Here is a 45,886-nt window from a genome sequence, read left to right on the forward strand (position 1 = left end):
GCCAACCATCACTAACCCTCCTGCCGTTCCAACAGAAGCAATATATAATGAGGCTTACTTCAGTTCCAGGTGACTAGATCGGGCGCGCTCCTTTGCAAGCGCGACTAATCATTTCCTGCTCGAAGGTGGTGACGACGGTAGCCCCAAGAACGCGGGCGACCTGTCGGTGCCGCTCCTCGTCATTCATGGAACTTCCGACCCGATATTTCCAATCGCTCATGGCGAAGCTCTCGTCCGAGCGGTTTCCGGCTCGACGCTGCAACGCGTCGAGGGCGGCGCTCATGAGCTTCACAGAGAAGATTGGCCGCAGATCGTTAGCGCGATCGTTTCACATACCGGAAACCGGCAATAAAGCGCTCCGTGGTTAGCCGAAAACGCGCTTGAAGATAGTGTCCACATGTTTGGTATGGTAGCCAAGGTCGAACTTCTCGCGGAGATCTTCTTCGGACAGTGCTGCACGGACTTCCTGGTCGGCGAGTAGTTCTTCGAGAAAGTCCATGCCCTGTTCCCAGACCTTCATGGCGTTGCGCTGCACGAGGCGATAGGCGTCCTCGCGGGAAACGCCCGCCTGGGTAAGGGCCAGAAGAACCCGCTGCGAATGGACGAGGCCGCGGAACTTGTTGAGGTTCTTCTCCATGTTTTCGGGGTAAATCACGAGCTTTTCGACGACGCCGGCCAGGCGGTTCAGGGCAAAATCCAGCGTAATCGTTGTATCCGGGCCGATGGCGCGCTCGACGCTCGAGTGGCTGATATCGCGCTCGTGCCAGAGTGCGACGTTCTCCAGTGCCGGAACGACTGACATGCGCACCAGGCGGGCAAGGCCGGTCAGGTTTTCGGTGAGAACCGGATTGCGCTTGTGCGGCATAGCGGACGAGCCCTTCTGGCCCGGCGAGAAGAATTCCTCGGCTTCCAGAACCTCGGTGCGCTGCATGTGGCGGATTTCGATCGCAACGTTCTCGATCGACGAGGCGATGACGCCGAGCGTGGCGAAGAACATCGCATGGCGGTCGCGGGGAATGACCTGGGTCGAAACCGGCTCGGGCGTGAGGCCGAGCTTGGCGCAGACATGCTCCTCGACGCGCGGGTCGATATTGGCGAAGGTGCCGACTGCTCCGGAGATGGCACCGGTGGCAATCTCGGCGCGCGCCGCAACGAGGCGGGCGCGGTTGCGGTTCATCTCGGCATAGAAGCGGGCAAGGGTTAGCCCCATGGTGGTCGGCTCGGCGTGGATACCGTGGCTGCGGCCGATGCGGACCGTGTCCTTGTGCTCGAAGGCACGCGTCTTGAGCGCGGCGAGCACGCGGTCCATGCCGGCAAGCAAAATGTCGGCGGCGCGCACCAGCTGGATGTTGAGCGTGGTGTCGAGCACGTCGGACGAGGTCATCCCCTGATGGACGAAGCGGCTGTCAGGCCCAACGAATTCGGCAAGGTGCGTCAGGAAGGCGATGACGTCATGTTTGGTGACCGCTTCGATCTCGTCGATCCTGGCGACGTCGAACCTTGCAGCCCCTCCCTTTTCCCAGATCGTCTTTGCTGCGTCCTTCGGAATGACGCCGAGTTCGGCCAGCGCGTCGCAGGCATGCGCTTCGATCTCGAACCAAATGCGGAACTTGGTTTCGGGCGACCAGATGGCGACCATCTCTGGGCGGGAGTAACGCGGGATCATGGCTCACTGCTTTCGTTGCGAGGAAGACTTTCTGGCGCCCCTGTAGCAAAGACGCGCGGTAATCTCAACGCATGCGTTTCGCAAGCGCGTAGCTGGTTACAAGCAGGCAGACCAGGCCAAACGGCAAGAAGAGCCGCAGACCGAGCACGAGGAACTGATAGACGGCGTTCGCGCCGGTAAAGATGAGCTGATAGGTCCAGATGAGGCTCCCGAACGGCGCGTGCCAGCGCGAATAGAAAATGCGGTAGTCCATGGAAAAGAGGAATGCCGTCATCAGCATCGTGCCTGCCGTCAGGCAGACGAAGAAGGCGGCAAAGCGCGTTTCGATCCGCCGCCGATAAGCAAAGAAGCGGGCAATCGGCAACATGAAGGGCCAGGAGAGAAGTCCACCCGCAAAATAGAGACGCGCCAGTTCGATCGCGTGGCCCGTCTCGAAGCGGTTGCGCATGTAAAGCGTCGTCATCGCCGAGGCCATCATCATGAGGCCCCAAAGCGCCGCGCCGCCAAACAGCTCGAAATAGGGTGGTCTGGCAGCGCGTATCCGTTCCATTGTCAGGGATGTAATCTCATGCGCGCCCGGCCTCGGCAGCGCTTCGCAGGTCGCTGATGGCCTTGCGGTAGGCGTCGACCGAGCCACCCTTGAAGATCGCCGAGCCAGCAACGAGCACATTGCCGCCCGCCTTGCCGACGATCGGCGCGGTCTCGACCGTGACGCCGCCGTCGACCTCAAGCTCGATCGGCCTGTCACCGATCAGGGATTTCGCGGCGGCAATCTTCCCGGCCATCGCGGGAATGAATTTCTGGCCGCCGAAGCCGGGGTTCACCGACATGATGAGGATGAGGTCGACGTCGTCGAGAACATTTTCGATCGCCGACAGCGGCGTTGCCGGATTGATCGTCACGCCGGCCCTCTTGCCGAGATTGCGGATCGTCTGCAGCGAGCGGTGAAGATGCGGACCTGCCTCGGCATGGACCGTGATGCGGTCGCAGCCGGCCTTGGCGAAGGCCTCCAGATAGGGATCAGCCGGCGAGATCATCAGGTGGCAGTCGAAGGTTGCGTCCGTATAGGAGCGCAACGATTTGATGACGTCGGCGCCGAAGGAGATGTTCGGCACGAAATGGCCGTCCATGACGTCGAGGTGGATCCAGTCGGCGCCTGCTGCCGTGACGTCGCGCACTTCCTGTCCGAGCTTGGCAAAATCCGCAGCCAAGATGGAGGGGGCGATCCGGATTGGCAGGGTCATGGTACTTCTCACTCCTCGGGAATTCGCGGCGGTTTAGCAGGACACGGGCGAACGGGCAACAGCATGGCGCGCACCCGTAAACTCTGCGTAAATGGCATTCTAATCTCCGGGCGCGGCGAACGTGCCGCGGCGCCATTCCAGCAGCCTGTAAGGGTTCTCCGAAAGCTCGTGGCCGGCGGTGAACGTCAGATCGCCGATCGGCGTATAGAACGTCGTCCCGACGAGTTTTTCCGCCACCGTCTCTCCTTCCGCCGTGGCAGTCGTTGCCGCCTGCTGCGCGATGGCTGCTGCTGCGACTGCCGGCAGGACATAGCCTTCAGGCTCGATGCCTTGCGCCCGCAATGCTGCCGCTGCGGCTTGTGCGGGCCGCAAAGTGTCGAATTCCGGCATGGTGACCGCACGCACGCCGTCTGGAAGCGGCAGCGGCTGATTTGCCGCCCGCATGGCATCTCCGCCCAGAATATCGAGCGGAATCTTCTCCGCTGCGGCGTCTCGAGCGATGACAGCGACGTCGGCGCGGTCGCCGCCGATGAAAACCTTGGTGGCACCGGCCTTCCTCAGGCGGCGGACGAGGGCGATCTGCTGGTCTTGACCCGGCCGATAGGTATCCGTAAAGACGGGCTTCAGCCCTTTTTCCTCAAGCGCATTCCGGACGGCCTCGGTCAGTTCGCGGCCATGGATGGTGCCGTCCTCTATGAGGGCTATCGGGGCTGCCTCCCAGTCGTTGAGGATCGCTTCGATGATGCGTGCGGCTTCGGCGCCATCGGCTGGCGCCAGGCGAAACAGCGGCCAGCCGTTTTTCAATGCATCCTCCATCAGAATGCGGGCGCGCACCGAGACGGTGATCGCCGGGATGTTCGCATCCTTGAGCTTGGGCAGTACGCTTTCCAGCGTCTCGCTGCAGAGAAAACCGATCGCGACCTGCACCTTGGCGTTCACCAGCGCATCGGCAATCGCGGCACTACTGTTTTCCTCGCAGGGCTCATTGATCGCGACGACAGTGTTGCCATCCTTGGTGATCTGATAGCTCGCCCCGGCGAAAACCTGCGCGCCGAGCTGCTGCAGGCTGCCTCCCTGGGGAGCGACAACGCCGATCGTAACACCCGTGGCATGGCTTGCGGCGGCTGCCAGAAACAGCATCGAAAAAGCCGCTATGCCACGCAGAATATTCATGAAAATCGCCGTTTCCCTGTCGCCCTCCATGCCCTTTTAGCTGCCCGGCGGCAATCGTCAAAGAAAAACAGGCCGAATGCGCCGCATTTCGTCGGCTTCATTGTAGAAAAGGTAACCGATGGCATCCATATTAGCGGCACGAGAATAGGCGGCGCGGCCGCAGGAGACCGCATTTGTTGAACAGGCAGCCGATCGATCCGCAGCTTTATCGCGATGCCATGAGCCGTTTCGGCGGTCATGTGCAGCTTGTGACAACGGTGCTTGGCGAGACACGCCGCGGCGTGACGATCACCGCTGCCTGCTCGGTATCAGACGATCCTGCCTGCGTGCTCGTCTGCCTGAACAACAGCAACCCGAAGAACGACATTTTTTTCCAGAGCGGGATTTTTGCGCTGAATACGCTTGGCGCGCATCACCAGGCGCTCGCCGACGCCTTTTCGGGACGTGCGCCGATGAGCAATGACGAACGATTTGCGAGCGGCAGGTTCGAGAAGCTGGTCACCGGCGCGCCCGTGCTCTGGGATTCCCTCGCCTCCTTCGATTGCAAGGTCATGGAAATCAAGGAGATGTCGACTCACCACATCATCTTCGGCGAGGTCGTGGCCGTGCGTTTCAACGAAACAAAGCCGGCGCTGCTCTATATGAACCGGGACTACCACGCGCTATAACTCCCTAAAAGGGAGGAGCTATGCCCGATCATCCGCAGCAGCCCGCGTCTATCGACGAGACGATCGCCATGCTGGCAGGCGAGGATTATCTCGCGGGCCGGTCGCTGGCGACGGTGCTCTTTCTCGCCCTGAAGATGAAACGGCCGCTGTTTCTCGAAGGAGAGGCCGGCGTCGGGAAGACCGAGATCGCAAAGGTGCTTTCGAAAGCGCTCGACCGGCCGCTGATCCGGCTGCAATGCTACGAAGGCCTCGATATCGCATCCGCCGTCTACGAGTGGAACTATCCGGCGCAGATGCTGGAGATCCGGCTTGCGGAAGCTTCCGGGTTGACGGATCGCAGCCGCATCGAATCCGATATCTTTTCCGAGCGCTACCTTATCCGCCGCCCGGTGTTGCAGGCACTTTCGTCCGCAGACGGTCGCGCGCCGGTCTTCCTGATCGACGAACTCGATCGCACCGACGAAGCTTTCGAAGCCTTCCTGCTGGAAGTACTCTCGGATTTCCAGGTGACCATCCCCGAACTCGGGACCATCAAGGCCGCCGAGCCGCCGATCGTCATCATCACGACCAACCGGACGCGCGAGGTACACGATGCGTTGAAGCGCCGCTGCCTCTATCACTGGGTTGATTATCCGGAAGCCGAGCAGGAACTCGAAATCATCCACCGGAAGGTGCCGGGCTGCAACGAGGCGCTGTCGCAGCAGATCGTCGCCTATGTGCAGAAGCTGCGCACGCTCGATCTCTTCAAGAATCCCGGGGTGGCCGAGACGATCGACTGGGCGACGGCGCTCACCGAACTTGACCGTCTGGCGCTTGATCCGGAAACCATTTCCGACACGATCGGTACACTTTTGAAATATCAGGACGACATTGCGCGCATCCAGGGCGGCGAGGGCGTGCGGGTGCTGAACGAGGTCAAAGACGAGTTGAGAGCCGCAGGCTAGAGATGGAAACGCAAGCCCCGCACGACAGTATCGCGGTTCCGCCGTTGCCGCTGGGCGAGGGGCGCTTTGCCGACAATATCGTTTTCTTTGCCCGGACGCTTCGCAAGGCCGGTCTCAAGATCGGTCCGGGTTCCATTGTCGATGCCATCGAAGCGGTCGAGGCAATCGGCATGGGTTCGCGCGAGGAGTTCCACGCGGCGCTCTTTGCAGTCTTCGTCAAACGTCACGAGGACAAGCCTGTTTTCGACGAAACCTTCAGACTTTTCTGGCGCTCCCGCGATCTGGTGGAGAAGATGATTGCGATGATGTCGCCGCGTGCGCCCGACAATCGCGAAAAAGAAAAGGCGAAGGTGGGTGAGACGCGTGCCAGCGATGCGCTTCTCGGCGACCGGCGCGACAATAGACCAACTCGCGATGAGCCGGATATCGAAATCGATGCGCGGTTCACCACATCCGGCAACGAAGTCTTTCGCCGGATGGATTTCGCGCAGATGTCGACGGCGGAAATTGCGTTGGCGAGAAAAGAACTCGCCCGGCTGCAACTGCTGCTCGACAGCGTGCCGACGCGGCGCTTCAGGCAATCGCATGTTCACCGGCAGGTCGATCCGCGGGCGACGATGCGCTCGGCGCTGCGCACCGGCGGCTCGCTGATCCTGCCGCGCTATCGCGAACAGAAGGAAATCCAGCCGCCCTTGGTGGTGCTTGCGGATATTTCGGGCTCGATGAGCCAGTACACCCGCATCTTCCTGCATTTCCTGCATGTGCTGACGGAAAGCAGGCGCCGCGTTCACACATTTCTTTTTGGAACGCGGCTCACCAACGTCACGCGGCAGATGCGCCACAAGGATGCGGACCAAGCCTTGGACGAATGTGCTAGCGCCGTGAAGGACTGGTCCGGCGGCACACGCATCGGCGAAACGCTGAAGGAATTCAACCGGTTGTGGGCGCGCCGCGTCCTCGGCCAGGGAGCCCTGGTGCTGCTGATCACCGACGGGTTGGAGCGGGAAGGCATCGAGTTGCTGGCCGAAGAGATGGACCGGCTACACCGATCCTGCCGGCGGCTGATCTGGCTGAACCCGCTTCTGCGCTTCGATGGCTTCGAGCCGCGGGCTCGCGGCGTTCGCGCCATGCTGCCGCATGTTGACGAATTCCGTCCGGTTCACAATCTATCCTCCTTGAGCGACCTTGCTGTGGCGCTCGGCGCAGGCAGATCGCCGACACACGATCGGCGGCGTTATCTCGAGAAAATGAAAGGCATGGCATGAGCGAGACGTCTTTCGGCCTCGATCCGCTGATGGCGGCGGAGGAATGGAAGAAGAGCGGCCGCGACGTGGCGATCGCGACCGTCATCGAAACCTGGGGTTCGGCTCCGCGCCCCGCTGGCAGCCATCTGGTGATCGATGGCGACGGCAATTTCGAGGGCTCGGTCTCCGGCGGCTGCGTCGAAGGTGCGGTCATCGCCGAGGCGATGGACGTGATCGGCGACGGCAAGGCGAAGATGCTGGAATTCGGGGTTGCCGACGAGACTGCCTGGCGCGTCGGGCTATCCTGCGGCGGCCGCATCCGCGTCTTTGTCGAAAGGCTCGGCTGATGGACATTGCCAATCTGGAGCGCCTGAACGCCGCCCGCCGGGCGCGCAAGGCCGTGATGCTGGTTACGGACCTGGAGCGTGGAACGGATCGTGTGATCCTCGAAGGCGGGCCTGTCGATGGCGCGCTCGGTGATGCGGTGGCGGCGGCATTCCGCTCTGGCAAGTCCGCCACTTGCGAGATCGATGGCGGCAGATACTTTCTCAACGTGCATCTGCCGCCGGCGCATATCGTCATCATCGGGGCAGTGCATATCAGCCAGGTCCTGGCGCAGATGGCGGCGCTTGCCGGCTTCGACGTCCGCATCATCGATCCGCGGACTGCCTTTGCAACGCCGGAGCGTTTCGCCGGGACGGACCTGACGGCTGATTGGCCGATCGATGTCCTGAAGGACCGTCCACTCGATGCCTACACGGCCGTCGTCGCGGTCACGCACGATCCGAAGATCGACGACTTCCCGATTGCCGAGGCGCTTCGGACCGGCTGCTTCTATATCGGCGCGCTCGGCAGCCGCAAGACCCACGGCTCGCGTCTCGATCGGCTGAAGAAGGAAGGTTTTTCCGACGGCGAGCTGGCCCGGATCAAGGGCCCGATCGGGCTTGATATCGGCGCCTCCAGCCCGGCGGAGATCGCCGTCGCGGTTCTTGGGCAGATCATCCAGGCACTGCGCTCGCGCGACATCACGTCTCCGAAAGGCGACAAGGCATGATCTTTGGCGAATTCGGTGTCAACGGTGCGGAAGGGCTCGTGCTCGCCCATTCGATTAAGATGGCGGACGGGACGCTGCCGAAAGGACATGTGGTTGATGCTGCGGACGTTGTGTGGCTGAAGAAATCGGGAGTGGAGAAGATTGTTGCGGCGCGCCTCGAGGACGGCGACCTCGGCGAGGACGAAGCCGCCGCGCGGTTGGGTGAGGCGATCGCTCCGGATCATCTCCGCTTTTCGGAGGCAGCGACTGGCCGCGTGAACATCTATGCCTCGACGGACGGGCTTTTTGTGGCTAACCGGGAAGCTGTCGATCGGCTGAACCGCATCGATCCTGCGATCACGCTCGCCTGTCTTGCAGACCATACGCATGTCAGCGCGGGCGACATGGTGGCGACCTTCAAGGTTATTCCGCTGGCGGTTCCAGGCGCGAAGATCGATACTGCCTGCGCCGAGCTCCGCGCGACCGCACCATTTCAGGTGAAACCGTTTGCCGATCACGCCGTTTCGCTGATTGCCACGGAGCTGCCCTCGTTGAAGGTGTCGGTGATGGACAAGACGGCGCGCATCCTGGAGCGGCGACTGGCCGCTTCCGGCAACCGGCTGTCGCGGGAGCGGCGCGTGCCCCATGAGGCTAAGGCGCTTGCGGCCTCGATCAAGGATGTCATGGCGATTCCGGAGGACGCGCCGAAGCTCGTCGTCGTTTTCGGCGCCTCGGCGGTCATCGACGCGGCGGATGTCATTCCGGAAGCGATACGCGACGCGGGCGGGCGCATCCTAAGTGTCGGCATGCCGGTCGATCCGGGAAATCTGATGGTCCTTGGCCGCATCGGCGAAACTTATGTCGTCGGCGCTCCGGGCTGTGCCCGCAGCCCGAAGGAAAACGGCTTCGACTGGGTTCTCGACCGCATCCTGGCCGGCGAGGAACCGCGCGCGCGCGACGTCACCGGAATGGGCGTCGGAGGCCTGCTGATGGAGATACAATCGCGGCCACAGCCGCGCGACGTGCCTGCCAGGAAACGTGCGGATGCTTCCGTTGCGATCGTCCTGCTTGCCGCCGGCCGGGCGCGCCGCATGGGCGAGGGCGGCCGGCACAAGCTGCTGGCCGAATTCGACGGCATGCCGCTGGTGCGCCGCTCGGCATCGATTGCTGTTGCCAGCAGGGCTTCGTCAGTCACGGTCGTGACGGGTCATCGCCGTGCCGAGATTGAAGCCGCACTTGATGGCTTGAGCGTGCAGCTGGTCTTCAACGCCGATTATGCTTCCGGCATGGCAAGCTCTCTCGCGGCCGGCTTCGCGAATGCCCATGCGGGCGGCGCAGACGGCGTCCTCGTCATGCTTGCGGATATGCCGGGGGTCTCGACGGCGGACCTCGATCATTTGATCAGCGCATTCGAGCAGGCCGAAGGCCGGGCGATCGTTCGGGCGGTCTCCGGAGGCAAGCGCGGAAATCCCGTCATTCTGCCACGATCACTGTATCATCCAGTGCTTGCGCTCGAAGGCGATGTCGGTGCGCGCCACATCATCGAGACGGCAGGGCTACCGGTCGTCGATGTCGACATCGGCGAGAGCGCGCATCTCGACGTGGATACACCGGAGGCGATTGCCGCGGCAGGCGGCATACTGAAAGGATAGAAATGGACGCGGCTGGTATAGAGGAAATGTTTCAGGGGCTCGGTCCCGTGACGATCAAGCGCATGTTCGGCGGCAAGGGCATCTATCACCTCGGCCGCATCGTCGCCGTCGAAGTCGGCGGCGAGGTGCTGCTCAAGGCGGACGGCGAGAGCTCGCCGGAATTTGCCGCAGCGGGCTCCAGCCAATGGGTCTATGAGGGCAAGAAAGGCAATCCGGTTAAAATGCCCTACTGGTCGATCCCGGAAGCCGCCTATGACGATCCGGATGAAATGGCGAAATGGGTCCGGCTTGCCTACGAGGCGTCGCTCAGAGCCGAATAATCAGCGGAAGTCTTCGCTGTCCAGATAACCGATTGCGGCCTTGGCGAAGTCGGAGAGCGGAGTCGGCAGTTCGGATCGCGTGAACCAACCGAAATCCGAGAGTTTTTCCGGCTCCGTCAGCTGAGGATCGCCTTCGACCTGTCGAGCGATATAGAGAAACGAGACCCAATGCTGCGCGTCAGGGCCTGAAATCACTTCCGCGTGACCGAGAAGTTCGGTTCGAGCAATCGTCAATCCGGTTTCTTCCTCGGCTTCGCGGCGCGCGGCTTCGGCTGTTGGCTCCATATGGTCGACTTTGCCGCCGACGATGCTCCAGTGACCGGCTTCGGGCGCACCAATGCGCCTGTAAAGCAGGATCTTGCGGTCGCGCAAAATCACCATGCCGACGCCGAGACCCGGAAAATCGATGCCAGGCTTGCCCATCGGACGATCAGATCTTGGCGTTTGCCGCGATCAGCATGAAAGCGGGAATGTCGTCGCCGAAACCGACGGGCGTCGGGCCGTCGTCGTGGTCGCGATAGCGGCGGCGGTCACGACTGTCGTCGTTTGCCGGGTAGGGCCTGGAGTTGCGCGCGCTGTTCTGCGGCTTGTTTTCTGTTTTGCGCTCGTGCTTCACGCTTTCGGCCTTTGCTGGTGCTGCTGCTTCGATGGCTTCGACGGCATTATCCTCGGCGCCGACATCAGTTTTATGAACCCGGCGTTCCTTAGGGCGGCCACGGCCGCCCTTGTCGCGATCCCGGCTACCCGCGCGGCGCGGGCGATCGTCTTCGCGGCCCGGTTCCGGAGGCGGAAGAGCGGAAAGATCGCCACTCAGCCATTCGACCTTCTCGCCGATCAGCTTTTCGATCGCGTCGGCATGTTTCTGGTCACGGCTGGTGACGATGGTGAAGGCAGCGCCGGAACGGCCCGCGCGGCCAGTGCGGCCGATGCGGTGCACGTAATCCTCGGCATGGATCGGAACATCGAAGTTGAAGACGTGGCTGACGTCAGGAATGTCGAGACCGCGGGCGGCGACGTCGGAGGCGACGAGCAGTTGCAGCTGCCCGTCACGGAAGCTCTGAAGCATATTCGTGCGCGAACGCTGGTCCATGTCCCCGTGGAGCGCACCGACGGAGAAGCCATGGCGTTCCAGGGAACGAAAGAGGTCGGCCACGTCCTTCTTGCGGTTGCAGAAGATGATCGCGTTCTTCAACTCTTCCTGCGCACGGACGAGCTCTCGCAGGGCGGCGCGCTTCTCGTAATCCTTGCCGTGGGAGGCGACGAAGCGCTGCGTGATGTTCGCGGCGGCGGAGGCCGGCTTTGCGACTTCGATGCGTTCCGGATTCTGCAGGAACCGGTCGGCGAGCTTCTGGATTTCCGGCGGCATGGTCGCCGAGAAGAACAGCGTCTGGCGCGTGAAGGGGATGAGTTTGGCGATACGCTCGATATCGGGGATGAAGCCCATGTCGAGCATACGATCTGCCTCGTCGATGACGAAGATTTCGACGGCACTCATCAGGAGCTTGCCGCGCTCGAAATGGTCGAGCAGGCGGCCGGGTGTGCAGATGAGGACGTCTGCGCCACGCTCGAGCTTGCGGTCCTGGTCTTCGAAGGATACCCCGCCGATCAGCAGCGCCACGTTCAGGCGATGGTTCTTGCCGTACTTCTCGAAGTTTTCAGCGACCTGCGCGGCGAGTTCGCGCGTCGGCTCGAGGATGAGCGTCCGCGGCATGCGGGCACGGGCACGGCCCTTTTCCAAGAGCGACAACATCGGCAGCACGAAGGATGCCGTCTTGCCCGTACCGGTCTGCGCGATCCCGCAAATGTCACGGCGCTGCAGGGCGAACGGAATTGCTCCTGCCTGGATAGGAGTGGGGATCGTGTAGCCGGCGTCGGTAACGGCGGAAAGCACTTTTTGGCTCAGGCCAAGATCAGCAAATGTCGTCAAGGGGGAAACTATTTCCGTTCAGGTTCGGCCATACTCTGTTGAGTCGGCAGGATTGCATGCCGCAATGCAGCGCGACATAATCCCAAACGGCTTGCAAGTCAAGGAATACGGGCCCTGCGGCGCTCGTATAGGTAAAACTGTCGTTACTGCAGTTGATTATTTGATGTAAGTGGCAAGTTTAAGACCGGCATTCATGAAATACACAGGATCGACCGCGCGGCCGTTCTGGCGTACCTCGTAATGCAGATGCGTACCCGTCGAGCGGCCGGTGCTACCGGCAAGGCCGATCACATCCGACCGGCCGACCGTATCGCCGGCCCTCACCAGGATCTGCGACATATGGCCGTAACGGGTGGAAACGCCGTTGCCGTGATCAATCTCGACCATGTTGCCGTAGCCGCCTGTCCAGCCAGCATTGACGACCGTGCCCGGGGCTGTAGGACGCACTCTCTCACCCGGAGCAAAGCGGAAATCAACGCCGGAATGGAAGGCGAGGCGGCCGAGGAAGGGATCGCGCCGATTGCCGAAGGGGCTGGTGATTTCCTTGCCGATCGCCGGATTGCGGAACGGGAGGGTTTCGGCCGTGCTGCGAACGGCTTCAAGGCGCGTCAAGGCGGCATCGAGCTGCGCGAGGGAATTGTTGAAATCGTCGCCGTTTTCCGGCTCGACATACGGGCCGCCTACGGCGCTGTCATCCGCGGACTTGACGGCAGCCTGTTCCGGCACAGCAATCCTGAAGCGGGTCAGGACTTTCTCGATACTGTTGGCGGCATTGCCTGCATCCGCCGTCAATTGTTCGAGACGGGCGCGCTGATCTTCTTCCACGCCTTTCAGCGAAAGCGTGACCTTCGAGAACAGTCGGTCGGCACGATCGCCGATGGTTTCGGGTGCTGGTACATAGGCGAGTGCGGAATTACCGGGCGACGCGCCGGCCGGTTCGCCGGTGCCTGCCACCAGCTTGCCGATCGCCTCGGCACCCCCTGAAAGGGATGCACGTTTATCCCTCGTCGCGGGTTCGAAGGATTGGACGGGCCCCACGGTCTCATCCTTCCCCGTCAGCCCGGAATTTTCGGCACGGTCGAGGAGGGAGCCGAGCTTGCCATGGCGCGAGGTCAGCGCCATCTGCTGCTCCATGAGCTTGTCAACCTTGTCCTCCACCAGCTGCTGGTCGAGCAGCTGACGCGAGGTGACCCGGTCGACCTGCGCACGCAGAGCCGCGATGCGATCTTCATAATCATGCTGCATGCGGGCCTGGCGCGCCATGGTGGCGCCGATCAGGTCGTCGCGAAGGACGAGGTAGGAGGTTGCAAGCAGATAGCCGATCACCAAGACGCCGGTAAAGCAGAAGGCAAGCGCTGCCATCCACGGCTTTATGGTTACGTGCCGGACTTTGTCGCCGCTGGCGAGAATGAGGATATGTTCCTGCGAACGCTTGCCGAATACGCGATTATGCTGTGCATGCGTCACGGAGAATCTCCCAATTGATGCGCCCGTGCTTCGATCAGGAGTGATTACACATCGTTATGGTTAACAAATACCCAAGCCGGCTCGTTGATGCATGTATAGGTTACAAATTGCTAGTTGAAGTCAACGAACGATAGAAAGAAGGCGTGAGCCCGGCTTCCGCGCGCGCCAGATCGTTGAACGGCGGCTTCAGCGGCCCCCGGAAGTTTGCGCGCACCAGGTCCTTAAAGGTCTGCGCTGGGTCGCGGCGTCCGCGGGCGCAGAGGAAGCGGAACCACTTGGCGCCAACTGCCACATGGCCCTTTTCATCGTTGTAGATGACATCGAGCACCGCTGCACTTGCGAGATCGCCGGTTTCGCGCATCTTCGCCTGCAAGGACGGCGTGACGTCCAGGCCGCGGGCTTCGAGAATCAGTGGGACGACGGCAAGCCGTGCCGTGAGGTCGTTCCTTGTCGCGTGCGCGGCCTGCCATAGGCCGTCATGGGCGGGCATGTCGCCATAGTCGGCGCCGAGATCCCGCAGGCGCCCGCGGACCAGGCGAAAGTGCTTCGCTTCCTCGAAGGCAACCTGCATCCATCCGTCGAAGAACGAATTCGGAACCGCTTCGGTTGCAAAACGCGCAACGATATCGAGCGCTAAATCGACGGCATTGAGCTCGATATGCGCGATCGCGTGAAGCAGCGCGATACGGCCGTTGACGGTGTGCAGCGAGCGTCTCTCGACCTGTGTCGGGGGCACCAATGCCGGCTTTTCCGGCCGGCCGGGCCTCTCCGGCAGCGGCGCATCACGCGGCGAACGCAGGGAAACCCTTCGTGCGAACCAGCGGGTCGCCGCTTCCTGTGCGAGGGCTGTCTTGCGATCGAGATCGGCGGAGCAGATGGCGTCGATCGCGCCGCCACGCAGCGATGTCATCGAAAGCGCGTTCATGCGCTGAGGTTCCTGACGGCCTTCAGAACGTCTTCGGCATGGCCGGGCACCTTGACCTTCTGCCAGATCATCGCGACCGTGCCATCAGTGCGGATCAGAAAGGTCGTGCGCTCGACGCCCATGAAATTGCGGCCGTACATGCTCTTTTCCTTCCAGACGCCGTAGGCCTGCAGGGTCGTCTTCTCTTCGTCCGACGCGAGCGCGACCGAAAGGCTGTGCTTCTTGATGAAGCGTTCGTGGCATTTGACCGAATCGGGTGACATGCCGATGACCGCCGCCCCGGCGGCGTCGAAGTCGTCGGCCAGAGCGGTGAAGGCCAGCGATTCCGCCGTGCAGCCGGTCGTATCGTCCTTCGGATAGAAGAACAGAACCAGCGGCTTTCCGCGGAAATCGGAAAGCGATACCCGTCCGCCGCCGTCGCGGGGAAGATTGAAATCCGGGGCCGTGGCGCCGATGCCGAGAACCGCCATGTGTGGTAACCTTTCTTTCGCCGAGTTTATGGATGACACTGTAATCGGCGGATATATATTGAAGCTCAATTCGTCCAGCCAGACCGGGGCGGTCAGATTCTAACTCAGGGGTTATCCAAAGCGCATGGCGGCGATTCGCGGCGAAAAAATTACGTTTTGCAAGAAAGATATCGTCGCACTGCATGAGCTTCCCTCCGCACAGGCCGAAGACCCGATCATCGTGCATTGCCCGCCGCCGCCGCGCTCACACGTCCGGCGTGCGGCAAATGTGACGGCTGGTTGCGTTGCCGCTATCCTCTTTGTTCTGGCGGCGATCATTTTCACTATCGAAAGCGGCATGTTCGACACGACGCTGTCGCGCCAGGCGCAGACCGCGTTGAATTCGGCGATAGGTCCCCGCTATCGGGCAGAGGTAGGGTCGACCGTCATCCGTTTCACATCCGGTGCGCAGCTCGCGCTTGAAGCCCGTAGCGTCAATATCATCGATCAGCAAAGCGGGCAGCATCTGTCGACGACCGGCGCGATGCGCATGGCGCTCGATCCGTTTGCGCTCTTTCGTGGACGTGTGGCCGTGACGGCGATCGAAGCCGAGGATATTGCGCTCGACACGGCGCTTCTGCCATCCGGTGGCTCGGTGGACTTAAGCAAGCTTCGCATCGACGCAATTCCGCAGGCGATGGAAGCGGCGTTTTCCCATCTCGATATCCTGGACGACTTTGTCGAACGTGGGGGGACGGATACTGTCCGTCTCTCCGGCATCGACATCAAGCTCGCAGACACCGTCAACGGTCCGCTTTCGATGGTGGTCGACAATCTGGTCTTCGCGCATTCGGGGCCGTCTTCGATGCATTTGACGGGCGAGGTGGCGATCAATGGCGAAGTGGCGATGCTGGACGTGCTTGCTGAAAAGAGCGCCGGGAAAGCCTCACGATTTACGGCGAAGCTCACCCATGCCGATCTGACGCCATTTACTCTGAAGCGAAACGTGCTTGGGGAAATCCGGCAGGGCGTGAACAGTTTTGCGGACGTTGGCGTTTCCGCCGTACGCGGCGCTGGCGATGTCGCGCCGTCCCTCGCTGCCAGGGCAGATATTGCGCCGGGGTTGATCTATCTCGATGGAGACGAGCAGCAGCTGAACGGCGGCCGCATCAATCTCGGCTACGACTTCACGAAACAGACGCTTGAGATCGCAAGATCGCAAGCGCAATTCGGCAACACCTCCGTTCCGTTCAACGGCGCCATCATCGACCTCGACAAGCTCGATCCGGCGGCTGGTAAGGGCTTTGGCATCGATCTCCTGATCAGCGGCGGCACGGCTGCTCCAGTGGGGTCGGGCGAACAGCCGCTGGCTTTCGATCTCCAGGCGATGGGCCGCTATCTCGTCGCCCCGCGGGAGCTGCAGTTCACGGGCATGACGGTTTCCAGTCCTCTGGGGCAGCTGTTCGGATCGCTTCATGTCAATTTTGGCGACAAATCACCGGAAATCAGTTTCGCCGGACAATCGCAGCAGCTTCAGACGGCTGCGATCAAGCAGCTCTGGCCGTTCTGGATGGCGCCCAGGGCGCGCGATTGGGTACTTGGAAATCTCTTCGGCGGTACGGTCACCAATGCGTCGATTTCCGTATTCATCCCGTCCGGCAAACTGGATGAGGCCGTCGGCAAGGGGCTGAGGCTCGGCGACGAGCAGATCCGTATCAATTTCGATATCGCTAATGCACGCATGAACGTGGCGGGTGATATTCCGCCGATTCGCGATACATCCGCCCATTTCGACCTGACCGGCCAACGGGCGGTCATTTCGATCAAGAGCGGCACCTCCTATTTCGCGTCAGGCCGTTCTGTCAGCCTCGGAGAGGGCACCTTCGTGCTGCCCTCAACTTACGAAAAACCGCTGATGGCGGAAATGAAGCTCGCCATCTCCGGCGATGCCGATGCCGTGGGCGAACTCCTGACTTATAAACCGGTCCAGGTCCTGCAGCGCGCCGGCCTCATGGCCGGGGACCTCAAGGGCAAGATCACCGCCGACGTCGAGGCGCGGCTCGGCCTTCTGAGATCGCAGAATCCTCCGCCACCGGAATGGAAGGCGGCGATGCAGCTCAGTGGTGTCGATATCGGCAAGCCGGTGTCGGGCCGGATGATCAACAATCTGAACGGCACGCTCGACGCCGATCCACGGCAGGTGACGCTCGATGCTGAAGGCCAGATCGACGGCGTAGTCGCCGAAATCGAACTCGTCGAACCGACGGACAAATCGTCCGGTATCAAGCCGCAGCGCATCATCACGGCGACGCTGAACAACGCTCAGCGCGCAAAGGTGCTTCCTGGCCTATCCGGGATCATCGACGGCAGCCTGACAATGCAGCTGACGAAAATCGATGAGGAACGCCAGAACGTTCGGATCGATCTCGACAGGGCGTCGCTGCAGCTGCCCTGGATCGGCTGGGCGAAGGGAAGCGGGATCGGCGCAACGGCGGAATTCGAAGTATCGGGGCCGCCCGAGAACACGCAAATCAGGAGTTTCCGCCTGGAGGGCGACGGCTTCGGTGCCAGCGGCTCGCTTGTCCTCAACAAGGGCGATCTGGCATCCGCCGATTTCGACCGCGTGCGACTTTCGTCGCTTGACGACTTCGCGTTATCGATCAGGCGTAACAGGGGCAATTTCGACGTTTCGCTATCGGGGGACACGGCTGATGTGCGCCCGATTCTTGCGAGATTGAAGAACGGGCAGGGCAATAGCGACGAAGACGGCGGCAGCTCCAATGTCTCCGTTCGTGCGAAGCTCAGCAGCGTCGTCGGCTTCAACGATGAAAAGATCCGCAATCTGGAGGCCACTTACATCTCGCGCGGCGACCGGCTGCAGGCACTGAATTTCTCCGGCGTCACCGGCAGCGGTGAGGCGGTTGTCAGCCAGACTAGAGAAGGCCGTGTCCTGAACATCACCAGCGGCGACGCCGGTGCCGTCTCGCGCTTTGCAGATTTCTACCAGCACATGCAGGGCGGCTTGCTCAACATGTCGGTCAGGCTTGGGAACGGCGGTGATTGGGATGGCTCCGTCGACATACGCCGCTTCGCCATCATCAACGAACAACGCCTGCACTCGATCGTTTCAACGCCGGTCGGCGAGGATCAGCGCAGTCTCAATTCCGCCGTCAAACGCAACATCGACACGTCGGCGCAGCGCTTCCAGCGCGGCTTCGCGCGCATCGTCTCGCGCGGCGGCGTGATCGGTGTCGAAAACGGCGTGGTGCGCGGCGATCAGATCGGGGCCACGTTCCAGGGCGTGATCCGCGATCAGGGCGGCAACATGGATATGACCGGCACCTTCATGCCGGCCTATGGCTTGAATCGGCTGTTTGCGGAACTGCCGGTCATCGGCATCATTCTCGGGAACGGTTCGGACCGCGGCCTGATCGGCATCACATTCAAGCTGACGGGCAAATTCGACCATCCGGCCATGCAGATCAATCCGCTGTCGATTATCGCGCCAGGCGTTTTCCGTAACATCTTCGAGTTCCAATAAAAAAGCCGGCGCGGGGGCCGGCTTCCTTTAGGTTCGATAGCGTGCCGGTCAGGCGGCGCGGCGGACCAGGATGTGCTTCTTCTTACCGAGCGAGAGCTTGATGACGCCATCGGCGGTGATCTCGCCGCTGCCGATCAGCCGGCGCTCGTCGCTGACCGCCTGGTCGTTGATGCGCACCGCACCGCCTTGCACATGACGGCGGGCTTCGCCGTTGGAGGCGGCAAGGCCGGCGCGGACCATCAGCGAAAGCAAGCCGATGCCGGCGTCGAGTTCGGAGGCGGGAACATCTACGGAAGGAAGGTTCTCGGCAACGCGACCTTCCTCGAAGGTCGTACGTGCGGTTTGGGCTGCGCTCTCTGCATTCTCGCGTCCGTGGACGATCGCGGTCGCCTCGGTCGCAAGTATCTTCTTCGCTTCATTGATTTCCGATCCGCCGAGGGCCTCCAGTTTGGCGATTTCGGAAAGCGGCAGACGTGTGAAGATCTTCAGGAAGCGGCCGACGTCGGCATCTTCCGTGTTGCGCCAGTACTGCCAAAAGTCGTAGGGGCTGAAGACATCCTCGTTGAGCCAGACGGCACCGGAGGCAGACTTGCCCATTTTTGCGCCGGAACTCGTCGTCAGCAGCGGTGTTGTCAAAGCGTATAGCTGCGGCGTCCCCATGCGGTGACCGAGGTCCACGCCGTTGATGATATTGCCCCACTGATCCGATCCGCCCATCTGCAGGCGGCAGCCATAGCGGCGGCTGAGCTCGACGAAGTCGTAGCCCTGCATGATCATGTAGTTGAATTCGAGGAAAGAGAGCGACTGCTCGCGGTCGAGACGCAGCTTTACGCTGTCGAAGGAGAGCATGCGATTGACCGAAAAGTGGCGGCCGACATCGCGCAGGAACTCGACATAGTTCAGCTTCATCAGCCAATCGGCATTGTTGACCATCGTCGCATCAGTCTTGCCTTCGCCGAAACGCAGGATACGCGAGAAGATTTTCTTAATGCCTTCGATGTTGGTCGCGATCGCCTCGGGCGTAAGGAGCTTGCGTTGCTCGTCGCGGAACGAGGGGTCGCCGACCATCGAGGTGCCGCCACCCATCAGTGCAATCGGCCGATGGCCGGTTTCCTGCAGCCAGTAGAGCATGGTCGCGGAGATCAAGTTGCCGATGTGAAGGCTGGTCGCCGTAGCGTCGTAGCCCACATAGGCCGTCACGGTTTCCTTGGCGAACAATTCGTCGAGGCCCGATTCATCGGAGATCTGATGAATGAAGCCGCGCTCTTTTAATGTGCGCAGGAAATCGGATTTGAACTCGGACATGACTTCGTCTCTTCGGGGTGTCGGATTGATACTTGTTGAAGTGCCGCGGCGCGTTTAGCACTGTTTTGCCGAAAGTGCACTATTCCGTTCGGAATGTTTTGGAGGATGGATGGGTAAAATAAGAACCGCGATCGGCCTGATGAGCGGTACGTCGATGGACGGGATCGATGTCGCCCTGGTTCGCACGGACGGTGAAGCCCACGTGGAACGCGGGCTGTTCCTGGGTATGCCTTACGATCCGGCCTTTCGCGACAGGCTGAAGCTTGCGCTCGAACAGGCAAAATCCATCCGCAGGCGCGAAGAGCGCCCCGGCGAGCTTGCGGCGATCGAGCGCGAACTGACGATACGTCATGCATCTGCCGTTGCGGAATTTCTCAATCGTCACGGTCTGGATCGCAGCTCGATCGACGTCGTAGGGTTCCACGGCCAGACCGTGCTGCACCGGCCGGACGAAGCGTTGACCGTCCAGCTCGGCGACGGGCCACTGCTTGCGAGGGAAACCGGCATTGCGGTCGTCTACGACATGCGCGCCAACGACATGTTGCACGGCGGTCAGGGCGCGCCGCTCGTGCCGGCCTATCACGCAGCGCTGGCGGGGACTATTCGAGGCACCAAACTGCCGGTCTGCTTCGTCAATATTGGCGGCATTTCGAACCTGACCTATATCGGCGCCGAAAGCGCAATCGCCGCCTACGACAGCGGGCCGGGAAACAGCTTGATCGATCAATGGGTCGAGACCCACGCCGGAATACCGTTCGATCAGGGCGGCATGATCGCGTCGGAAGGCAAGATCGTCGCCAAACTAGCCGACCGATACCTGAACAGTCCGTTCTTTACGGCCGGGAAACGCCGGTCGCTCGACCGCAACGACTTTCTGCCGCCGAACGGCAAGGACGCCGAACTTGCCGACGGTGCGCGCACGCTTGCTTATGTCGCTGCGGCCTCGATCATCAAATCGGCCGGTCACCTGCCGGTGACACCGGCCCTTTATGTCATCTGCGGCGGCGGGCGGCTGAACCACACGATCATGCGGGACCTTGCTGATCTCGCTGCGCAGCAGAAAGCCGCCGTGATCTCCGCCGAGGACGCTGGCTTCAACGGCGATGCCATGGAGGCCGAAGCTTGGGCCTATCTCGCGGTGCGATCGCTGGAGGCACTGCCGCTCACCTTTCCCGGCACGACCGGCGTTCGACAGCCCGTCAGCGGCGGCATTCTTGCGAGGTCACAATGACGGAAGAGATCATTCTGGAAACACCGCGGCTGCGGCTGGTAATGTGGGACGCAGCGGATGCAGGGCTTATCATGGCGCTGCATTCAACGGTAGGCACGACGCGCTATATGTCAGGCGGCGCACCCTGGGATATGGAAAAGTGTGAGGAACGGCTTGCGAACTGGATCAAGGAACAAGCGCGGGACGGTACGACGAAATACAAGCTGCTGAGCAGAGGTGACAGACGCTTCATCGGCCGCGCCGGAATTTCAATGCATGATCGCGACGAGAACGAATTCGAACTTGGCTATGCGCTTCGCGAGGAGGAATGGGGAAAGGGCTATGCGACGGAGGTAGCGAGCGCGCTTGCCAAGTGGTTCTTCGCCGAGGGGTTCGCCGGGCGCTTCATCGCTTTCACGCATCCGGAAAACTTCGCCTCGCAGCATGTGCTGAAGAAGATCGGAATGCGACAGATAGCGCCCCGGCTGATCGACGGTTTCGTGGCGCCGACATTCGAGCTCGGCGCCACTGATATTTGATTGTCAGCGAATGCGCTTCGCAGCTGGCTCCGGCACCAGTTCGCCGTTGAGGCGCCGGTCGAGGTAATCCTCGCATTCGGCCATCAGCGTGTCGACCTGGCCGTTGAAGAAGTGATTGGCATTCGGCACCGTGCGGTGGGTGATCAGAATACCTTTCTGCGTCTTCAGCTTCTCGACCAGACCGTTAACATCCTTCTCGGGTGCGACCTTGTCGGCTTCGCCGTTGATGATCAGGCCGGAGGACGGGCAGGGCGCCAGGAACGAGAAGTCGTAGGTGTTCGGCTGCGGCGCGATCGACATGAAGCCTTCGATTTCCGGACGGCGCATGAGGAGCTGCATGCCGATCCAGGCGCCGAAGGAATAGCCTGCCACCCAGCAGGTCTTCGAATCGGGATGCAGGCTCTGAACCCAGTCGAGTGCTGAAGCGGCATCCGAAAGCTCGCCGGCGCCGTGGTCGAATTCGCCCTGGCTGCGGCCGATGCTGCGGAAATTGAAGCGCAATGTCGTGAACCCGCGCTTCTGGAACATGTAGAAGAGCTGGTAGACGATCTGATTGTTCATCGTGCCGCCGAACTGCGGGTGCGGATGCAGGATAAGGGCGATCGGCGCGCTTTTTTCCTTGGAGGGCTGGTAGCGGCCTTCAAGACGGCCGGCTGGGCCGTTGAAAATGACTTCGGGCATCGGTACTCCGGGTTTTTATTTTCGCGTTCCTGGCGCTTAGACTTGACGAACGTTGTCAGCTTTTCTAAAACGCAGTTTAGAACAATTCGAAACTTGTATGCGATCCACGCATCGTGGAAGTGTCATAAGGCAAGCCCGGCGGACATTTCAAGAAAAATGAACCGTAGCAGCCTAACTGGAATCAAGCGCAGGACAAAAGAGCATGGCGCCGCCCCGCCTTTATCTTGATTGGAACGCGACATCGCCGCTGCATCGCGCAGCGCGCGAGGCGATTCTGAGCGCGTTCGATCTCTTTGGAAATCCGAATTCGGTCCACGGAGAAGGTCGCGCCGTGCGCGCTGCAATCGAGGCCGCGCGCCGCCAGGTTGCGGCACTGACTGGAGCCGAGCCGGCACATGTGGTTTTTACGAGCGGCGCGACGGAAGCGGTCAATACGGTGCTGACGCCGGATTTCCGCATGGGACGCACGCCGCTTGCGATCGGCCATCTCTATTATTCGGCGATCGAGCATCCGGCGGTGCGTGAAGGCGGTCGCTTTCCGGCTGAAAAGACGACCGAAATTCCGGTCACGTCTGCGGGTGTCGTGGATCTGGAAGCGCTGGAGAGATTGCTTGCGGCCCACGACAAGGCCTCAGGCCCGCCGATGGTGGCGATCATGCTCGTCAACAACGAGACCGGTATCGTCCAGCCGGTTCGCGAAGCCGCCAAGATCGTACAGACGTACGGCGGACTTCTCATCGTCGATGCGGTGCAGGCAGCAGGACGCTTGAAGCTCGGCATCAACGAGCTCGGCGCCGATTTCCTGATCGTGTCTTCACACAAGCTCGGCGGGCCGAAGGGTGCCGGTGCGCTTGTTTCGCGCGGCGAGGTTCTGATGCCGCGGCCGCTGATCCGCGGTGGAGGCCAGGAAAAAGGTCACCGGTCGGGGACTGAAAATTCGTCCGCCATCATTGGCTTTGGTGCCGCCGCAGCCGCGGCGCTTGATGAATTCGACGACCGCAATAGCAGATTTGAAAGGCTTCGCGATCGTCTTGAGGACGGTATGCGGCGTGCGGCGCCCCATGTGCTTATTTATGGCGCGGACGCGCCGCGGGTATCGAATACGAGTTTCTTCACGCTTCCGGGCCTGAAGGCCGAGACCGGCCAGATCGCCTTCGATCTCGAGGGCATCGCGCTTTCGGCGGGCTCCGCCTGCTCGTCCGGCAAGGTCGGCGAGAGCCATGTTCTTGTGGCCATGGGCTGCGACCCGAAAATGGGGGCGCTGCGCATTTCACTCGGCTTTGCGACGACGGAAGCAGAAATCGACAGGGCGGTCGCCGCCTTTGCGAAGATAGCCGGGCGGTGCAGGCCGGCCGGGGAAGCGGCCTGACCGCCTCACTAAATTGCGGAAACGCAAATTTCCGCTTGCCAATCGGGCTGAAAAACCCCTTTTGGCCACCTACATACGGGGTAAGGAAAACTGCCCCAAGACAAGCTGCCGGACCTTTACCCGGCGAGATTGGAGAACGATATGCCCGCCGTCCAAGAAACGGTTGAACGCGTCCGCCAGATCGATGTGGACCAGTACAAATATGGCTTCGAAACCATCATCGAGATGGACAAGGCACCCAAGGGCCTGTCCGAGGAGATCATTCGCTTCATCTCCGCCAAGAAGCGTGAGCCGGAATGGATGCTCGAATGGCGCCTTGAGGCCTACAAGCGCTGGCTGACGATGGACGAGCCCACCTGGGCGCGCGTCGACTATCCGAAGATTGATTTCAACGATATCCACTACTACGCCGCGCCGAAGAGCACCTCCGGCCCGTCGTCGTTGGACGAGGTCGATCCGGAGCTGCTGAAGGTTTACGAAAAGCTCGGCATCCCGCTGCGCGAGCAGGAAATCCTCGCCGGCGTCGAGAAGTCGAGGATCGCCGTCGATGCCGTCTTCGATTCCGTTTCGGTGGTGACGACCTTCAAGGAAGAGCTGAAGAAGGCCGGCGTGATCTTCATGTCGATCTCGGAAGCGATCCGCGAGCATCCGGAGCTGGTGAAGAAATATCTCGGCACGGTCGTTCCGCAGACCGACAATTACTATGCGACGCTGAACTCCGCTGTTTTCACCGACGGCTCCTTCGTCTTCGTGCCGAAGGGCGTCCGCTGCCCGATGGAGCTTTCCACATATTTCCGTATTAACGAGAAGAATACTGGACAGTTCGAGCGCACGCTGATCATCGCCGAGGAAGGCGCCTATGTGTCCTACCTCGAAGGCTGCACGGCGCCGCAGCGTGATGAAAACCAGCTGCATGCCGCCGTTGTCGAACTGATCGCTCTCGATGATGCCGAAATCAAGTATTCCACCGTCCAGAACTGGTATCCGGGCGATGCGCAGGGCAAGGGCGGCATCTATAACTTCGTCACCAAGCGCGGCGATTGCCGCGGCGACCGCTCGAAGATTTCGTGGACGCAGGTCGAGACCGGCTCCGCGATCACCTGGAAATATCCGTCCTGCATCCTGCGCGGCGACGACAGCCGCGGGGAGTTCTATTCGATCGCCGTGTCCAACGGACATCAGCAGGTCGACAGCGGCACCAAGATGATCCATCTCGGCAAGAACACGTCGAGCCGCATTATTTCCAAGGGCATCGCCGCAGGCGTGTCGCAGAACACTTATCGCGGTCAGGTTTCGGCTCACCGCAGGGCATCGAACGCGCGCAACTTCACGCAGTGCGACTCGCTCTTGATCGGCGACAGGTGTGGCGCCCATACCGTGCCTTACATCGAGGCGAAGAATTCGACGGCACATTTCGAGCACGAGGCGACCACCTCAAAGATCTCCGAAGACCAGCTCTTCTACTGCCTGCAGCGCGGCATTCCGGCGGAAGCGGCGATCGCGCTGATCGTCAACGGTTTCGTCAAGGAAGTCCTGCAGGAGTTGCCGATGGAATTCGCCATCGAGGCGCAGAAGCTAATCAGCATCTCGCTCGAAGGCAGCGTCGGCTGACGCCAACCGAAATCACTACGCGATGGCGCGCCCGGCGCGCCTTTACCCGATTGCTTTTTATGGGACATGACCATGCTTGAAATCAGAAACCTGCACGCCCGCATCGCCGAAGACGGCACCGAGATCATCCGCGGCCTGGACCTTACAGTGAAGGCCGGCGAAGTCGCTGCCATCATGGGCCCGAACGGCTCCGGCAAGTCGACGCTCTCCTACATTCTTGCGGGTCGCGAAGACTATGAAGTGACCGAAGGCGACATCCTTTACAACGGCGAGAGCATTCTCGAGCTCGACGCCGCCGAGCGCGCCGCCAAAGGTATTTTTCTGGCTTTCCAGTATCCGGTCGAAATCCCGGGCGTCGCGACCATGCAGTTCCTGAAGGTGGCGATGAACGAGCAGCGCAAGGCGCGCGGCGAAGAAGAGCTGAAGACGCCGGATTTCATGCGTCTCGTCAAGGACGCAGCCGGCAAGCTGCAGATCAATACCGAGATGTTGAAGCGGCCGCTGAACGTCGGCTTTTCCGGCGGTGAGAAGAAGCGCGCCGAGATCCTGCAGATGGCGCTGCTCCAGCCGCAGCTTTGCGTGCTCGACGAAACCGATTCCGGCCTCGATATCGACGCGCTGAAGATCGTTGCCGATGGCGTCAACGCGCTGCGTTCGCCCGACCGCGCTGTAGTCGTCATCACCCACTACCAGCGCCTGCTTGATTACATCATTCCGGACACCGTTCACGTCCTCTACAAGGGCCAGGTGATCAAATCCGGCGACAAGACGCTGGCGCACGAGCTGGAAGCTAACGGCTACGCCGACATCATCGGAGCGGCAGCCTGATTCAGGCGGAAAGGACGAGTCTCATGAACATGCAGACGACGAGCCGCCTGACTGCCGCGGAAGCGGCGCTCATCGAGGCTTTCAACAATCAATTCGGCGAACTGCCCGGTGACGGCGCGGTGACGGCGACCCGCGACCGGCTGTTGGACGACCTGAAGAAGGGCGGCCTGCCGACACGGCGGATCGAGGCCTGGCATTATACCGACCTCAAGAACCTGCTTCGCGCCGTTCCGGCCGTTGCCGGGGACGCCGCATCGAAAGAGATCGAGCCGCTGATCGAAGGTTCTTCGGTTCTCTCGATCATGCAGGGCCATGTCGACCCAAGTGCGACTGCGGGCGAGCTTGAGATCTCCAGTTACGCGCAGCACCTGATCGACGGCTCGGCCGTGGCGGGGCTCGGCGCGCTTGGTGCGGATGATGCCGTCGGCCGCATCAACGGCAGCTTCGTGCGCGACGGCTATGTCGTTTATGTTCCGGCGGGTACCGAATTGGAAAGGCCGCTGGAGATCGATCTCGTCCATGCCGGCGGCCAGATCCATACGCGCCTGCCCGTATCGTTTGGCGCAAACGTCAAGGCGATCGTGATCGAACGTCACCTGTCGGTGACCGGCGATGAGGCACTCGTGTCCCATGTCAGTGACATCACGATCGGCGAAGGCACGGAACTCACCTGGATCATCCTGCAACAGCAAGGTGGCGAGGATACGCATCTTGGCCAGATCCGCATCGATCTTGGCGCCAATGCCAAGCTGAAGCTGTTCGTCATCAACGCGGGCGGCAAGCTGGTGCGACAGGAGTTGCACATCAAGGTGACAGGCGAGGGTGCGGACCTGACGCTCCGGGGCATCAACCTGCTCGGCGGCGATACGCATACCGACGTGACGATGGTGCTCGGCCACAACGTTCCACACACCGGTTCGACGGAGATCATCCGCAACGTCGTCTTCGACCGCGCCAAGGGCGTCTTCCAGGGCATGATCCGGGTTGCGCCCGATGCGCAGAAGACCGACGCGAAAATGTCGTGCAACACGCTGCTAATGTCGGACGATGCCGACTTCTCGACGAAGCCGGAGCTCGAGATCTTTGCCGACGACGTCCAGTGCGGCCACGGCGCGACCGTTGCGGATATCGATGACAATCATCTCTTCTACATGATGGCGCGCGGCGTTCCGGAGAACAAGGCGCGGGCGATGCTCGTCAAGGCCTTCGTCGCCGAGATCGTCGAGGAATTGGAAGACGAAGCCCTGGTCGAGGCGCTGGAAGGCGTCATCTCGGCCTGGCTCGAAAAGCACGCCTGATCGGATACCGCCATGGACAAGTTAGCACCGGCAGCCACCTACGACGTCAAAGCCATCCGCAAGGATTTTCCGATCCTTGCACGGGAGGTCTATGGCAAGCCGCTGGTCTATCTCGACAACGGCGCCTCCGCCCAGAAGCCGCAAATGGTTATCGATGCCATCTCGCGGACCTATTCGACCGAATATGCGAACGTGCACCGCGGCCTGCATTTCCTGTCCAATGCGGCAACCGAAGCCTATGAGGGCGCGCGCGAAAAGGTTCGGCGCTTCCTGAACGCGCCGTCCGTCGACGACATCGTCTTCACGAAATCCTCGACGGAGGCGATCAACACGGTCGCGCACGGCTGGGGCATGCCGAAGATCGGCGAGGGCGACGAGATCGTCGTCTCGATCATGGAGCACCACTCCAATATCGTGCCCTGGCATTTCATCCGCGAGCGGCAGGGCGCCAAGCTGGTCTGGGTGCCGGTGGACGACGAAGGTGCCTTCCATATCGAGGACTTCGAGAAAAGCCTGACAGAACGCACTAAGCTCGTTGCGATCACGCATATGTCGAACGCGTTGGGCACCATCGTTCCGGTCAAGGAAGTCTGCCGCATCGCCCATGAGCGCGGCATTCCGGTCTTGATCGACGGCTCGCAGGGTGCCGTGCATCTGCCGGTCGATGTCCAGGATATCGACTGCGACTGGTACGTGATGACCGGCCACAAGCTCTACGGTCCCTCGGGAATCGGCGTGCTCTACGGCAAAAAGGAGCGGCTTCGCGAGATGCGGCCGTTCCAGGGCGGCGGCGAGATGATTTTCGAGGTGACGGAAGATGCCGTGACCTACAACGATCCGCCGCATCGCTTCGAAGCCGGCACGCCGCCAATCGTTCAGGCGATCGGCCTTGGTTATGCGCTGGATTACATGGACAAGGTCGGACGCGAGGCGATTTCACGCCATGAAGCCGATCTGACGGCCTATGCCGCCGAGCGGCTGCGGTCGATCAATTCGCTGCGCATCTTCGGAACGGCGCCGGGCAAGGGCAGCATCTTCGCCTTCGAACTCGCCGGCCTGCATCCTCATGATGTCTCGATGGTGATCGACCGGCAGGGCGTTGCGGTCCGCGCAGGCACCCATTGCGCCATGCCGCTCTTGAAACGCTTCGGCGTCACCGCCACATGCCGTGCATCCTTCGGCATGTACAACACACGTGCCGAGGTTGATGCCTTGGCCGACGCGCTGGAATATGCGCGCAAGTTCTTTGCTTGAGGAGTGTCCGTATGAGCCTGGACGAAAGCGAACAGAAGACCGACGTGCGCGAGGGTATCGTGCATTCGAGCATTCCTACCGATGAGTTGGCGCGCCTTAGCGACGACGTCATCGGCGCGCTGAAAACCGTCTACGATCCGGAAATTCCCGCCGACATTTTCGAACTCGGGCTGATCTACAAGATCGACATCGAGGACGACCGCATGGTGAAGATCGTCATGACGCTGACGGCCCCGGGCTGCCCGGTTGCTGGCGAAATGCCGGGCTGGGTAGAGAATGCCGTCGGCGCGGTTGAAGGCGTATCCGGCGTCGAGGTCGCGATGACCTTCGATCCGCCGTGGACTCCGGATCGCATGTCGGAAGAGGCGCAGGTTGCCGTTGGCTGGTACTAGCATGATCCCGAAAAGCTGCAGTCGGCAGGCTGGTATTGAAGCCTTAAGCTGCGCGCTTTACATTAAGACTCGAAGCACCCGAACTTAACCCGGGTTGTGGAAGGAGAATGAGCCGATGGGCTTTGCAGTGATGAGCATGACCGGCACCGCCGCGGCGCGGGTGAAGGCGATCGTCGAAAATTCCGGACCGGAGGCCAAGGGCATCCGCGTCGGCATCAAGAAGGGCGGTTGCGCCGGGATGGAATATACCATCGACCTGGTGACCGAACCCAATGCCAAGGACGACCTGATCGAACGCGACGGCGCCAAGGTCTGGGTCGAGCCATCTGCTGTCCTCTATCTGCTCGGCACGGAACTGGACTTCGAGACGACGACGCTGCGCTCGGGCTTCACCTTCACCAACCCGAACCAGACATCGGCCTGCGGCTGCGGAGAATCCGTGGAACTGAAGCCCGCCGATCTCGCAGCGCTTGCCGCGCGCGGCGACGCGGTAGTGCCTGCCGCGCACTGAATTCTTCAAGGCCGCAATCGAAGCCGCCAGCGATGGCGGCTTTGTTATTTTGATTTGTCCCTTTCAGGCAGCGAAACAGTTTCTACCGTATGATCATCGAAACGCTGCTTCTACTCTTTGCCAAAGGCGCTCTTCTTGGCCTCATCGTCACCGCGCCGCCGGGGCCGATCGCGACGCTCTGCATCAACCGCAGCCTTCATCGTGGTTTCCGATCGGGTGCAGCCATCGGTATTGGGGCAGCGCTTGGCGATGCGTGCTACGCACTGGTGGCGGCCGCCGGTCTCGCAATGGTCTCGCACACCGTCGACGATTATTCACTGCCGATTGCGGCAGCCGGCGGTGCGCTTCTCATCTTTCTCGGCATCCGCGATCTTGTGACCCCGCCTGCCGGTGCCGTGGAGGTCGGCGCCCGCGATCTCTTCGGCAAGATCGCCTCGACCTTCCTGCTGGCGATTTCGAACCCCGGCGCGCTTCTTTCGTTCGGAGGCCTCTTTGCGGGGCTTGGTCTGGTCGACGGCAATACGGTGACGGAAGTCGCGGCGATCGTCATCGGCGTGTTTTTCGGTGCAATGGCCTGGTGGACGGCGTTGAGCGCGGCGGTCAATCTCGCCAGCGACAGGATTTCAAGCGATCTCACGCTGCTGATCCGCCGCATTTCCGGCGGGCTGATCATCGCCTTCGGGACCGTCGTTCTCGGCTTTGCAGCGCGGCTGCTGCTTGCATAGAGAGTTGCGCGGGTAAGTCAGTCGCGCTTGATGCTCATCAGCAATTCCCACATGTCGGCGCCGGCCTCGAAAACGACGGCGTTCGCCTTGAAGCTTTGCTCGGCCTGGATCAGGCTCGTCAGTTCCATGAGCGGATCGACACTTTGGCCTTCATTGGCAGTCAGCGTATCGGGATCGACGCGGCTATCGCCGGGCGTGCTGATGTTCGCCACGTTGCTGGCAATCGCGCCGACCTTGCTGGTCTGGGTGCGCATGCCCGAAAGAGCGGTGTTCATGACGCTCGATACATTCATCAGCCGTTTCCTCACGTCTCCATAGAAGCCGCTATACAGAAGAGATTTTAGGGAAAACTGAACGCGTTTCGTTAACAGTAAGTGCAGCAAGGCGAGCAGGGCGTCCGGAAATGGCACGGAAGCTGAAAAACGGTGGTCGCCTCAGTTCAAGCGCGCGATCTGAGCCTGGAACGCCGTTCGATACTGGGAGGCCTCTTCAGGCGGCAGATCGGCCTGGCGAGGCTCCAGCCGGACCAACCGGCCGAGGACATGGAGAAGGTTCGTCGGATCGGCTGTATATTCGCAAAGCCAGTGATCGGGTTGAATAGCGTCCAGCGGCGAGGGCAGGCGGCGGTCGCCTATCATGGGCAGCAAGCGATCGAGCCTGCGATATGGTTCGATTGACAACGCTTTATTCGACGATGTCGCTCATTCAAACTTTCTGCTGAGGCTGCACGTTTGGACAGAACCGTAGCGCAATGGAACAATAAAAGGGGCTGAAATTAAAAGACGAAACCTCGGATGGTCAGCCGTGGTCCGATCTTGGCTACAGATATCGAAATCTAGACGGCTGCGGCTATCGATGCCCTGCTTGTTCAACGGATCGGAATCCTCCCGAGGGAGCCCGGCGATCAGATCCATCCTTTCGCCATAGGGCGGCTGGGCGGCCCGATGGCCTGAGGTCGTTCGCAAAGCGTCGCTTGGGAGGCCCGCCGCGGTAGGCAAAATCTGGTAGCGTCGATCAGCCTTGAATGTCGATGCCAGCCTCGATCGCGGCATCGATGAAGGCCTTCCGCGCCTCTTCGTTGGTGCGCTTGCCCTTTATGACGTCGGCGCAGATCAGCAGAGCACGATCGAGGGCGGGGCCGTCTTCGATTGGCCAGTCCTCGATCAGCGCCCAGGAGGCGGCCTGCGTGGTCGATATGGTCATGTATTGACCTGGTTCTTCGAGGGCGAGCAGCACCGGTTTCGACCAGGGCGCTTGCATTCTGGCTTCGCTCTGGTCTTTCGGCATCGGGCGTGACCTTTTTTCATCGTCGGGTTGGGAGAGTGAGGCGGAAAACCCTCCCCACGAGGGGGAGGGGCCGTGAGGGCGTGTTATTCCGCCGCCTCCGCATAGCTCTCCACCGGCGGGCAGGTGCAGATCAGGTTCCTGTCCCCATACACATTGTCGACGCGGTTGACCGGGGACCAGTATTTGTCAACGCGGAAGGCGCCCGGGGGGAAGCAGGCCTGTTCGCGAGAGTAGGGGCGGTCCCATTCGCCGACGAGGTCTTCCACCGTGTGCGGGGCGTTCTTCAGCGGATTGTTGAGCTTGTCCATGCGACCTTCCTCGATGGCGCGGGCCTCCTCGCGGATGGCCAGCATCGCCTCGCAGAAGCGGTCGAGTTCGGCCTTGGTTTCGGACTCGGTCGGTTCTATCATCAGCGTGCCGGCGACCGGCCAGCTCATGGTCGGTGCATGGAAGCCGCAATCGATCAGGCGCTTGGCAACGTCATCGACGGTGACGCCGGCGCTATCGGCCAGCGGACGCGTGTCGATGATGCATTCATGCGCGACGCGGCCGCTCTCGGACTTGTAGAGCACGCCGTAGGCGTCCTTCAGGCGGGCGGCGATATAGTTGGCATTGAGTATCGCGACCTTGGTTGCCTGCGTCAGGCCTTCGCCCCCCATCATCAGGCAGTAGCTCCACGAGATCGGCAGGATTGAGGCCGACCCAAAGGCCGCAGCGGAAACCGCGCCGGAGCGGCCGTCGGTTTCCGGATGGCCGGGCAGGTGAGGCGCCAGATGCGACTTGACGCCGATTGGGCCCATGCCCGGACCGCCGCCGCCATGAGGGATGCAGAAGGTCTTGTGCAGGTTAAGGTGCGACACGTCGGAGCCAATGTCGCCGGGGCGGGATAGGCCGACCATTGCGTTCATGTTGGCGCCGTCGAGATAGACTTGGCCGAGGTGCTTGTGCACGAGATCGCAGATCTCTTTTACCGTCTCCTCGAACACGCCATGCGTCGACGGGTAGGTGATCATGCAGCAGGAGAGGTTTGCCGAATGCTCTTCCGCTTTGGCGCGGAAGTCGTCCATGTCGATGTCGCCGTTTCCGCGAACCTTGACGACGACTACCTTCATGCCAGCCATCTGCGCCGAGGCGGGGTTCGTGCCGTGCGCCGAGGTCGGGATCAGGCAGACGTCGCGATGGCCGTTGCCGTTGGCGATGTGGTAGTTGCGGATCGTAAGCAAGCCGGCATATTCGCCCTGTGCGCCGGAATTCGGCTGCATGGAAAAGGCGTCGTAACCGGTGACCGCACAAAGTTTTTCCGTCAGGTCGTCAATCATTTCGCGGTAGCCGAGCGCCTGATCGGCCGGCACGTAAGGATGGATGTCCGAAAATTCAGGCCAGGTGATCGGCAGCATTTCCGCCGTGGCGTTCAGCTTCATGGTGCAGGAGCCGAGCGGGATCATCGCGCGGTCGAGCGCAAGATCACGATCCGAGAGCCGGCGGATGTAGCGGGTCATTTCGCTTTCCGCGCGGTTCATGTGGAAGATCGGATGCGTCAAATAATCGCTGGTGCGCAGCAGATCCTTCGGCAGGCGATAACCGGGCTCGAAGTCACCAACGGCGAAGTTGCCGCCGAAGGCGCGCCAGACGGCTTCAAGCGTCGCCGGACGGGTGCGCTCGTCGAGGCTAATGCCGATCTTCGTCGTGCCGACCTTGCGCAGGTTGACGCCTTCGGCGACAGCGGCGCCCAGGATGAGGCCCTGCATGTGGCCGACATCGACGGTGACCGTGTCGAAGAAGGTTTCCGGCTCTATCTTGTAACCAAGCTTTTCAAGGCCCTTGGCCATCAGCACGGCCTTCTGGTGAACCTGCTGGGCGATCGCCTTGATGCCCTTCGGACCGTGGAAGACCGCATACATCGACGCCATGACGGCGAGCAGCACCTGCGCGGTGCAGATGTTCGACGTCGCTTTTTCGCGGCGGATATGCTGTTCGCGCGTCTGCAGTGACAGGCGGTAGGCGCGGTTGCCGCGGGAATCGACGGACACGCCGACGAGGCGGCCGGGCATCGAGCGCTTGTGCGCATCCTTGACCGACATATAGGCCGCATGCGGGCCGCCGTAGCCGACCGGGACACCGAAGCGTTGCGAAGAGCCGATCGCGATGTCCGCACCCATTTCGCCCGGCGACTTCAGAAGCGTCAGCGCGAGGATATCGGCGGCGACGATGGCAATCGCGCCAGTCTGATGCAGGCGGGAGATCAGGCCGGTGAAATCATGCACATGGCCGTGCGTGCCGGGATACTGGAAGATCGCGCCGAAGACGTCCACTGGATCGAGATCCTTTAAGGGATCGCCGACGATGACGGTCCAGCCGAGCGGCTCGGCGCGGGTCTGGATGAGCGCGATCGTTTGCGGGTGGCAGGCGGCGTCGACGAAGAAGGCCTTGGCCTTCGACTTCGAGACGCGCTCGGCCATGGCCATGCCTTCGGCGGCAGCGGTCGCTTCGTCGAGAAGCGAAGCGTTGGCGACGTCGAGGCCGGTCAGGTCGCAGATCATCGTCTGGTAGTTCAGCAGCGCTTCCAGGCGGCCCTGGCTGATTTCCGGCTGGTAGGGCGTGTAGGCGGTGTACCAGGCGGGATTCTCCAGGATGGTGCGCTGGATGACCGGCGGCGTGATCGTGCCGTAGTAGCCCTGGCCGATCAGCGAAACGAGCACCTTGTTCTTGTTGGCTGTTTCGCGGAGTTTGTCGAGCGCCTCGCGCTCTGTCATCGGCGCACCCCAGACGAGCGGCGCCTTCTGGCGGATCGCGGGCGGTACGGTTGCGTCGATCAGGCTGTCGAGGCTGTTGTAGCCGACGACCTTCAGCATCTCCTCCATCTCGGCCGGCGAGGGGCCGATATGGCGGCGGTTGGCGAAGTCGTAGGGCTGGTAGTCGGTAAACTGGAATTCTGTCGGCGTCGTCATTACGCGGTGAGCTCCTTGTAGGCCGCTTCGTCAAGCAGGCCATCGGCATCGGCCGGGTTCTTGAGCTTCAACTTGAAGAACCAGCCGGCGCCCAGCGGGTCCGAATTGACCAGCGACGGGTCGGCGGTGATTGCTGCGTTGACTTCGGTGATCTCGCCATCGAGCGGACAATAGACTTCCGAGGCAGCCTTCACGGACTCGACGGTGGCGGCATCGTCATTCTTGGAAAAGCTCGCGCCCACTTCCGGCAACTCGACGAAAACGAGGTCGCCGAGCTGCTCGACGGCGTAATTCGTGATGCCGACCGTCGCCACGCCGCCTTCGATCTTCAGCCACTCATGTTCTTCGGTAAATTTCAGCATGGTTTGTTCCTCTCTGGAAAAGTCTTAGCGTTTGTAGGTCGGCGTGATGAAGGGCAGGGCGCTGACTGTCACAGGCAGGTACTTGCCGCGCACCTCAGCGTAGATTTGGGTTCCAACGGAAGCATGGGAGACAGGCACGTAGCCGATGGCAACCGGGCCATCGACGCTCGGGCCGAAGCCGCCCGACGTAACCTCGCCGATCTCGGTCCTGCCTTCGGCATCAGCATAGAGCTTGGAATGGCCGCGCACCGGCGCCTTGCCTTCCGGCTTCAGGCCGACGCGGCGGCGCGTGGCGCCGTTGTCGAGCTCGCGGAGGATGCGTTCAGCGCCGGGGAAGCCTCCGGCGCGCGCTCCGCCCGTCCTGCGAGTCTTCTGCATGGCCCATTCGAGCGCCGCCTCGACCGGCGTCGTGGTGGTGTCGATGTCGTTGCCGTAGAGGCAGAGGCCCGCCTCCAGGCGAAGCGAATCGCGGGCGCCGAGGCCGATCGGTTGCGCATCGGGATGTTCGAGCAACCGCTTGGCGACGTCCTCCGCCTTGTCGGCCGGAATGGAGATTTCGTAACCGTCCTCGCCGCTATAACCCGAGCGGGAGACGAGACAGGAAACGTCGTGCAAGCGGCAGTGACGCACGTCCATGAATTTCATCGCCGCGACGTCGGCCCAGAGTTCGGCCAGCACGTCGACGGCGCGAGGACCTTGCAGCGCGACCAGCGCGCGGTCGAGCAGGGTGATGTCACAGCGGTCACCGATATGCTTCTGCATATGCGCGACATCGGCTTCCTTGCAGGCGGCGTTGACGACGACGAAGAGATGGTCGTCGAGATGGGCGATCATCAGGTCATCGAGGATGCCGCCGTTCTCATCGGTAAAGAAGCCGTAGCGCTGGCGTCCTTCGGCGAGACCGAGGATATCGACCGGGACGAGGCTTTCGAGCGCAAGGGCCGCATCCTCATACTTGCCCGACTTCGCCTTCACGATGACCTGGCCCATATGGGAAACGTCGAACAGGCCGGCGGCGGCGCGCGTCTGCAGGTGTTCCTTCAGGACGCCGGCCGGATATTGCACGGGCATATCGTAGCCTGCGAAGGGCACCAAGCGAGCGCCGAGCAAAAGATGCAGCGCGTGTAGCGGAGTTTTCTTGAGGGCAGCAGTATCGTCCAACGACGCCTCCGGGGTTTGCGCGTGGAATCCCATGCGCGGGCTCAATCTGAAGGCGCAGCTACGCCTTCCTTCCGAGCCCCCTCTGTCCGTTTGCCTGAGATTGTTATCCCTTCGGCGAGCGTTTCGAGAACGCTTCTCTCCAGAGTTCCGTCTGCCCCTTGCTGGTCCTTTGGCCTGAGAGTTTCCGGGGCGGTTGCTCCTTCGGCACCGGTCGTCCGCAGACCGGATTCTCCCAACAAGGTTGCGGCAATTATCCGGCGGAGCAGGCACTTGGCAAGGGGGAATGTCGCCGCCGAACAAATTTTTGTCGCGCCGTCCTTCGGCAAAGTGTGATCTGCGTCAAATGAGCTTTTGCTTTTCCCGGATAAAGTGCTTAATCGCGAAATCCGCTAAAGAGGATCCAGATGATGAAGACAGGCCGAAACGCTGGCATGCTGACGCGCATTCTCTGCGCGCTGAGCTTGCTTATGCTTGGCCTTGCGCATCAGGCGCCGCAGGCGGCCGCGGCTGACGCGGACTATAACAGCGCCGCATACGTCCTGCCGGATGGCACCTACGCCTCGCTTTGCGTGAACGTTACGGACAGCGGCGACAGGACGGTCCCGCAGAAGCCGGGTTGCGAAGTCTGCCGGCTCTCCGCCTCCGTTATCCTGCCGGTGCCGGATGCCGGCTCCTGGCTGCATCTTGAATTCGCCACGCTGCACAACCCGCCGGTTCATGCGGACACCCCCATCGGGGTGCAAGCCGTCGAACGTCCGAAATCCAGGGCGCCTCCGGTTTTGGCTTGATCTCCAGCCACACCGAAAACGACACTATGATGCCGGTGCCGCCAGCCATTGCGAGCGCAACCGACGAGGAGATACCCGATGAAGACCATCAAGACACTCAGCGCTGCAGCTCTGGTTTCCGCAGCCGCATTCACGGCAACGCAGGCGCATGTCACCTTTCTTGATCCCGAAGCCCCACAGGAAAAGACGATCCTCGCAACACTGCAGCTACCGCACGGCTGCGACGGCAAGCCGACCAACGAAGTGCAGGTGAGGCTGCCGGAGGGCTTCGTCTTTGCCAAGCCGCAGCCGAAGGCCGGCTGGGAGTTGGAGGTGATCAAGGGCGACTATCAGAAGACCTACGACAATCACGGCTCCAATGTGAAATCCGGCGCGATCGAGATCCGCTGGAAAGGCGGCAATCTCTCCGACGACTTCTACGACACCTTCGTGATCCAGGGTAAGGTCTCGGGCGTGGAAGCAGGAACGTCGCTGGCCTTTCCCGTGAAGCAGCTTTGCGGCGATGCAGTCGAGGCATGGGACCAGGTCGCAACCGGCGGCGGCGATCACCATAAGCTCAAGAGCCCGGCGCCGGTGCTGACGGTCGTTGCCGGCGGCGGCAACGGTCACGACCATGGCGACATGGCCGGGATGGACATGAATGCCGCAGCAGCTGAAACCGCAACGCTCGGCGATCTCGAAGTCTCTGGCGCCTTTGCGAAAGCAATGCTGCCTGGCCAGCCGGTCGGTGGCGGTTTTCTTACCATCAAGAATAACGGCAAGACCGACGACAAGCTCGTCGCCGTTTCCTCGCCGGCTGCGGGCGAAGTTCAGATGCATGAAATGGGGATGCAGGACAACGTGATGAAGATGCGAGAGCTGAAGGATGGGATTGCCGTGCCGGCAGGCGGGACGGTGAAGCTAGCGCCTGGCGGCCTACATCTGATGTTCCAGAAAGTGAAAGCGCCTTTCAAGCAGGGTGAGAGCGTGCCGGCGACGCTAACCTTTGAGAAGGCGGGCAAGATCAATGTGACCTTGAAGGTCCTCTCGGCACAAGGCAAATAATTTGGCAATAGGCTCGCGGCGGTCGTCGCGGGCCTTTTACTTTCCAGAGGCGGGAAGTTCAAAAATCCTCGTAGGATTTCAATGCCTGCTGCAATCCTGCCTGCGGCTGCTTGTTGCCTTTGGTCATCAAGTCGAGCGCCACTTCGGTAGACTGGATGATGCTTGCCGTTTCGTTCAGCTCCTGGCCGCTTCGACCCTTTAGCTGACGATCGGCGATCCGGCGCGCATCCTTTGCCACCATGCTCGCCGGGACGCGGGGAGCAATCCTCAGCGTTTCGAAAGCGGTGGCGGCCGTGCTCGCGGATATGGTAACGACCTGTGTCATAAGACGCTTGGTACAGGCCGCCGGTTTGTAACCGGCTAAGGAAATCATTCGTGTTTTACTGAATGGTAAGATTTTTAGCCATCCGATTGGAATTCGTCAGGTAGGCCAAACTATGATCCAAGCTCTTCTTGTCGGCGCCGGTGGCGCTATTGGTTCGCTTCTGAGATATTACGTAGGCCAATGGTCGCTGCGGCTCATGGGGCCGAGCTTCCCTTGGGGCACGCTGATCGTCAATGTCGTTGGCTGTTTCGCCATTGGCGTTTTTGCCGAAATGATCGCACGCCGGTTCAACGCCTCCGTGGAGATGCGCCTTCTGCTCATCACCGGTTTCCTCGGCGGCTTTACGACCTTTTCCGCTTTTTCACTGGATGCGATCTCGCTCTTCGAGCGGGGCGAGACAGTGGCCGGCGGGCTTTATGTCGCCGCAAGCGTCGGGCTTTCGATGGCCTCTGTCATGGTCGGCCTCGCCGTCGTGCGCGCTTTGATCTGAAAGGCAGTTTCCGCGCAGAGAAAAATGCTCTAAAGCCACCGGCAACAGCCGCGCGTGGCGCGCTCACGATTTTCCGAAAGAACAAGAATGGCCGGAATAGAACATATCAAGGTGGAAGCCGATGAGGCGGGCATGCGGCTCGATCGGTGGTTCAAGGTCCACTATCCGGGCCTCGGCTTCGGTCCTCTGCAGAAGCTGTTGCGCTCGGGCCAGGTCCGTGTCGACGGTGGACGCGTGAAGACCGATGCGCGCGTGCAGCCGGGCCAAACGGTTCGCGTACCGCCGCTCGACGTCGATGCGAAGGTCAAGAGCGGTCCGATCGCCGGGAAGGACTTGAAGCATTCCAGCGACTACGAACTTCTTCAGCGAATGGTGCTGCACGAGGACGACAAGGTGATCGTGCTCAACAAGCCTGCCGGACTTGCCGTGCAGGGCGGTTCCGGCCTGACCCGGCATATCGACCAGATGCTGGATGCCTGGACAAGCCCCAAGGGCGAGAAGCCGCGGCTCGTGCACCGGCTGGACCGCGATACGTCGGGCGTGCTCGTTATCGCCCGCACCCGTGGTGCGGCGCAGAAGTTGACGGCTGCCTTTCGCGAGCGCGACACCAAGAAGACATATTGGTCGCTGGTGAGGGGCGTGCCGCGCAAGCACGAAGACAAAATCTCCACCTGGCTCGTCAAGGAAGCGACCGCCGACGGCGACCGCATGCGCATTGCCAAGCATGGCGAGGAGGGTGCGGATCACGCCGTATCCTTCTACCGTGTGATTGAGACTGCTGCGCAGAACCTAGCCTGGCTCGAGATGGAGCCATACACCGGCCGGACCCATCAGCTGCGCGTTCATGCGCTGCATATCGGTCATCCAATCATCGGCGATCCGAAGTACTTCATCGACGATCCCAACTGGGATTTTCCCGGCGGTATCCAGAAGCGGCTGCACCTGCATGCCCGTCATATCGATATTCCGCACCCCTCCGGGGGACGTCTGCGCATCACTGCTCCGCTGCCACCGCATATGGTGCAGACGTGGAACCTTCTCGGCCTTGATCTTGCCGGCGCGGAGAGGGATGACGAATGAAGCTTATTCTCTTCGATTGCGACGGTACGTTGGTCGATAGTGCCGCCCTGATCCATGAGGTGATGGCTAGAACTTTCGTTCAATTCGGTCATCGGCGGCCGGATGTTTCCAGCACCAAATCGATCATCGGCCTGACGCTCGATATCGCGATTGCCCGCATGCAGGGCAAACCGCATGTCGATGACGAGGCGATCGCGATGACGGCGCACTACAAGTCGATCTACATGGATGTCAGGCAAGAGGCAGGCATGGATGTGCCGCTTTTCGCCGGCATAAAGCCAATGATCGACACATTGGTCGCACGGGATGACATCCTGATCGGCGCCGTTACCGGAAAGTCGCGCCGCGGGCTCGTCAATGTCCTTGAGACACACGGGTTCACGCCGCATTTCATAGTCTCGCGCACGGCTGACGATTGCCCGTCCAAACCGCATCCGGCGATGGTGACGGAATGCTGCGACGAAGCGGGCATGAATGCTGCTGATGCCATTGTCATCGGCGATGCGATCTACGATATGCAGATGGCAAAGGCTGCAGGTGCAAGGGCAATTGGTGTATCCTGGGGTTATGCCAGCGTTGACGACCTGATCGCGGCCGGCGCCGATACCATCGCCCACCATCCGAACGACGTGCTTGATCATTTTTGAGGTGACGCCATGCGCGACCTGCTAAACGACCATTCAGAAGGTCTGAGCCATCCCGACCCGATCCGCCGCGCGCAGATTCAGATGAAGAAGCCCCTGCCGAAGCGCTTTTACAAGAATGTGTCGGTGGCCGAGCGGGACGAAGGCTTCGCGATCGAGCTCGATGGCAAGGTCGTGCGCACGCCCGCCAAACAGGTTCTGGCAGTGCCGGGACGGGCTGTGGCTGACCTCGTTGCCGCCGAGTGGGATGCACAGGCGGAAATCATCGACCCGGCAACCATGCCCGTGACGCGTCTCGTCAATACCGCGCTCGATGGCGTCGCGACCGACACGCAGGCCGTCTTCGAAGACATCCTGCGGTTTTCCTCGAGCGATCTTCTTTGCTATCGCGCCGAGGGACCAGAACTCTTGGTGCAGCGCCAGACCGCGCGGTGGGATCCGGTTCTCGATTGGGTGGCGAATGATCTCGGCGCGCGCTTCATCCTGATCGAAGGCGTGATGCATCATGAGCAGCCGCGCGAAGCGGTCGCAGCCTTCGGCGTCACTTTGCGGAGACACGACAGTGCGCTGGCACTTGCCTCTCTTCACACCATAACGACGCTAACCGGGTCGGCCCTTCTGGCGCTTGCGTTCGCCGAACGTCATCTAACCATGGACGAGGTTTGGTCGCTTGCTCATCTCGACGAGGACTGGACGATCGAGCATTGGGGCAGCGACGAGGAGGCTGAACTGCGCCGTGCCAAACGCTTTGAGGAGTTCAAGGCCGCGGCGGAGGTTTTTTTGGCGCTAAAGGCCTGAAACATATTGCTTTGACAGCCATTATGACGAACTCTGCGACTCCGAGCGGGAGAGGTGCGGATTTCAGTATGAATTGGTTTAGGTCGCTTTTTTGTCAGCTGGCGCTGGTCTCCACCCTGCTGACATCCTGCATGGGCCTGACCTCCGATGAGCCCGCCGCTCCCACCTACGATGTCCGCAGTGCCGTGGTTCTCGGCGGCCCAAATACGCCGCCCGAGCTGCTTTCGGGAATCGGCGACCGGATCAATGCCGCCATCAATGCAACGGTTCGCACCGAGGTCTATCCGCGCGTCGTGCTGACGATTCGCATCGCTTCCCTTCAGAAGGCCACTGGCTTCGACAAGAAGCGGAATATCGCCAAGATTAATATCGATGCGGCTTCCGTCGACGATGGTTCGGTCATCGCCGTCAGTTCGTTGGTGGTGACCAGCACTGCCAACGAACAGGCCATGGCGGACCAGATCCTGGCGGAAGATATCGCCGCGCGCATCCGTTCGGCCTTCAAGCTCAACGCCGGCCGCGGCTGAGAAATCATGCCGCGACCACGCGGCGAAGGGAGATTTCATGAAGGAAGTTCTCGATGAGCTGGAGCGCCGCCGCGAGATCGCCCGGCAGGGCGGCGGCCATACGCGTATCGAAGCGCAGCACAAGCGCGGCAAGCTGACGGCGCGGGAACGGATCGACCTCTTCCTCGATGAAGGTTCCTTTGAGGAGTTCGACATGTTCGTGGAGCATCGCTCGACGGATTTCGGCATGGACAAGTCCCGTATCGCCGGCGACGGCGTCGTCACGGGTTGGGGAACGGTGAACGGTCGGACTGTCTTCGTCTTCGCCAAGGACTTCACGGTGTTCGGCGGCTCGCTTTCGGAGGCGCATGCAGAGAAGATCATGAAGGTGCAGGATATGGCGCTGAAGAATCGCGCGCCGATCGTCGGCATCTACGATGCCGGCGGCGCACGCATCCAGGAAGGGGTTGCTGCGCTCGGCGGCTATGCCGAGGTCTTCCAGCGCAATGTGCTCGCCTCCGGTGTCATTCCGCAGATTTCGGTGATCATGGGCCCATGTGCCGGCGGCGACGTGTATTCGCCTGCGATGACCGATTTCATCTTCATGGTGCGCGACACGTCTTACATGTTCGTCACGGGTCCGGATGTGGTGAAGACCGTCACCAACGAAACGGTGACCTCCGAGGAACTCGGCGGCGCCTTTGTTCACACGACGCGCTCCTCGATCGCCGACGGCGCCTATGACAACGATGTCGATACCTTGCTGCAGGTCCGCCGCCTCATCGATTTCCTGCCGCTTTCCAATACCTCGCCGGTGCCGGAGATCGAATGCTACCAGTCGGTGACGGATGGGGATAAATCGCTGGACACACTGATCCCGGCCAATACCAACAAGCCGTATGACATCAAGGAACTGATCCACAAGGTTGCGGACGAAGGCGACTTCTTCGAGATCCAGGCAAGCTTCGCCAAGAACATCGTCTGCGGTTTCGGCCGCATCGAAGGCTCGACGGTCGGCTTTGTGGCGAACCAGCCGATGGTTCTTGCCGGCGTGCTTGACAGCGACGCATCACGCAAGGCTGCGCGTTTCGTGCGCTTCTGCGATTGCTTCAATATTCCGATCGTCACCTTCGTCGATGTTCCGGGCTTTCTGCCGGGCACGGCGCAGGAATATGGCGGGCTTATCAAGCATGGGGCAAAGCTGCTTTTTGCTTATGCAGAGGCGACCGTGCCGAAGCTGACGGTCATCACCCGCAAGGCGTTCGGCGGGGCTTACGACGTGATGGCCTCCAAGCATCTGCGCGGCGATCTCAACTATGCTTGGCCGACGGCGCAGATCGCCGTGATGGGTGCGAAAGGGGCAGTCGAGATCATCTTCCGCAAGGATATCGCCGATCCGGAAAAGATCGCGGCACACACAAAGATGTACGAAGACCGCTTCCTATCACCCTTCGTCGCGGCCGAGCGCGGCTATATCGATGAGGTGATCATGCCGCATTCGACGCGCCGCCGCCTGGCGCGCGGTCTGAAGATGCTGCGCAACAAGGATCTCTCGAACCCCTGGAAGAAGCACGACAATATTCCACTCTGAGGCGCAGGAATGGTGAAAAACAAGCGAAATCAACAGGAAGTGATCGGTTGTCAGCGATCCGTGTATTCATTCCAATCGTTCAGGACATTAACGCTCCACTGTCTTATCTCAAAGGAGAGTCTTAATGTCCGCTTCCGAACGCCTCAGCGCCTATCAACCCTATGCGCTGGCTGCTCTTAGGATCATCACCGCGCTTCTCTTCATCGAGCACGGCACGATGAAGCTGTTTGAATTCCCGATTCCGCAAGGAGAGGGCGGCCCCCTTCCGCCGCTCATGCTCGTGGCGGCACTTCTTGAATTCGTCGGCGGCCTGGCCATTCTGGTCGGTTTCCTGACGCGTCCGGTCGCGCTCATCCTGAGCGGCGAAATGGCGGTTGCCTATTTCATGGCGCATGCACCGCTGGGTTTCTACCCGTCCGTCAACCAGGGCGAATCGGCGATCCTATATTGCTTCGTCTTCCTGTTCCTGGTTTTCGCCGGTGCCGGCACATTTTCGGTCGACAAGCGCAACGCCTGAGAAAAATGCCGCGGGTTCGTCCCGCGGCATCCATCGTCATGCAGTGAATTTTAGCCCGGCAATGCCGGCCACGATAAGCGCGATGCAGCCGAGGCGGCTTGCTGTGACGGGGTCGCTGAGCAGCCAGATACCGAGCAGCACTGTTCCGACGGTGCCAATGCCGGTCCAGACCGCATAGGCGGTGCCGATCGGCAGCGATTTGACCGCCAGACCGAGCAGCACGATGCTGATCACCATGGAAATGACTGTCAGAACGGTCGGCATGGGTCGGGTGAAGCCATCGGTATATTTCAGACCGATTGCCCAACCGCATTCGAAAAGACCTGCAAGGAACAGCAGGAACCAGGCCATCTTACTCTCCTTTTTCAAGAGCGAGGCCGTCCCCGCGACTTTCGCGTCCGAGGGGATCGGGCGCCGCAGTCGTCTGCGTTGACCTTCATATGCGCGGTTCGGCGGCCGGTTTCAAGGCCGGAATTGGCATGGCTGCCATGCCAACCGCCTCCTGCGTCGTCATCCTAGCCGCTCGGCGTGCCACTTCAGGTGACCATCCATGAAGGTGGAGATGAAATAGTAAGAGTGGTCGTAGCGCTGATGCAGCCGGAGCGTGAGCTTGATATCCGTGCCCTTGACCGCCTCTTCGAAAAGCCACGGCCTCAGACCGTTTTCTAGGAAGCCGTCCGCCTCACCCTGATCGATGAGAAATTCCGGGAACCGTGCACCGTCGCTTACCAAGGCAACTGCGTCGTACTTGCGCCAGGCCGCGCGATCCGACCCAAGATATTTTTCAAACGCCGGTGCCGACCAATCGGCAGTCGACGGCTCGACGATCGGCGCGAAGGCCGAGCAGCTCTTGAAGCGGTCCGGGTTCCTCAACGCGATCGTCAGCGCGCCGTGACCGCCCATAGAATGGCCAAAGATGCCCTGGCGGCTCATATCCGCGCGGAACTGCTTGCCGATCAGTGCAGGGAGCTCTTCGGTGATATAAGTATACATCTGGTAATTCTCGGCCCATGGCTCTTCGGTGGCGTCGAGATAGAAGCCAGCACCTTTGCCCATCTGCCAGTTTGTCAACTCATCCGGCACGTCGTTTCCGCGCGGGCTCGTGTCCGGGCAGACGATGATGAGGCCGAGTTCGGCCGCCATGCGGCGGTACTCGCCCTTCTCCATGACATTGGCATGGGTGCAGGTGAGGCCGGAAAGATACCAGAGAACCGGGCAGGGCTCCGTGATGGCCTTCGGCGGCACAAAGACCGCGAAGGTCATCTCGCATTTGCATGCTTCGGATCCATCCGAGAACACGCCCTGCATGCCGCCGAAGGCAGTCGCCTGGGAAATGATGTTCATTTTTGATCTCCCGTTCCTGGGGTTGCCGCCTTGGCGCGACGGCAGAGCCGGTCGAAGGTTTCGAGGAACCGCGAGCGGTCCTTCGGGCTGAAGGCGGCATTGTAACCCTTGCTTTCGCCGGTCTCCCGGAGGTGCGCGCCGAGATCGCGCATGGCGCTCGCCATGCCGATGTTCGTATCGTCGAAAACGCGCCCGGTAGGACCGCTGACCAAGGCGCCCGTCGCGACGCAACGCACGGCAAGCGGCACGTCTGCGGTTACCACGACGTCGCCTGCGCCGGCATGTTCGGCGATCCAGTTGTCGGCGGCATCAAAGGCGCTAGAGACGATAACGTTGTGGATCGTCGGTTCACGTGAGGGCCGGAGCCCTGAATTGGCAACGAAGGTCACTTCGAGGCCGTGGCGTTCGGCAACCTTCAGGATTTCCGGTTTCACGGGGCAGGCGTCGGCATCGACGTAGATCATGACGCAGTTCCTCCTGGCTGCAAAGGTCGGATCATGTCGATGTGAGGAATACCGTCTTCCAGATATTCCTCTGACGTCGCCGCAAATCCGAAGGACTCATAGAAGCGGCGAAGGTGGCCTTGAGCGGAAAGCGCGATCGGATTGGCCGGGAGCAGCCGCTCGCAGGCAAGGACAGCTTCCTTCACTAGCGCTTCGCCGAGTCGTTTGCCCCGATGAGACGGCGAAACGACGACGCGGCCGATCTTTGTCGCATCCTCCGGACGATGTGGTTTCAGGATGCGCGCTGATGCCAGCAACTGTGAACCGTCCATCAATCTTAAGTGCAGCGCTTCAGCATCCTTGCCATCCAGCTCAGGGTAAGGGCAATTCTGCTCGACGACGAAAACGTCGACGCGCATCTTCAGGAGGTCGTAAAGCTCGTGCGCGGAAAGCTCGTTCATGCCGCGCACGTCGACTCTATAGTTCGCCGCGCGTATCAATATAGCACAACACTCCTGATGCTTTCGCCGGAATGCATGAGCTCGAAGCCCTTGTTGATGTCTTCGAGCGGCATTGTGTGGG

50 protein-coding genes and 1 riboswitch are annotated in these 45,886 nt (G+C 61.2%); of the genes, 28 read left to right on the plus strand and 22 right to left on the minus strand.

Annotated elements, in window-relative coordinates:
• Positions 1–166 precede the first annotated feature (166 nt).
• Positions 167–352: an alpha/beta fold hydrolase gene (locus BN1800_RS29085; RefSeq protein WP_244564697.1), complete on the plus strand. Its 186-nt coding sequence runs from the start codon at positions 167–169 to the stop codon at positions 350–352.
• Between the two features lie 12 nt (positions 353–364).
• On the opposite strand, the gene purB is transcribed toward BN1800_RS29085, so the two are convergent.
• The 4 genes from purB to BN1800_RS29105 all read right to left on the minus strand — a co-directional run bounded on the left by purB (position 365) and on the right by BN1800_RS29105 (position 4,083).
• Positions 365–1,666, minus strand: a complete 1,302-nt coding sequence (gene purB, locus BN1800_RS29090) for an adenylosuccinate lyase (protein WP_087002445.1) — start codon at positions 1,664–1,666, stop codon at positions 365–367.
• Between the two features lie 64 nt (positions 1,667–1,730).
• Complete coding sequence (locus BN1800_RS29095; protein ID WP_027512419.1) at positions 1,731–2,216, minus strand: hypothetical protein; 486 nt, start codon at positions 2,214–2,216, stop codon at positions 1,731–1,733.
• Positions 2,217–2,232: 16 nt separating this feature from the next.
• Positions 2,233–2,910 (minus strand): ribulose-phosphate 3-epimerase, encoded by a 678-nt coding sequence (rpe, locus tag BN1800_RS29100; protein ID WP_027512420.1) that lies wholly within the window; start codon positions 2,908–2,910, stop codon positions 2,233–2,235.
• A 99-nt stretch (positions 2,911–3,009) separates the two neighbouring features.
• Complete coding sequence (locus BN1800_RS29105) at positions 3,010–4,083, minus strand: ABC transporter substrate-binding protein (protein WP_027512421.1); 1,074 nt, start codon at positions 4,081–4,083, stop codon at positions 3,010–3,012.
• A gap of 173 nt (positions 4,084–4,256) precedes the next feature.
• Between BN1800_RS29105 and BN1800_RS29110 the strand changes: the two genes are divergently transcribed.
• The 7 genes from BN1800_RS29110 to BN1800_RS29140 are packed head-to-tail and all read left to right on the plus strand — an operon-like array spanning position 4,257 to position 9,944.
• Complete coding sequence (locus tag BN1800_RS29110) at positions 4,257–4,751, plus strand: flavin reductase (protein WP_027512422.1); 495 nt, start codon at positions 4,257–4,259, stop codon at positions 4,749–4,751.
• Between the two features lie 20 nt (positions 4,752–4,771).
• Positions 4,772–5,695: an AAA family ATPase gene (locus BN1800_RS29115; protein ID WP_087002447.1), complete on the plus strand. Its 924-nt coding sequence runs from the start codon at positions 4,772–4,774 to the stop codon at positions 5,693–5,695.
• A 2-nt stretch (positions 5,696–5,697) separates the two neighbouring features.
• Entirely contained in the window at positions 5,698–6,960 is a 1,263-nt protein-coding gene (locus tag BN1800_RS29120) for a vWA domain-containing protein (protein WP_087002449.1), read from the plus strand.
• Entirely contained in the window at positions 6,957–7,286 is a 330-nt protein-coding gene (locus BN1800_RS29125) for an XdhC family protein (RefSeq protein WP_087002451.1), read from the plus strand. The genes BN1800_RS29120 and BN1800_RS29125 overlap by 4 nt, the downstream gene beginning before the upstream one ends.
• Positions 7,286–7,993: an XdhC family protein gene (locus BN1800_RS29130; protein WP_027512426.1), complete on the plus strand. Its 708-nt coding sequence runs from the start codon at positions 7,286–7,288 to the stop codon at positions 7,991–7,993. The genes BN1800_RS29125 and BN1800_RS29130 overlap by 1 nt, the downstream gene beginning before the upstream one ends.
• Positions 7,990–9,624, plus strand: a complete 1,635-nt coding sequence (locus tag BN1800_RS29135; RefSeq protein WP_087002453.1) for an NTP transferase domain-containing protein — start codon at positions 7,990–7,992, stop codon at positions 9,622–9,624. Before BN1800_RS29130 ends, BN1800_RS29135 begins: the two co-directional genes overlap by 4 nt.
• Positions 9,625–9,626: 2 nt before the next feature.
• Positions 9,627–9,944, plus strand: coding sequence for a TfoX/Sxy family protein (locus BN1800_RS29140; protein WP_027512428.1), 318 nt, complete (start codon positions 9,627–9,629; stop codon positions 9,942–9,944).
• On the opposite strand, the gene BN1800_RS29145 is transcribed toward BN1800_RS29140, so the two are convergent.
• From BN1800_RS29145 to BN1800_RS29165, 5 genes are all read right to left on the minus strand, one after another.
• Entirely contained in the window at positions 9,945–10,367 is a 423-nt protein-coding gene (locus tag BN1800_RS29145) for an NUDIX domain-containing protein (protein ID WP_027512429.1), read from the minus strand.
• A gap of 7 nt (positions 10,368–10,374) precedes the next feature.
• Positions 10,375–11,871 carry a DEAD/DEAH box helicase gene (locus BN1800_RS29150; RefSeq protein WP_087002455.1) on the minus strand — a complete coding sequence of 499 codons (1,497 nt, stop codon included), beginning with the start codon at positions 11,869–11,871 and terminating at the stop codon, positions 10,375–10,377.
• Between the two features lie 156 nt (positions 11,872–12,027).
• Positions 12,028–13,338, minus strand: coding sequence for a M23 family metallopeptidase (locus BN1800_RS29155; protein ID WP_087002457.1), 1,311 nt, complete (start codon positions 13,336–13,338; stop codon positions 12,028–12,030).
• 100 nt (positions 13,339–13,438) lie between these two features.
• Positions 13,439–14,263: a ferritin-like domain-containing protein gene (locus BN1800_RS29160; protein ID WP_087002459.1), complete on the minus strand. Its 825-nt coding sequence runs from the start codon at positions 14,261–14,263 to the stop codon at positions 13,439–13,441.
• Positions 14,260–14,733, minus strand: coding sequence for a peroxiredoxin (locus tag BN1800_RS29165; RefSeq protein WP_087002461.1), 474 nt, complete (start codon positions 14,731–14,733; stop codon positions 14,260–14,262). The genes BN1800_RS29160 and BN1800_RS29165 overlap by 4 nt, the downstream gene beginning before the upstream one ends.
• Positions 14,734–14,857: 124 nt before the next feature.
• Here BN1800_RS29165 and BN1800_RS29170 point away from each other — a divergent pair, with 124 nt between their 5' ends.
• On the plus strand, positions 14,858–18,253 hold the full coding sequence (locus tag BN1800_RS29170; RefSeq protein WP_087002463.1) for a YhdP family protein: 3,396 nt from the start codon (positions 14,858–14,860) through the stop codon (positions 18,251–18,253).
• A gap of 48 nt (positions 18,254–18,301) precedes the next feature.
• On the opposite strand, the gene tyrS is transcribed toward BN1800_RS29170, so the two are convergent.
• A complete protein-coding gene (tyrS, locus tag BN1800_RS29175) occupies positions 18,302–19,558 on the minus strand; it encodes a tyrosine--tRNA ligase (protein WP_087002465.1) in 1,257 nt (418 codons plus the stop codon).
• A gap of 109 nt (positions 19,559–19,667) precedes the next feature.
• On the opposite strand from tyrS, the gene BN1800_RS29180 reads away from it, so the two are divergent.
• Together BN1800_RS29180 and BN1800_RS29185 are read left to right on the plus strand one after the other, a co-directional pair.
• A complete protein-coding gene (locus BN1800_RS29180) occupies positions 19,668–20,789 on the plus strand; it encodes an anhydro-N-acetylmuramic acid kinase (RefSeq protein WP_087002467.1) in 1,122 nt (373 codons plus the stop codon).
• The gene (locus tag BN1800_RS29185) at positions 20,786–21,307 is read left to right on the plus strand and encodes a GNAT family N-acetyltransferase (RefSeq protein WP_027512437.1); all 522 of its coding nucleotides are present in this window, start codon (positions 20,786–20,788) and stop codon (positions 21,305–21,307) included. The genes BN1800_RS29180 and BN1800_RS29185 overlap by 4 nt, the downstream gene beginning before the upstream one ends.
• A 3-nt stretch (positions 21,308–21,310) precedes the next feature.
• Here the strand turns inward: BN1800_RS29185 and BN1800_RS29190 are convergent, their stop codons facing one another.
• Positions 21,311–21,988: an alpha/beta hydrolase gene (locus BN1800_RS29190; RefSeq protein WP_027512438.1), complete on the minus strand. Its 678-nt coding sequence runs from the start codon at positions 21,986–21,988 to the stop codon at positions 21,311–21,313.
• A gap of 202 nt (positions 21,989–22,190) precedes the next feature.
• Between BN1800_RS29190 and BN1800_RS29195 the strand changes: the two genes are divergently transcribed.
• The 8 genes from BN1800_RS29195 (at position 22,191) to BN1800_RS29230 (ending at position 29,976) form a co-directional block, all read left to right on the plus strand.
• On the plus strand, positions 22,191–23,357 hold the full coding sequence (locus BN1800_RS29195) for a cysteine desulfurase family protein (protein WP_087002469.1): 1,167 nt from the start codon (positions 22,191–22,193) through the stop codon (positions 23,355–23,357).
• Positions 23,358–23,498: 141 nt separating this feature from the next.
• Entirely contained in the window at positions 23,499–24,968 is a 1,470-nt protein-coding gene (gene sufB, locus BN1800_RS29200; protein WP_087002471.1) for a Fe-S cluster assembly protein SufB, read from the plus strand.
• Positions 24,969–25,040: 72 nt separating this feature from the next.
• On the plus strand, positions 25,041–25,796 hold the full coding sequence (sufC, locus tag BN1800_RS29205) for a Fe-S cluster assembly ATPase SufC (protein ID WP_027512441.1): 756 nt from the start codon (positions 25,041–25,043) through the stop codon (positions 25,794–25,796).
• 23 nt (positions 25,797–25,819) lie between these two features.
• The gene (gene sufD, locus BN1800_RS29210; RefSeq protein ID WP_087002473.1) at positions 25,820–27,094 is read left to right on the plus strand and encodes a Fe-S cluster assembly protein SufD; all 1,275 of its coding nucleotides are present in this window, start codon (positions 25,820–25,822) and stop codon (positions 27,092–27,094) included.
• Between the two features lie 12 nt (positions 27,095–27,106).
• Positions 27,107–28,348, plus strand: a complete 1,242-nt coding sequence (locus BN1800_RS29215) for a cysteine desulfurase (RefSeq protein ID WP_087002476.1) — start codon at positions 27,107–27,109, stop codon at positions 28,346–28,348.
• An 11-nt stretch (positions 28,349–28,359) separates the two neighbouring features.
• Positions 28,360–28,740, plus strand: a complete 381-nt coding sequence (locus tag BN1800_RS29220; RefSeq protein ID WP_087002478.1) for an SUF system Fe-S cluster assembly protein — start codon at positions 28,360–28,362, stop codon at positions 28,738–28,740.
• A gap of 115 nt (positions 28,741–28,855) precedes the next feature.
• Positions 28,856–29,251 (plus strand): Fe-S cluster assembly scaffold SufA, encoded by a 396-nt coding sequence (gene sufA, locus BN1800_RS29225; RefSeq protein WP_027512445.1) that lies wholly within the window; start codon positions 28,856–28,858, stop codon positions 29,249–29,251.
• 89 nt (positions 29,252–29,340) lie between these two features.
• Positions 29,341–29,976 carry a LysE family translocator gene (locus tag BN1800_RS29230; RefSeq protein ID WP_244564698.1) on the plus strand — a complete coding sequence of 212 codons (636 nt, stop codon included), beginning with the start codon at positions 29,341–29,343 and terminating at the stop codon, positions 29,974–29,976.
• Between the two features lie 17 nt (positions 29,977–29,993).
• Here the strand turns inward: BN1800_RS29230 and BN1800_RS29235 are convergent, their stop codons facing one another.
• The 6 genes from BN1800_RS29235 to gcvT form a co-directional block, all read right to left on the minus strand.
• Complete coding sequence (locus BN1800_RS29235) at positions 29,994–30,269, minus strand: flagellar basal body protein (RefSeq protein ID WP_087002480.1); 276 nt, start codon at positions 30,267–30,269, stop codon at positions 29,994–29,996.
• A gap of 141 nt (positions 30,270–30,410) precedes the next feature.
• Complete coding sequence (locus tag BN1800_RS40665; protein WP_210191297.1) at positions 30,411–30,623, minus strand: hypothetical protein; 213 nt, start codon at positions 30,621–30,623, stop codon at positions 30,411–30,413.
• Positions 30,624–30,990: 367 nt separating this feature from the next.
• On the minus strand, positions 30,991–31,236 hold the full coding sequence (locus BN1800_RS29245; protein WP_027512449.1) for a DUF982 domain-containing protein: 246 nt from the start codon (positions 31,234–31,236) through the stop codon (positions 30,991–30,993).
• Between the two features lie 110 nt (positions 31,237–31,346).
• Positions 31,347–34,211 carry an aminomethyl-transferring glycine dehydrogenase gene (gcvP, locus tag BN1800_RS29250; RefSeq protein WP_087002484.1) on the minus strand — a complete coding sequence of 955 codons (2,865 nt, stop codon included), beginning with the start codon at positions 34,209–34,211 and terminating at the stop codon, positions 31,347–31,349.
• Entirely contained in the window at positions 34,211–34,573 is a 363-nt protein-coding gene (gcvH, locus tag BN1800_RS29255) for a glycine cleavage system protein GcvH (RefSeq protein ID WP_087002486.1), read from the minus strand. Before gcvH ends, gcvP begins: the two co-directional genes overlap by 1 nt.
• 24 nt (positions 34,574–34,597) lie before the next feature.
• A complete protein-coding gene (gene gcvT / locus BN1800_RS29260) occupies positions 34,598–35,734 on the minus strand; it encodes a glycine cleavage system aminomethyltransferase GcvT (RefSeq protein WP_087002488.1) in 1,137 nt (378 codons plus the stop codon).
• A 152-nt stretch (positions 35,735–35,886) separates the two neighbouring features.
• Positions 35,887–35,979, minus strand: a riboswitch (glycine riboswitch).
• Positions 35,980–36,138: 159 nt separating this feature from the next.
• On the opposite strand from gcvT, the gene BN1800_RS29265 reads away from it, so the two are divergent.
• Entirely contained in the window at positions 36,139–36,522 is a 384-nt protein-coding gene (locus BN1800_RS29265) for a hypothetical protein (RefSeq protein ID WP_027512454.1), read from the plus strand.
• A 78-nt stretch (positions 36,523–36,600) separates the two neighbouring features.
• Complete coding sequence (locus BN1800_RS29270) at positions 36,601–37,566, plus strand: copper chaperone PCu(A)C domain-containing protein (RefSeq protein WP_027512455.1); 966 nt, start codon at positions 36,601–36,603, stop codon at positions 37,564–37,566.
• A 58-nt stretch (positions 37,567–37,624) separates the two neighbouring features.
• On the opposite strand, the gene BN1800_RS29275 is transcribed toward BN1800_RS29270, so the two are convergent.
• Complete coding sequence (locus BN1800_RS29275) at positions 37,625–37,891, minus strand: hypothetical protein (RefSeq protein ID WP_027512456.1); 267 nt, start codon at positions 37,889–37,891, stop codon at positions 37,625–37,627.
• Between the two features lie 112 nt (positions 37,892–38,003).
• Here BN1800_RS29275 and crcB point away from each other — a divergent pair, with 112 nt between their 5' ends.
• From crcB to BN1800_RS29310, 7 genes are all read left to right on the plus strand, one after another.
• Positions 38,004–38,381 carry a fluoride efflux transporter CrcB gene (crcB, locus tag BN1800_RS29280; RefSeq protein WP_027512457.1) on the plus strand — a complete coding sequence of 126 codons (378 nt, stop codon included), beginning with the start codon at positions 38,004–38,006 and terminating at the stop codon, positions 38,379–38,381.
• An 87-nt stretch (positions 38,382–38,468) separates the two neighbouring features.
• On the plus strand, positions 38,469–39,461 hold the full coding sequence (locus BN1800_RS29285; RefSeq protein ID WP_087002490.1) for an RluA family pseudouridine synthase: 993 nt from the start codon (positions 38,469–38,471) through the stop codon (positions 39,459–39,461).
• Complete coding sequence (locus tag BN1800_RS29290; protein ID WP_087002492.1) at positions 39,458–40,108, plus strand: HAD-IA family hydrolase; 651 nt, start codon at positions 39,458–39,460, stop codon at positions 40,106–40,108. Before BN1800_RS29285 ends, BN1800_RS29290 begins: the two co-directional genes overlap by 4 nt.
• Before the next feature lie 9 nt (positions 40,109–40,117).
• Complete coding sequence (locus tag BN1800_RS29295) at positions 40,118–40,903, plus strand: ATP12 family chaperone protein (RefSeq protein ID WP_027512460.1); 786 nt, start codon at positions 40,118–40,120, stop codon at positions 40,901–40,903.
• Positions 40,904–40,971: 68 nt separating this feature from the next.
• Positions 40,972–41,430, plus strand: a complete 459-nt coding sequence (locus BN1800_RS29300; protein WP_027512461.1) for a hypothetical protein — start codon at positions 40,972–40,974, stop codon at positions 41,428–41,430.
• Positions 41,431–41,467: 37 nt separating this feature from the next.
• The gene (locus BN1800_RS29305; RefSeq protein ID WP_027512462.1) at positions 41,468–43,000 is read left to right on the plus strand and encodes an acyl-CoA carboxylase subunit beta; all 1,533 of its coding nucleotides are present in this window, start codon (positions 41,468–41,470) and stop codon (positions 42,998–43,000) included.
• Between the two features lie 124 nt (positions 43,001–43,124).
• A complete protein-coding gene (locus BN1800_RS29310; RefSeq protein WP_027512463.1) occupies positions 43,125–43,517 on the plus strand; it encodes a DoxX family protein in 393 nt (130 codons plus the stop codon).
• 36 nt (positions 43,518–43,553) lie between these two features.
• On the opposite strand, the gene BN1800_RS29315 is transcribed toward BN1800_RS29310, so the two are convergent.
• From BN1800_RS29315 to BN1800_RS29330, 4 genes are all read right to left on the minus strand, one after another.
• Complete coding sequence (locus BN1800_RS29315) at positions 43,554–43,868, minus strand: DMT family transporter (protein WP_027512464.1); 315 nt, start codon at positions 43,866–43,868, stop codon at positions 43,554–43,556.
• A 159-nt stretch (positions 43,869–44,027) separates the two neighbouring features.
• Complete coding sequence (fghA, locus tag BN1800_RS29320; RefSeq protein ID WP_027512465.1) at positions 44,028–44,861, minus strand: S-formylglutathione hydrolase; 834 nt, start codon at positions 44,859–44,861, stop codon at positions 44,028–44,030.
• A complete protein-coding gene (locus BN1800_RS29325) occupies positions 44,858–45,325 on the minus strand; it encodes a YaiI/YqxD family protein (RefSeq protein ID WP_087002493.1) in 468 nt (155 codons plus the stop codon). Before BN1800_RS29325 ends, fghA begins: the two co-directional genes overlap by 4 nt.
• Positions 45,322–45,765, minus strand: coding sequence for a GNAT family N-acetyltransferase (locus BN1800_RS29330; protein ID WP_087002495.1), 444 nt, complete (start codon positions 45,763–45,765; stop codon positions 45,322–45,324). Before BN1800_RS29330 ends, BN1800_RS29325 begins: the two co-directional genes overlap by 4 nt.
• Positions 45,766–45,886 lie beyond the last annotated feature (121 nt).

The organism is Rhizobium sullae, from assembly GCF_900169785.1.
Lineage (GTDB): Bacteria > Pseudomonadota > Alphaproteobacteria > Rhizobiales > Rhizobiaceae > Rhizobium > Rhizobium sullae.

Excerpts from the sequence above, each read along its gene's own strand:
- purB (WP_087002445.1), bottom strand. The coding sequence starts at position 1,666 with ATGATCCCGCGTTACTCCCGCCCAGAGATGGTCGCCATCTGGTCGCCC.
- BN1800_RS29095 (WP_027512419.1), bottom strand. The coding sequence starts at position 2,216 with ATGGAACGGATACGCGCTGCCAGACCACCCTATTTCGAGCTGTTTGGC.
- rpe (WP_027512420.1), bottom strand. The coding sequence starts at position 2,910 with ATGACCCTGCCAATCCGGATCGCCCCCTCCATCTTGGCTGCGGATTTT.
- BN1800_RS29105 (WP_027512421.1), bottom strand. The coding sequence starts at position 4,083 with ATGAATATTCTGCGTGGCATAGCGGCTTTTTCGATGCTGTTTCTGGCA.
- BN1800_RS29115 (WP_087002447.1), top strand. The coding sequence starts at position 4,772 with ATGCCCGATCATCCGCAGCAGCCCGCGTCTATCGACGAGACGATCGCC.
- BN1800_RS29120 (WP_087002449.1), top strand. The coding sequence starts at position 5,698 with ATGGAAACGCAAGCCCCGCACGACAGTATCGCGGTTCCGCCGTTGCCG.
- BN1800_RS29125 (WP_087002451.1), top strand. The coding sequence starts at position 6,957 with ATGAGCGAGACGTCTTTCGGCCTCGATCCGCTGATGGCGGCGGAGGAA.
- BN1800_RS29130 (WP_027512426.1), top strand. The coding sequence starts at position 7,286 with ATGGACATTGCCAATCTGGAGCGCCTGAACGCCGCCCGCCGGGCGCGC.
- BN1800_RS29135 (WP_087002453.1), top strand. The coding sequence starts at position 7,990 with ATGATCTTTGGCGAATTCGGTGTCAACGGTGCGGAAGGGCTCGTGCTC.
- BN1800_RS29140 (WP_027512428.1), top strand. The coding sequence starts at position 9,627 with ATGGACGCGGCTGGTATAGAGGAAATGTTTCAGGGGCTCGGTCCCGTG.
- BN1800_RS29145 (WP_027512429.1), bottom strand. The coding sequence starts at position 10,367 with ATGGGCAAGCCTGGCATCGATTTTCCGGGTCTCGGCGTCGGCATGGTG.
- BN1800_RS29160 (WP_087002459.1), bottom strand. The coding sequence starts at position 14,263 with ATGAACGCGCTTTCGATGACATCGCTGCGTGGCGGCGCGATCGACGCC.
- BN1800_RS29165 (WP_087002461.1), bottom strand. The coding sequence starts at position 14,733 with ATGGCGGTTCTCGGCATCGGCGCCACGGCCCCGGATTTCAATCTTCCC.
- BN1800_RS29170 (WP_087002463.1), top strand. The coding sequence starts at position 14,858 with ATGGCGGCGATTCGCGGCGAAAAAATTACGTTTTGCAAGAAAGATATC.
- tyrS (WP_087002465.1), bottom strand. The coding sequence starts at position 19,558 with ATGTCCGAGTTCAAATCCGATTTCCTGCGCACATTAAAAGAGCGCGGC.
- BN1800_RS29180 (WP_087002467.1), top strand. The coding sequence starts at position 19,668 with ATGGGTAAAATAAGAACCGCGATCGGCCTGATGAGCGGTACGTCGATG.
- BN1800_RS29185 (WP_027512437.1), top strand. The coding sequence starts at position 20,786 with ATGACGGAAGAGATCATTCTGGAAACACCGCGGCTGCGGCTGGTAATG.
- BN1800_RS29190 (WP_027512438.1), bottom strand. The coding sequence starts at position 21,988 with ATGCCCGAAGTCATTTTCAACGGCCCAGCCGGCCGTCTTGAAGGCCGC.
- BN1800_RS29195 (WP_087002469.1), top strand. The coding sequence starts at position 22,191 with ATGGCGCCGCCCCGCCTTTATCTTGATTGGAACGCGACATCGCCGCTG.
- sufB (WP_087002471.1), top strand. The coding sequence starts at position 23,499 with ATGCCCGCCGTCCAAGAAACGGTTGAACGCGTCCGCCAGATCGATGTG.
- sufC (WP_027512441.1), top strand. The coding sequence starts at position 25,041 with ATGCTTGAAATCAGAAACCTGCACGCCCGCATCGCCGAAGACGGCACC.
- sufD (WP_087002473.1), top strand. The coding sequence starts at position 25,820 with ATGAACATGCAGACGACGAGCCGCCTGACTGCCGCGGAAGCGGCGCTC.
- BN1800_RS29215 (WP_087002476.1), top strand. The coding sequence starts at position 27,107 with ATGGACAAGTTAGCACCGGCAGCCACCTACGACGTCAAAGCCATCCGC.
- BN1800_RS29220 (WP_087002478.1), top strand. The coding sequence starts at position 28,360 with ATGAGCCTGGACGAAAGCGAACAGAAGACCGACGTGCGCGAGGGTATC.
- sufA (WP_027512445.1), top strand. The coding sequence starts at position 28,856 with ATGGGCTTTGCAGTGATGAGCATGACCGGCACCGCCGCGGCGCGGGTG.
- BN1800_RS29230 (WP_244564698.1), top strand. The coding sequence starts at position 29,341 with ATGATCATCGAAACGCTGCTTCTACTCTTTGCCAAAGGCGCTCTTCTT.
- BN1800_RS29235 (WP_087002480.1), bottom strand. The coding sequence starts at position 30,269 with ATGAATGTATCGAGCGTCATGAACACCGCTCTTTCGGGCATGCGCACC.
- BN1800_RS29245 (WP_027512449.1), bottom strand. The coding sequence starts at position 31,236 with ATGCAAGCGCCCTGGTCGAAACCGGTGCTGCTCGCCCTCGAAGAACCA.
- gcvP (WP_087002484.1), bottom strand. The coding sequence starts at position 34,211 with ATGACGACGCCGACAGAATTCCAGTTTACCGACTACCAGCCCTACGAC.
- gcvH (WP_087002486.1), bottom strand. The coding sequence starts at position 34,573 with ATGCTGAAATTTACCGAAGAACATGAGTGGCTGAAGATCGAAGGCGGC.
- BN1800_RS29265 (WP_027512454.1), top strand. The coding sequence starts at position 36,139 with ATGATGAAGACAGGCCGAAACGCTGGCATGCTGACGCGCATTCTCTGC.
- BN1800_RS29270 (WP_027512455.1), top strand. The coding sequence starts at position 36,601 with ATGAAGACCATCAAGACACTCAGCGCTGCAGCTCTGGTTTCCGCAGCC.
- BN1800_RS29275 (WP_027512456.1), bottom strand. The coding sequence starts at position 37,891 with ATGACACAGGTCGTTACCATATCCGCGAGCACGGCCGCCACCGCTTTC.
- crcB (WP_027512457.1), top strand. The coding sequence starts at position 38,004 with ATGATCCAAGCTCTTCTTGTCGGCGCCGGTGGCGCTATTGGTTCGCTT.
- BN1800_RS29285 (WP_087002490.1), top strand. The coding sequence starts at position 38,469 with ATGGCCGGAATAGAACATATCAAGGTGGAAGCCGATGAGGCGGGCATG.
- BN1800_RS29290 (WP_087002492.1), top strand. The coding sequence starts at position 39,458 with ATGAAGCTTATTCTCTTCGATTGCGACGGTACGTTGGTCGATAGTGCC.
- BN1800_RS29295 (WP_027512460.1), top strand. The coding sequence starts at position 40,118 with ATGCGCGACCTGCTAAACGACCATTCAGAAGGTCTGAGCCATCCCGAC.
- BN1800_RS29300 (WP_027512461.1), top strand. The coding sequence starts at position 40,972 with ATGAATTGGTTTAGGTCGCTTTTTTGTCAGCTGGCGCTGGTCTCCACC.
- BN1800_RS29305 (WP_027512462.1), top strand. The coding sequence starts at position 41,468 with ATGAAGGAAGTTCTCGATGAGCTGGAGCGCCGCCGCGAGATCGCCCGG.
- BN1800_RS29310 (WP_027512463.1), top strand. The coding sequence starts at position 43,125 with ATGTCCGCTTCCGAACGCCTCAGCGCCTATCAACCCTATGCGCTGGCT.
- BN1800_RS29315 (WP_027512464.1), bottom strand. The coding sequence starts at position 43,868 with ATGGCCTGGTTCCTGCTGTTCCTTGCAGGTCTTTTCGAATGCGGTTGG.
- fghA (WP_027512465.1), bottom strand. The coding sequence starts at position 44,861 with ATGAACATCATTTCCCAGGCGACTGCCTTCGGCGGCATGCAGGGCGTG.
- BN1800_RS29325 (WP_087002493.1), bottom strand. The coding sequence starts at position 45,325 with ATGATCTACGTCGATGCCGACGCCTGCCCCGTGAAACCGGAAATCCTG.
- BN1800_RS29330 (WP_087002495.1), bottom strand. The coding sequence starts at position 45,765 with ATGAACGAGCTTTCCGCGCACGAGCTTTACGACCTCCTGAAGATGCGC.